We start from the raw sequence: 56,064 nt of genomic DNA, 5'->3' as shown, positions 1-56,064 counted from the left end.
GCGGAACCGCCCACGCCCGATGCCCAGATGCTGCATCAGATCGCCGAGCGCGAGGTTCAGCGCCGGGTCGAGGCGAAGATCCAGGAAAACGGTGTCGTGTTGCGCGCCGACGGCGCCCCCCCCCCTGCTGTGGGCCAGGCGCAAGGCGCACCCGAGACGGTCGCCGCGGCCTCGCCCGAGGCGCCCGTCCACGAACAACCGGTTCCCGAGGCAATCCAGCCCGACGCCGCGACCGCGATGACGGCCACGGATGATTTCGAAGACGCGGCATCCGAGGACGAGGACAAAGCCCAGCCTGCGCCGCAGGATTCGACGGTCGCCGCCGAAGACGAAAGCGTGATCGAGGACGAGCCGCAGACCTCGCCGGCCGCCGCCCCGCTGGCGTTCGACAGCGTCGCCGCGAAACTGCTGCGCATCCGGGCCGCGGTGGAACAAGCGCGCTCGGGCGCCGCACCCGCCGCAGCCGCGACGGCCGCCGCCGCGCCCGCCCTGGCCGAAACCGGCCTGCGCGCGCCGAGCACTCCGGCCCCGGCGCCGGTCGAAGATGTCGAAATTGCCGACGCGATCGACGAGACCGCCGAGATCGCGCAAACGCCGGCAGAGGACTCTGCCGATGCGCTTGCCGAAACCGTGACCGCCGAAACCGCGCCCGCCGAGCTTACCACCGGACAGGACCTTGGCGACGATGCGGCGCCCGACGCCGCACAGGACGCGACGCAGGGCATGGCGCAAGATACGGCCGAGGAGACGGCCCCGGAGACGGCGAAAGCCGGGCCGGACGCAGAGACGGAATTCGACGAGGACGAAGACCTGCAGGCGATCTCGCTTGCCAATGTGCAGGCCGCGCTTCGGGCCCATCCGGTCAAGGCAAATTCCGCCCCGACCCCGCAGAAAGACGAGGCCGCCGACGTGCCCGGCGCGCAGGACGCCGACGACGCCCGCCCCGACGCGGCCGCGTCCGAAACCGCCGAGGCCCCAGCCCTGCCGAAGCAGGAGCCGGAGCAGCAAGCTCACATCCCGTCCGAGGCCCGGATCGAGGCCCAGGCGCAGACCGAGACCCAGCCCGAGCCGGAGGCGCCCCCCCAGACCGGGCCGCACACGGGGCCGCTTGCGCGGGTCCGGGCCCGGGTGATCAAGGTCCGGCGCGCCGCCCCCGGCGCCGCGCCCGAGATCGTGCCCCCCTCGGCCGAGGAAGAAGGCGCGGCGCAAGAGGAAACCGCCCAAGCCTCCGCCGCCGCCCCCCAAACCGGGTCGCTGGCCGAAAAGGAGTTGCCGGCCGAGGACGACCAGCTTCCCGGCGATGAAACCGAGGCGGACGAGGGCAGGCTTGCCGCCACTGAGACTGCCGCCGAGACTGCCGCCGAAACCGCCGCGGACGAGGCCGCGCCCCGGGCGGGCGTGGAAGACGACGCGGTTGATACGCCCTTCGCGCACGCGGCCAACGCGGCCGAGGAATACGATGATGAGGACGATGACGACGGCAGTTCCGCATTCGCAAAGCTCGATGCCGCGGCCTCGACCTCCAGCCTGCCGCCTGAGGCCGAGGCCGAATTGCAGGCCGAACTGGCCGCGGTCGAGCGCGAGGTCGACGCCCATCGCCGCGCCGACCGGGGCGGCCGTTCGATCCTGGGCGATTCAGCCGATGACGATGCCATGAGCCGCCTGATGCGGCAGACCGAAAACCAGTTGGAAGGCGCCGAAAGCCGCCGCCGGCTGTCGACCATCGCGCATCTGAAGGCGGCGGTTGCCGCGAAGGAGGCCGATCGCGAGCTGGGCGAAAGCCCCGAGGCGAACCCGGAAGAGGCGCTGCGTTCCTACCGTGACGATCTTGCCCGCGTGGTCCGCCCGCGCCGCCCGGCCGTGGCCGATGGCGGGCAAAGCGCCGCGCGCCGTCCTGCGGCCTCGTCGGACCGTCCCGCCCCGCTGGTGCTGGTATCCGAGCAACGCATCGACCGCCCGACCTCGGCGCAAACCGCCTCGCCGATCCGGCCGCGCCGTGTCAGCGCCAGCAATCTTGCCGTCGATGCGCAGGACGAAGACTCGATCGAAGCGCTGAGCGACAACGATACCGCGGCGCTCGCGGACAGCCGCTCTTTCGCCGAGTTCGCGGAACGGATCGGCGCGACCAGCCTTCCCGATCTGCTGGAGGCCGCCGCCGCCTATTCGAACTGTGTCGAGGGGCTGGAACATTTCACCCGCCCGCAGATCATGCGCTTCGCCGCCGCCGTAGGCGCCGAAACAAGCCAGGGGGACGGCTTCAGCCGCGAGGCCGGGCTGCGCAGCTTCGGCGCGCTATTGCGCGACGGCAAGATCAAGAAGGTGAAGCGGGGCCAGTTTGCGATTTCTCAATCTTCCCGCTTCATCATGGAAGCCCGCAAGATCGCCCGCTAGGGCGCTTGCGGCGGTTCCATTATCGGTGAGTCACGTTGTAATCAGTGTCCGTGTCACGAGTGCGGGTGGAAGGGGCAACCTTTCCGCCCGTTCCCTTTGCGCCGGCCGGCCCGGGCCGCAACCCTTCGCATCGGGCCTGCAAGGCGCCGGGCCGCGGTCTTGCGGGGGCCGCCGCCCTACCCCGACGACCGTGTCGTCGGCGCACTCCACCGGGCGCGCGGCATCCTAGGGCTTCGGGTCTTCGCGCTTTGCCGGCGTGCGAGGGGGCGTTGCGTCCGGGTCTTCCCGGCCCACGCCCAGGAAGACGAAGCGCAGCGGCAGAGCCCAAAGCACCCCAAGCCCGACATAGACCGCCAGTTCCAGCAATACCGGCGGGCGCTCGGGCAGCAGGCTGGTGACCCACCAGGCCAGGGCGATATAGGCCGGCAGCCCGACGACGAGCACGATCAGCGACCAGCGGCGCCGGGATTTGTAGCCAAGCGCCATCAGTCCTCGAACGGGTCGGTGACAAGGATCGTGTCGTCGCGCTCGGGGCTGGTCGACAGCAGCGCGACAGGGCATTGGATAAGCTCTTCGATCCGGCGGACATATTTGACCGCCGCGCCCGGCAGGTCGGTCCAGCTGCGCGCGCCCGCGGTGCTCTCGCTCCAGCCTTCCAGCGTCTCGTAGACCGGCACCACCCGCGCCTGAAGATCGGCCGCCGTGGGCAGGTAGTCGTAGAAGGTGCCGTCCAGTTCGTATCCGGTGCAGATCTTCAGCTCATCAAAGCCGTCGAGCACGTCGAGCTTGGTCAGCGCGATGCCCGACACGCCCGAGGTCGCGCAGGTCTGGCGCACCAGCACCGCATCGAACCAGCCACAGCGGCGCTTGCGCCCGGTGACGGTGCCGAATTCATGGCCGCGCTCGCCCAGGCGCTGGCCGTCGGCATCGTTCAGTTCGGTCGGGAAGGGCCCCTCGCCCACCCGCGTCGTGTAGGCCTTGACGATCCCCAGGACGAAATCGATCGCCGTGGGCCCAAGGCCGGTGCCCGAGGCCGCCATGCCCGCGGTGGTATTCGACGAGGTGACGAAGGGGTAGGTGCCGAAATCGACATCCAGCAGGCTGCCCTGGGCGCCTTCGAACAGGATGCGCTTGCCGGCGCGGCGCGCCTCGGTCAGCGCCTTCCAGACCGGTGCCGCGAAGGGCAGGATCTTCGGCGCCACCTCCAGCAATTGCGCCTTCAGCGCCTCGGCGTCGACGGGTTCCAGCCCCAGTCCGGCGCGCAGCGCGTTGTGATGCGTCAGCAACCGGCCGATGCGCAGATCCAGCGTCGCCGCATCGCCCAGATCCGCCACCCGGATCACCCGGCGGCCGACCTTGTCCTCGTACGCCGGGCCGATGCCGCGGCCGGTGGTGCCGATCTTGGCCACCGAATTCTGCGACTCGCGCGCCCGGTCCAGTTCGCCGTGGATCGGCAGGATCAGCGGGGTGTTCTCGGCGATCAGCAGGTTGTCGGGGGTGACGGTCACGCCCTGGGCCGTCAGTCGTTCGATCTCGGCCAGAAGGGCCCACGGGTCCATCACGACGCCATTGCCGATGACGCTGAGCTTGCCTTCGCGCACGATGCCGGACGGCAGCAGCGACAGCTTGTAGGTGACGCCGTCGATCACCAGGGTGTGGCCGGCATTGTGACCTCCCTGGAAACGCGCGATCACATCGGCGCGGCTGGATAGCCAATCGACGATCTTGCCCTTGCCTTCATCGCCCCACTGGGCGCCCACAACGACGACGTTGGCCATATGTCCCTCATATCCTGGCTGCGTGCCGTAGCGCGGTATAGCGGGGCCGGAGGCAGGGAGAAACCGGAAATTTCGGGCAAGATGCCGCTGCGGCGGCGGCCCGGCGCCGATTGTCGGCGGGCTTCGGCACGACCGGCGCGAAAGATGTCTGGGGGCCGGACAGGGCTGCAGCGGCGGATGCGCCCGGCCCGGGGGCCGGCGTAGCGCGGGCCGCATGTCGCCCGGCCCTTGCCGCGCGCGCCCGCACCGGCCCCGCCCCCGGCGACCGGCTGCCGACCTTCCACAGCCCTGTCGGCCGATCTTGCAGGATTCACTGCCCATCCGGACACCGAGGGGTTGCGGGCCCGGACGCATCAGCCTAAATAGCCCCGTCAGCTAGCTGCGGATATCCGACCATATGGAAAATGTCGTCCTCATCATCCACCTGATCCTGGCGCTTTGCCTGGTCGGCATCGTGCTGCTCCAACGCTCTGAGGGCGGCGGGCTTGGCATGGGCGGCGGTGGCGGCGGCGACGGGGTGATGAGCGGACGCCAGGCCGCGACGGCGCTGGCCAAGATCACCTGGGTCCTGGCCGCGGCCTTCCTGGTCACCTCGATGACGCTGACGGTGCTGGCAGCACGGCAATCCGCGGAATCCTCGGTCATCGACCAGATCGGCGGCTCGTCTTCGGCCTCGGCCCCGGCGGCGCCGGCACAGGGCCCCGGCAGCGTGCCCACGAATTCCCTGCCCTCGGCCAAGGATCTGCTGCCGCCCAGCAGCGCGATCGGCGGATCGGGCGGCAATGGCGGCACCGCTTCGCCCGACACGCCCGCAACGCCCAAGCGCGCGAATTGATCGCCCGCGTATTCGCGCGGGCTGCGACCTAATCACCACAAATTCTGGGCAAATGCCCGGAACAACCAACATCATCTTGCGCCACTTGTTGCGGCAGGGGCGGGAATCGGCTATAGCTTGACTCCCGTGGTGCTGCAGTTCTTCAAGGCGCGTCCACATATTCGCGCAACGCAATCACGGGAGTTTTCACCGCATGGCACGTTATGTCTTCATCACCGGCGGTGTGGTGTCCAGCCTGGGCAAGGGCCTGGCCTCGGCGGCGCTGGGGGCTTTGTTGCAGGCGCGCGGCTTCTCGGTGCGGCTGCGCAAGCTTGACCCCTATCTCAACGTCGATCCGGGCACGATGTCGCCTTTCGAACATGGCGAGGTCTTCGTCACCGACGACGGGGCCGAAACCGATCTGGATCTGGGCCATTACGAGCGCTTCACCGGCGTGGCGGCCCGCAAGACGGATTCGGTTTCCTCGGGGCGGATCTATTCCAACGTGCTGGAGAAAGAGCGCCGCGGGGACTACCTGGGCAAGACGATCCAGGTAATTCCGCATGTCACCAATGAAATCAAGGACTTCATCGAGATCGGAGATGATGAGGTCGATTTCATGCTATGCGAGATCGGCGGCACCGTCGGCGATATCGAGGGCCTGCCCTTCTTCGAAGCGATCCGCCAGTTCGCCCAGGACCGGCCGCGCGGCCAGTGCATCTTCATGCATCTGACGCTGTTGCCCTACGTGTCGGCCAGCGGCGAGTTGAAGACCAAGCCGACCCAGCACTCGGTGAAGGAGCTGCGCTCGATCGGCATCGCGCCGGATGTGCTGGTGTGCCGCTCCGAACGCCCGATCCCGGAAAAGGAGCGCGAGAAGATCGCGCTGTTTTGCAACGTCCGCAAGGAGGCGGTGATCGCCGCGCCGGATCTTGCGACGATCTACGAGGCGCCGCTGGCCTACCACCGCGAAGGTCTGGATCAGGCGGTGCTGGACGCTTTCGGGATCAGCCCCTCGCCGCGCCCGAATCTGGCCCGCTGGGAAGATGTGATGGACCGCCTCGAACATGCCGAGGGCGAGGTGCGCGTGGCGATCGTGGGCAAGTACACCCAGCTGGAGGACGCCTACAAATCCATCGCCGAGGCGCTGACGCACGGCGGCATGGCCAACCGCACCCGCGTGAAGGCCGAATGGATCGACGCCGAGATTTTCGAGCGCGAGGACCCGGCCCCCTATCTGGAGGGCTTCCACGCGATTCTGGTCCCCGGCGGTTTCGGCGAACGCGGCACCGAGGGCAAGATCAAGGCCGCCAAGTTCGCGCGCGAGCGCAAGATCCCCTATCTGGGCATCTGCCTGGGCATGCAGATGGCGGTGATCGAGGCGGCGCGCGACCTGGCCGGGCTGGAAGATGCGGGATCGGAGGAATTCGACCACGAATCCGGCAAGAAGCGCTTCACCCCGGTCGTCTATCACCTCAAGGAATGGGTGCAGGGCAATTACAAGGTGCAGCGCAAGGTCGATGACGACAAGGGCGGCACGATGCGCCTGGGCGCCTATACCGCACAGCTTCAGCCCGGATCGAAGGTGGCCGACGTCTACGGCGCCACCACGATCGAGGAACGCCACCGCCACCGCTACGAGGTGGACAACAGATACCGCGAAAAGCTGGAAGGCTGCGGGTTGGTCTTTTCGGGCATGTCGCCCGACGGTCGCCTGCCCGAGATCGTCGAGGTGAAGGACCATCCATGGTTCATCGGCGTGCAGTTCCACCCGGAACTGAAATCGAAACCCTTCGCCCCGCATCCGCTGTTTGCGGATTTCATCCGCGCCGCGAAAGAGGTCGAGCGGCTGGTGTAACCCCGCGCCCCTCTGCCCCTCCGCACAGGCCCCGCGCCTCAGCCCACAGCGGCGCGCCTTGCCGGGCGCGCGCCGCGCTGCCACATCTGGCCAAAGGGCCGCGTGGCCCGTCAACATGCGCGAGGGATCCCATGAAGAAGATCGGCTTTCTGTCCTTCGGCCATTGGTCGAATGAGCCCGGCAGCGTGGTGCGCTCGGCCGCCGACGTGCTGACCCAATCGATCGAACTGGCCGAGGCGGCCGAGGATCTGGGCGCGGATGGCGCCTATTTCCGCGTCCACCATTTCGCGCGTCAGCTGGCCTCGCCCTTCCCGCTGCTGGCCGCCGTGGGCGCCCGCACGAAGACCATCGAGATCGGCACCGGCGTCATCGACATGCGCTACGAGAACCCGCTTTACATGATCGAGGACGCCGGCGCGGCGGACCTGATCGCCGGCGGACGGCTGCAGCTGGGCATCAGTCGCGGCAGCCCCGAACAGGTGATCGACGGCTGGGCCCATTTCGGCTATCGCCCGCACGAAGGCGAGACCCCCGCCGACATGGCCCGCCGCCATGCCGAGGTCTTCCTGCAGCGCCTGGGCGGCAAGGGCTTTGCCAAGCCCAACCCGCGGCCGATGTTCCCCAACCCGCCCGGCCTGCTGAGGCTGGAGCCGCATTCGCCCGGCCTGCGCGACCGCATCTGGTGGGGCGCGGGATCGGATGCCACCGCCGAATGGGCGGCGAAGCTGGGGATGAACCTGCAAAGCTCGACCCTGAAGAACGACGAGACGGGAGAGCCTTTCCACATCCAGCAGGCCAGACAGATCCGCGCCTATCGCGCCGCCTGGAAGGCCGCGGGCCACACCCGTGCGCCACGTGTTTCCGTCAGCCGGTCGATCTTCGCGCTGATGAACGATACCGACCGGATGTATTTCGGCCGCGGCAAGGACAGCGACCAGGTCGGCATGATCGACGCCCAGACCCGGGCGATCTTCGGGCGCGGCTACGCGGACGAACCCGACCGGCTGATCGAGGAGCTGAAGCGCGACGAGGCGATCGCCGAGGCCGATACCCTGCTGCTGACGGTGCCGAACATGCTGGGGGTCGATTACAACGCCCATGTGATCGAAAGCATCCTGACCCATGTCGCGCCGGGGCTGGGCTGGCGCTAGCCCGCCCCGGGCACCTTCCCACCCCCGGCGCCTTCCCGCCCATCGCGCACCCGGCCCCGCGCGGCCCCCTTTCCGGGCCGGCGGGCGCCCGCTATCGTCTTGCCAAAGCGCCCCGGAGCCGCCCCCGAGACCCGATGACAGCCCCCCGCCGCCTTGCCCCGCTTCTGGCTCTTGGCCTTGCCCTCGCACTGGGGGCCTGCGCGGCGCCCGGGCCGCACGGCTATCGCCCCGACCATGGCGCGCTGAACCCTCATGAAACCCCGCGTCTGCGCCGGATGATCGACCATTACGCCCGGGCCTATGACGTGCCGCCCAGCCTGGTGCACCGCGTCGTGCAGCGCGAAAGCCGCTACAACCCGCGGGCGCGCAACGGCCCCTATTGGGGGCTGATGCAGATCCTGCCCGCGACCGCCCGCACCATGGGCTACCGCGGCAGTCCCCGCGGGTTGCTCGACCCCGACACGAACCTGCGCTACGGGGTGAAATACCTGCGCGGCGCCTGGCTGCTGGCCGACGGCAGCGAGGCGCGCGCGGTGATGTGGTATTCGCGCGGCTATTATTACGAGGCCAAGCGGCGCGGCATGTTGCACGCGACCGGCCTGGACTGACCCATCCGCACGAAACCGTGATCGCCCGCCGTTCCGCGGGCGCCGCACTTGTCCTTGCCCCGCAAATCGCGCCATCTGGCGGGCGGAGGAACCCCGATGTCTTTTCACGCCTGGACCGTCTTCGCGCTGTTTTGGGTGGTCTTTGTCACCACTCCGGGGCCGAACGCCGTCAACTGCATCTCGAACGGCATGGGGCATGGCTTTGGCCGCGCGCTTTGGGGGGTGCTGGCGATCCTGACCCAGGCTTCGCTGTTCCTGACGCTCTCGGCGCTGGGGGTGACGGCGCTGATCGCCGCCTCGCCCGGGCTTTACCAGGCGTTGCGGCTGCTTGGAGCAGGCGTCCTGATCTGGCTGGGCATCCGTGGCTGGCTGAACGCGAAAAGGCCGCTGCGCGCCGGGGGAACATCTGGAGGGTCGATCTACGGCCGGGCCTTCATGATCGCGACGATCAACGCCAAGTCGCTGGCGGGCTATCTGGCCGCCTTCACCCAGTTCGTGCAGCCCGACGTGCCGCTTTGGCATCAGATGGCCGCGATCTATCCCACCGCGCTGACGATCACCGCCGCCTCCTATTGCTGTTATACCGCGATCGGCGCGCTGATGGGGCGGGCGGCGATGGGGGCGGTTCTGAACGTCTGGTTCCGGCGGGTGATGGCCGTGGCCTTCGTCCTTTACGGAATCGCGCTGGGCACCACGGGGGGCCAGCATGTCCGGCCCTGAAATCCACCGCGGATCGTGCCATTGCGGCCAGGTCACCTTCGAGGTCAGCGGCGCGATCCCGGCGGTCACGGTCTGCCATTGCGGGCAATGCCGCCGCTGGTCGGGCCATGTCTTCGCCGCCGCGCCGGTGCCGCGCGCGGCCTTTCGGCTGATCCGCTCCGACGCCCTGACCTGGTATCAATCCTCGGCCCATGCGCGGCGCGGCTTTTGCCGCGACTGCGGCGCCAGCCTGTTCCGGGATGGTGCGAAAGAAAACTATATCGCCGTGGCCGGCGGCGCCTTCGACGGCCCGACCGGCAGCCGTGTGGGCCGGCATATCTTCACCGAATGCGCGGGCGACTACTACACCCCCGCCGCACCGCCGCCGCTATGCGCGCCGCGCGCCGACCGGCTGGAGGGGCGCTGCCTGTGCGGCGGGGTGGCCTTCACCCTGCCGGGACCGGCGCGTAGGGTGACCGCCTGCCATTGCCGTCAGTGCCGCAAGCTGTCGGGGCATTTCTCGGCCTCTTTCGACGCCGATGAGGCGGCACTGACCTACAGCGCCCGCGCCACCCTGGCCGAATTCGCGGCCCCCGCCGGCGGCACCAGGGGCCATTGCCGCGTTTGCGGATCAAGCCTGTGGTTCCGCGCCCGCGATGGCAGCTTCGCGATCGAGGCCGGCTGCATCGAGGGCGCCACCGGAGGCCGGATGGAAAGCCATATCTTCGTGTCCGAGAAGGGCGACTACTACGGGATCGCGGACGGGTTGCCGCAGCACGCCGCATGGTAGCCCTGCCCGCCATCCCGCCCGAGAGCCTGTGGCTCTTTACCCTGTCCGGGGTCTTGCTGAACCTGACCCCCGGGGCCGACGTGCTGTTCGCCACCGCCAGCGGGATCCGGGGCGGGCCGCGGATCGGGGCGCTGGCGGGGCTGGGCGTGGGCTTCGGCGCGTTGTGGCATGTCAGCCTGGCCGCGGCGGGGATCTCGGCGCTGCTGGCGGCCTCGCCCGCCGCGCTGACCGCGCTGCGCTGGGGCGGTGGCGCCTATCTGCTGTTCCTGGCCTGGAAAAGCTGGCACGCCCAGCCCGAGGCCAATGGCGGGCGCGGGGCGGGCTCGGGCTGGGGGGCGCTCAGGCGCGGTTTCCTGACCAATGTGCTGAACCCCAAGCCGGTGCTCTTCGTGCTGGCCTTCCTGCCGCAATTCACCGACCCCGCGCTGGGGCCGGTCTGGCAGCAGATCGTCGAGCTGGGCGCAATCTTCGCGCTGACCGGCACGCTGATCACCATGGGCTACGGCACGCTGGCGGGGCTGGTCCGCCAGCGCCTGGCCCGGCGGCTGGGGGTGCTGAACAAGGTGGCCGCGGTGGTCTTCGCCGGCCTTGCCCTGCGGCTGGTGGTGGACTAGGCGGCGCCCAATCCCCGCCGCCTCAGCCCTCCCAGCCCTCGACGATCACCAGATCCCCGGTCGAGACCGGGTCGCGGATCGCCTTCGCCGCCTGGTAGCCCGCGCTCTCGTAGCAGGCCTTCGCCGCCTCGATCGTGGGGAATTCGATCACCACGGTGCGAGCGCGGCAATCGCCCTCCATCTGTGTGGCCGTACCGCCGCGCACCAGAAACCGCGCGCCGTATTCCGCGAAGGGCGCGGCATTGGCGTCGCGGTATTTCGCGTAAACTTCGGGGTCGCCCACATCGACATGGGCCACCCAGTATCCCTTCGGCATGCTCTGCTCCTTCTACGTCGCCGCGGGCACGGTGATCCGGCCCGAAGAAATCCTCACAGCAGCGCCCGCAATGCGCACCGAGCACAGCCCTTCGGGGCCGCTCTCGATACTCAGGCGCAGGTTGCTGGGCCGGCCCATCTCGGCGCCCTGCAGCAGATCGAAAACCTGCATGCCCGGCTTCAACGCCCCCGCCGCCTGCAATTGCGCGGCCAGGATCGCGCTGGCCGAACCGGTCGCCGGATCCTCGGGAATGCCGGCCACGGGGTCAAGCATGCGTGCCTGGAAATCGACGCCCTCGCCGGGGGTATACAGGTAAAGGCCGACCGGCGCCCCCACTGCTTGCTGCAGTTCCGAATAGGCCGGCTCGATCACCCGGGCGCGGGCCAGCGCCGCGCGGTCCACCACCGGCACATACAGAAAGGCGGGCCCGCCCTGCCACAGCGCCGGGCGGTGGCCGCCAAAGCCGATCGCGCCCGGCGCCAGATCGAGCGCCCGGGCCAACAGCCCTTCGGGCAGCGCGCCCGGAAAGGCATGGGGGATCACCGGCGCGGTGAATTCGGCCCGCGTGACGCCGCCGGCGCGGGTGACGGTGACGGGGACAAGGCCCGCCTCCTCCTCCAGCGCGATCCGGGTGGTGAAATCGCCGCCCTCGGGATGCGCGGTCTCGGCCAGCAGCACGGCGCAGCCCACGGTGGGGTGGCCGGCAAAGGGGATCTCGGCGGTGGGAAAGAAGATCCGCACCCGCGCGCTGTGGGCCGGGTCGCGCGGGCGCTGGACGAAGATCGTCTCGGACAGGTTGAATTCGCGCGCGATCACCTGCATCTGCGCCGGCGACAGCGCGTCCGCCCCCAGCACCACGGCCAGCGGATTGCCCGCAAAGGGCGTGGCGGTGAAAACGTCGAGCGTGTGGAACTCAAGCATGGGGGCTCCGATACGGGCGCCACGATAGCGCTGGGCGGGTGTGACGCAACCCCTTCGCGCGGCTCAGCCGCGGGCGAAGACCTCGTCGATGATGGCGCTCAGCGCCGTGGCGTCCTCTTCCGTGAAGGCGTCGGGCCGGTCGCTGTCGATGTCGAGCACGCCAATGATCTGCCCGCCCACGTCACGCACCGGGATCACCAGTTCCGACCGTGTCGAGGCGGCGCAGGCGATATGGCCGGCGAAGGCCTCGACATCGGCGATGCGCTGGATCTGGCCCGTGCGCGCGGCGGCACCGCAGACCCCGCGCGAGAACGGGATCACCAGGCAACCATGGCCGCCCTGATAGGGGCCGATCTTCAGCAGTTCGGGCGCCGTGACGCGATAGAAGCCGGTCCAGTCGAAGCGCGGATCGGAATGGTGGATCTCGCAGGCCAACGTGGCCATCAGCGCGATGGTGTCGGTCTCACCTTCGCACAGCGACCGGATCGTGGCGGCGAGACTGGGGTAATCGGGCATCGGTTTCTCCGGACGGACGGATGGGTGGGCGGCCGGCGCGGGACGAGGCCGGACGGAGCCGGACAGGACGGGGCCGGCAACGCCCGATGCTTGAAGCATAGCCCCGGACGAAAAGCAATTCGCCCGCGAACGCCCCCTAGATCCCCCACAGGCCGGGCAGTTCGCGCAGGTCGCCAAAGACCCGCGCCCCCACCTCGGCCAGGCGGGCGCCATCATCATGCGGGGCATAGCCGTAGCAGGGAATGCCGGCCGCACGGGCGGCGCGCGCGCCGGTGGGGCTGTCCTCGACCACCACGCAGGCCTCTGGCGGGGTGCCCAGTGCGGCAGCGGCATGAAGGTACAGATCGGGTGCCGGCTTGGGGCGGTTCATGTCCTGCCCCGAGAACAGCCGCCCATGAAACCGGCGCAGCACCTCGGGGTGCTGGCCCAGGGTGATGCCCATCTTGCGCCCCGATCCGTTCGAGCCCACCGCATAGCCGATCCCCGCCGCGTCGAGCGCGTCCAGAACCTCGACGATGCCGGGGATCAGCGGCGCATCCTTGGCCAGGACATCAAACAGGCGCTCGTAGAAATCCTCTTCCCAGCCCTCGGGCATGGTGGCGCCATGGGCGCGGGCCCGGCGGCCGACATCGTACATCGTGCCGCCGATGAAGGTGTGCATGATCTCGTCGCGCGGCATCGGCAGGCCGTAGCGGGCGAAATCACCTTCGAGCAGGTCGAACAGCGGGCGCTCGCTGTCGACGATCACCCCGTCGCAATCGAACAGCACCGCTGCGGGGGGCCTGTCGGAACCGGTCATGCGGGGGCCTCCAGCAGGGTCACCAAAGTGTCGCCATAGCGGCGCTGATCAAGCAGGGTGAACCCCGCGGGCAGTTCCGGCGCGCGGCTCTCTTCCCAGACCACCAGCGCGCCCGGCGCCAGCCAGTTGCCGGCGGCGGCCGAGGCCAGCGCCTTTTCGCCCAGGGCCTGGGCATAGGGAGGATCGAGGAACACCAGCCCATAGGGCGCGCCGCGGTTCTCGCCCAGCCGGGTCGCGTCGCGGCGATAGAGGTCGCACATGCCCATGGCGCGCATCTTGTCGATGTTCTGGCGGATCAGGGCCCGCGCCTTCACCCCGTCGTCGATGAAGGTCACCCGCGCCGCGCCGCGCGACAGCGCCTCTAGCCCCAGCGCCCCGGTGCCGGCGAACAGATCCAGCACCCGCGCGCCGGTGATCGGATCGCCATAGCCGCCGTTGACCAGCAGGTTGAAGATCGATTCCCTGACCCGATCGGTCGTCGGGCGCAGATGCGCCGCCGCGTCGCCCTGGCCAACCTCGGCCAGGATCAGGCCGCGCCGTGTTCCACCGATGATCCTCATGCCTTCAGAAGCGCCTTCAGATCGGTCGCCGGGTCGGCCACGACCTCGGGTGCGGGCGAGCGTCCGGCCTCGATCAGGCGCTTGGCCACCATATAGGCACGCGGATCGTTCATCGCATCGACCGCCAGCAGCCGGTCGCCCGCGAAATACCAATGCGACATCCCCGCCCCGTCGGCGCGCTGCACGATGCGGTCGGCGCCGGCGCCAAGCCCCGCGATCTGCAGCTTCACGTCGTATTGGTCGGACCAGAACCAGGGCTTGGCCACATAGGCCTTGGCCGCGCCCAGCATGTTTTCGGCCACCAGCTCGCCCATGTCGATGGCGTTGCCCACGCTTTCCAGCCGCATCCTCCCGGCCGGGCCGGGAAACGAGGCGCAATCGCCCGCCGCCCAGACATGCGGATCCGAGGTGCGCCCCTGCACGTCGCAACAGATGCCGGTGTCGATCTCCAGCCCGGCGGCCTCGGCCAGCGCGGTCTCGGGCCGGATGCCGACCCCGACGATGGCGAAATCCACCGCCAGGCTGGTGCCGTCGGACAACTCGGCCCCGGTCACCCGCGCCTCGCCCTTCAGCTGCTTCAGGCCCACGCCCTCGCGGATCTCGACGCCATGGCTGGCGTGCAGATCGCGGAAATAGGCGGCGGTCTCTTCACAGGCGACACGGCCCAGGATGCGCGGCGCGGCCTCGACCAGCGTGACCTTCAGCCCCAGCTTGGCCGCCACCGCCGCGGCTTCCAGCCCGATATAGCCGCCGCCGATCACCAGCAGCCGGGCGCCCTTGCGGAATTCGTGCTGCATCGCGTCGATATCGGCCAGCCGCCGCACCGTATAGACACCGTCGAGCATGCCGCCGATATCGGCCGGAAGGGTGCGCGGCGTGGCCCCGGTGGTCAGGGCCAACCGGTCGTAGGACAGCGCCTCGCCGCCCACCGTCAGGGTCTGCGCCGCCAGGTCGATCGCGGTGACCGGCTTGCCCAGCCGCAGGGCGATCTTCTGTTCGTCGTAGAAGCTGTCCGCGCGCAGGTACAGGCGTTCCAGTTCCATCTCGCCCATAAGGTACTGCTTCGACAGCGGCGGGCGTTGGTAGGGCGCGTCAGTCTCTTCGCCGATCAAGGTCAGGACGCCGTCGTATCCCAAAGCCCGAAGTTTCGCGGCAAGCGAGGCGCCCGCCTGCCCCGCACCGATTATGACGATCCCCGTCATGGATGCCTCCGAAATTTACTGGCCCCTACGCGCGCAGACCCTATATGCCGATGCACAGGTAACGCAACGCGCGAGGAGAACGTCATGACGATTTCGGTAGGCGAAAAACTTCCGGGGGCAACCCTTCTGAAGATGGGCCCCGACGGCCCTGAACCGGTGGAATTGGACAGCCTGACCAAGGGCCGCAAGGTGGTGATCTTCGCGCTGCCCGGCGCCTATACCGGCACCTGCACCACGTCGCATGTGCCCAGCTTCATCCGCACCCGGAAGGATTTCGCGGCAAAGGGCGTGGACGAGGTGATCTGCATCTCGGTCAACGACCCCTTCGTGATGGGCGCCTGGGGCGAAGCCACCGGCGCAAGTGATGCCGGCATCACCATGCTGGGCGACACGGACGCCAGCTTCACCAAGGCGATGGGGCGCGCCTTTTCGGCCCCGCCGGCAGGTCTGCTGGATCGGTCCAAACGCTATGCCCTTTATGCCGAGGACGGCGTGATCAAGGTGCTCCATGAAGAAGAATCGCCCGGCGTGTGCGACACTTCGGGCGGCGAATCGATGCTGAAGGCGATCGGCGCGGAAGCCGACGGCTAAGGGCGCCCCGTTTCCAAAAAACATCGACGTCGGCGGCCGGCCTCGGTGCTGGCCGCCGCCAGCCGCGCCCTAGCCCGCCAGTTCCACCACCACGGCCCCGGCGGCGATCAGCGCCATCAGCAGCGTGCGGCGCGGACCGACCTTTTCGCCCAGCACGACCCAGCCGATCAGCGCGGCGAAGATCGTCGAGGTCTCGCGCAGCACCGCCGCCTGCCCCACCTTGTCCAGCCGCGTGGCCAGCATGACGGACCCGAAACTGGCCCAGGCAATCACCGCCCCCAGCACGCCGCGCCGAAGCAGCGGTGCTATCTGGTCGCGGCCCAGCACCCGCCAGCGGCGGTGGGTGTAGAAAGGCATGAACAGCCCATCGAGCACGAAGAACCACGCCAGGAAGGTGAAGGGATCGGGCGCGCGGCGGATGCCGAAGGCGTCATAGGTGGTGTAAAGCGCGACGAAGCCCCCGGTCAGCACCGCCAGCCCCAGCGCGGGCGCCAGCGTTTCGCGGTCGATCTGGATATGGCGCAGATTGTAGCCTGCCAGGCCGAAGATGCCGGCGACCAGCATCGCCACGCCGACCCATTGCAGCGGGGTGAAATGCTCGCCGAAGATCAGCATCGCGCCGAACACGGTAAACAGCGGCCCGGTGCCGCGCACCACCGGATAGACCACCGTATAGGCGCCGCGCTGGTAAGCCGAGGCCTGCAACAGCTTGTAGCCGATATGGATCACCACGGCGCCGGCGAAGATCGGCCACATCTGGGCCTGCGGCCAGGGCACGACGAACAACGCGAAAGGCAGCGACAGGACCGCATAGGAGCCGTCGATCGCCGCGCGGCTGAGCCAGGGGTCATGACGGCCCTTCTGCAGCGCGCCGAAGATCGCGTGCAGGAACGCTGCGGCAAGCGCCAGCACCAACGCCGCCTGATGGCCCGCCGGCGTGCCCTGTATGGCATTGATCCAGGCGCTCAATCGCGGCCAAGCCGGGGGGCTGTCTGCCCCCCGGACCCCCCGAGAGTATTTTCGCCAAGATGAAGGGGACTTCGGGGTTTCATGGGTCGAGGCCCGTCAGGGCGCGGGCGAAATCCTCGGGGTCGAAGGGGGCCAGGTCGTCGATCTGTTCGCCCACGCCGATCGCGTGGATCGGCAGGCCGAAGCGGTCGGCCAGCGCCACCAGCACGCCACCGCGCGCGGTGCCGTCGAGTTTCGTCATCACCAGCCCCGAGACATCGGCGAGTTTCTGGAAGATCTCGACCTGGCTCAGCGCGTTCTGGCCGGTGGTGGCGTCAAGAACAAGCAGGGTGTTGTGCGGCGCATCGGGATCCTTCTTGCGGATCACCCGGACGATCTTGGCCAGTTCCTCCATCAGATCGGCGCGGTTCTGCAGCCGGCCGGCGGTGTCGATCATCAGCAGATCCGCGCCCTCGGCCTGGGCCCTGGTCAGCGCGTCAAAGGCCAGGCTTGCCGGGTCCGAGCCCTCGGGCGCGGTCATCACCGGCACACCGGCGCGTTCGCCCCAGACCTGAAGCTGTTCGACCGCCGCGGCGCGGAAGGTATCGCCCGCCGCAATCACCACCTGCTTCCCCGCGGCGCGGAACTGCGCGGCCAGCTTGCCGATCGTCGTGGTCTTGCCGGAGCCGTTCACCCCCACCACCAGCACCACCTGCGGGGTCTTGGCATAAAGCGGCAGGGGTTTGGCCACCGGCTCCATGATGCGGGTGATCTCGTCGGCCAGGGCGCGCTTGATCTCTTCGACCGAAAGTCGGCGGCCGTAGCGGCCCTCGGCCAGGTTCGCGGTGACCCGCACCGCGGTCTCGACGCCCATGTCGGACTGGATCAACAGATCCTCTAGGCTTTCGAGCATCTCGTCGTCAAGGACGCGGCGCGGCGCGGTGTCACGGCCGATGACGCGGCTCAGCAGGCCGGGACGGGAAGGCGCCGCAGGTTCCGCTGCGGCGGCGGGCTGATCTGCTGCGGGGGGCGTGGCCTTGGCGGGGGGCGCTGGCGGGGCATTGCCGGGCGCCGGGGGGGCGGCGGCGTCGGCACCCTCTTCGACAAGATCTTCCAATCCGGCCTCGAGCTTCGAGGAGGATTTTAACATCCGGTCTTTCAGCTTCCTGAAGAACGACATTACGGGTCCCATACCTGGCAGGGCCCGCGCGGCCCCGGTTTCGTCTGACCTAATGCCTTGCGACGCGAAGGGAAAGAGCCGAGGCGGCCGTGAAACGAACCGCCAAGGTCCGCCGGCCTGCTTTTGTCGTCGAGCGAGGCCATGGTCAGGGCGCCGGGGCAGGCCCTTTGCCGCGCCTCAGTTCTCTCCGTTGGTCGTCTGGCGGCGACGGACCCCGCCCGGCACGGCGCGATCTCCGACGTTCGGCGGCTGCGCAATGCAAATGCGGAAAGGGGGCCCGAAGACCCCCTTTCCCTTATCCAAGCCGAACGGGTGGCTTACATCATGCCGCCCATGCCGCCCATGTCGGGCATGCCGCCGCCGGCAGCCGCGCCTTCCTTGGCCGGCTTGTCCGCGATCATCGCCTCGGTGGTGATGAGCAGACCGGCAACCGAGGCCGCATCCTCAAGCGCGGTGCGCACGACCTTGGCCGGGTCGATGACGCCGAACTTGAACATGTCGCCATATTCCTCGGTCTGGGCGTTGAAGCCGAACTTCAGATCGTTCGATTCGCGGATCTTGCCCGCGACGACCGAACCGTCCACACCGGCGTTCTCGGCGATCTGGCGCAGCGGCGCTTCCAGCGCGCGGCGCACAATGGCGATACCCGCGTTCTGGTCGCTGTTCACGCCGGCCAGGCCTTCCAGCGCCTTGGCACCCTGGATCAGCGCCACGCCACCACCGACGACCACGCCTTCCTGCACGGCCGCACGGGTCGCGTTCAGCGCGTCGTCGACACGGTCCTTGCGCTCTTTGACTTCGACTTCGGTCATGCCACCGACACGGATGACGGCAACGCCACCGGCCAGCTTCGCGACACGCTCTTGCAGCTTTTCCTTGTCGTAGTCCGAGGTGGTTTCCTCGATCTGCGCGCGGATCTGGCTGACGCGGGCCTCGATCTCGGCCTTGTCGCCGGCGCCGTCGATGATCGTGGTGTCATCCTTCTTGATAAGCACCTTCTTCGCGGTGCCCAGCATATCGAGGGTGACATTCTCGAGCTTCATGCCCAGATCGTCCGAGATCACCTGACCACCGGTCAGGATGGCGAGATCCTGCAGCATGGCCTTGCGGCGGTCGCCGAAGCCCGGCGCCTTGACGGCGGCGATCTTCAGGCCGCCACGCAGCTTGTTGACCACGAGGGTCGCCAGCGCTTCGCCTTCCACGTCCTCGGCGATGATCAGCAGCGGCTTTTGCGACTGGATCACCGATTCCAGCAGCGGAACCATCGGCTGCAGCGACGACAGCTTCTTCTCGTGCAGCAGGATGAGGCAATCGTCGAGATCGGCGATCATCTTGTCAGCGTTGGTGACAAAGTAGGGCGACAGGTAGCCGCGGTCGAACTGCATGCCTTCGACCACTTCGGTCTCGGTCTCGAGGCCCTTGTTCTCTTCGACGGTGATGACACCCTCGTTGCCGACCTTCTGCATCGCATCGGCGATCTGACGGCCGATTTCCTTCTCGCCGTTGGCCGAGATGGTGCCGACCTGGGCGACTTCGTCACTGTCGCTGACCGGGCGGGCCGCGGCCTTGATCGATTCGACGACCTTCGCGGTGGCCAGGTCGATGCCGCGCTTCAGATCCATCGGATTCATGCCGGCGGCAACGGCCTTCAGGCCTTCGCGCACGATCGCCTGGGCCAGAACGGTGGCGGTGGTGGTGCCGTCGCCGGCCTCGTCATTGGTGCGGGAAGCGACTTCCTTCACCATCTGCGCGCCCATGTTCTCGAACTTGTCCTCAAGCTCGATTTCCTTGGCGACGGTGACGCCGTCCTTGGTGATGCGGGGGGCGCCGAACGATTTCTCGATGACGACGTTACGGCCTTTCGGGCCGAGCGTGGTCTTCACCGCATCGGCGAGGATGTTGACGCCGCGCAGCATGCGATTGCGGGCATCGGTATCGAATTTGACGTCCTTGGCAGCCATGTCTGCTTGCTCCTGGTTGTCTTGTTGCAGTTAGGGGAAAGGGCCTCAGGCGATGATGCCGAGGATGTCGCTTTCCTTCATGATCAGCAGCTCTTCGCCGTCGATGGTCACCTCGGTGCCCGACCACTTGCCGAACAGCACGCGATCACCGGCCTTCACGGCCATCTCGATCAGCTCACCCGAATCCTTGCGCGCGCCTTCGCCGCAAGCCACCACTTCGCCCTCGGCGGGCTTTTCCTTGGCGGAATCGGGGATGATCAGACCGCCCTTGGTCTTTTCCTCGCCTTCGACGCGGCGGACCAGCACGCGGTCATGCAGCGGTTTGAATGCCATCTGAGAACACTCCCTAGGTTCCAGTTCATATCGCCGTTAGCACTCACCTCGTCCGAGTGCCAACGCCCTGGATCTAGGCAAAGCACCGGTGGCTGTCAAGCCGATCGCAGCGCTAAAATTCCCACCGCGATGCCGGACCGCGCCAGAGGGCGGGGGCCGGGGTGACAAGCCATGCCGCACCGCCTATAAGACGCGCGATTTGACTTCTCTCGTGAACGGATTGCGCAATGATCAAGGTTTTCGGACATAAATCCCCCGACACCGATGCCACCTGCTCTGCCATCATCTGGGCCTGGTATCTATCCGAGGTGAAAGGCACCCCGGCGACGCCCGCGCTGCTGGGGGAACCCAACACCGAAGCCGCCTTCGTGCTGTCGCGCGCCGGCGTGGACAAGCCGCAGATCATCGCCGATGTCGCGGAGGGAGAGGATTGCGTCGTCGTCGACACCAACAACCCCGCCGAACTGCCCGCCTCGATCAACGGCGCGAACCTGCTGCAGGTGATCGACCACCACCTGCTGGCCGGCGGCCTGAAAACCCGCGCCCCGATCGAGATCACCATCCGCCCGCTGGCCTGTACCGCCACGGTGATGCACGATCTGATGGGCGCGGACGCGGCGAAGATGCCCGCGTCGATCAAGACGCTGGCGCTGTCGTGCATCCTGTCGGACACGCTGGCGTTCCGCTCGCCCACCACCACCGCGCATGACCGCGCCCTGGCAGAGGCGCTGGCGCAGGATCTGGGCGTCTCGATCCCCGACTACGCCGCCGAGATGTTCGCCGCGAAATCCGACGTTTCGGCCTTCTCGGACGCCGAATTGCTGCGCATGGATTCGAAGGAATACGAGGTGGGCGGCAAGCAGCTGCGGGTCTCGGTGCTGGAAACCACGGCGCCCGAGGTTGTGCTGGCGCGCAAGGATGCGCTGATGGCCGCTATGCCCGGCGTGGCCCAGGCCGACGGCGCCGACCAGGTGCTGCTGTTCGTGGTCGATATCCTGCGCGAAGAAGCCACGCTGCTGGTCCCGAACGATCTGGTGAAGACGATCGCCGAGAAAAGCTTCGGCGCCTCCGTCACGGGCGACACGGTGGTGCTGCCCGGCATCATGAGCCGCAAGAAGCAGATCATCCCCGCGCTCGCGGTCTGAACACCGGCGGGGCCCCGATCCCGGTCACCCCGCCCTTCATCTTGGCGAAAATACTCCCGCCGGAGGCTTCCGCCACAGGCGGAAAAGGAGGCTCCCCGTGACCCGCATCGTCCAATCCCTCGCCGAGATGTCCCAACCCTACCGCTCGATCCTGTGCGATCTGTGGGGATGCCTGCACAACGGCGTGGCCGCCTACCCGGCGGCGGTCGAGGCGCTGCGCGGCTTCCGGGCCGGCGGCGGCAAGGTGGTGCTGCTGACCAACGGCCCCCGCCCCTGGCAAATGGTGCGCGAACAGATCGACGCGCTCGGCGTGCCGCGCGATTGCTACGACGCGATCGCCAGTTCCGGCGACGCGGCGCGCGAGGCGATCGCCGGCGGTGCCGTCGGGCCAAGGATCTACCACCTCGGCCCCGACACCTGCCTGCCACTGTTCGACAACCTGCCCGGCGGCGCCTCGGTCGAACCGGTACCGCTGAACCAGGCCAGCGGCATCGTCTGCACGGGTCTCTTCGACGACAGCACCGAAACGCCCGACGACTACCGCGCGATTCTTCTGGAGGCGCGCACCAGAGGGCTGAAGATGCTGTGCGCCAATCCCGACCTCGTGGTCGAGCGCGGCGAGATGCGGATCTACTGTGCCGGCGCCATCGCCAAGGCCTATGAAGAGGCGGGCGGAGAGGTGCTCTGGCTGGGCAAGCCCTATCCGCAGATCTACGACCTCGCCCGCCGGCGTCTGGGAGAGGTCGGCGGCTCCTTGCAGGAGGCCGATATCCTGGCGATCGGCGATGGCATCGCCACCGACATCCAGGGCGCCATGCAAGAGGGCTTCGACACGCTCTTCGTCACCTCCGGCATCGCCGCGCCCGCCTTCGGCGAAGACCGCAACACCCCCGATCCGCAGAAGCTCGACGCCTTCCTGCAAGAGCATCTGCTTTCGGTCACCGCCGCGATCCCCTATCTGCGCTAGAATGCGGCCCGCAGCAAAATTACACCCAGATAAACACACAAGCAATATTGTTGCGCAACTATCTTGCGCGCCGGCGTGGTCACCGCTATGCTGCGGCGCAACATGAGCGATGGAATCACCCCGATGTTCGACACCCCCCCGAACGACAACCTGCCGCGCGGCACGATCTGCATCGAGGATCTCGAGGTCGGGATGGAGCGCTTCCTGCGCAAGCAGGTAACCGACCGCGACATCGCGCTTTTCGCCGAGGTCTCGACCGACCGAAACCCGGTGCATCTGGATGACGACTACGCCCAGGACACGATCTTCGAGGGCCGCATCGCGCACGGGATGCTGACCGCCGGGCTGATCTCGGCGGTGATCGGCGAACAGCTTCCGGGCCATGGCACCGTCTACATGGGGCAGTCGTTGAAATTCCTGGCGCCGGTGCGGCCGGGCGACGTGGTCGAGGCGCGGGTGAAGGTGCTGACCATCGACCACGCCAAGCGCCGCGTCACCCTTGATTGTCGCTGCCTTGTGGGCGATACGGTCGTGTTGAAAGGCGAGGCGCTGGTGCTGGCGCCCAGCCGCAAGTTCGACTGACGGCGGGCCCACCCCGCCGAGCGCGGGGCCGGGGGCTGGATGCGGATTCTGACGACATGGCAAGGGCTTGAGCCCAAAGACCGGGGGGCCTCGGTCGCCATGGGCAATTTCGACGGGCTGCATCTGGGCCACCAATCGGTGATCGCCGAGGCGGCCGCCACCCCTTCCGGCGCGCCGCTGGGCGTCGTCACCTTCGAGCCCCACCCGCGCGAGGTCTTCGCCCCTGACGCGCCCCCCTTTCGCCTGATGAACCGCGCCGCCCGGGCCCACCGGCTGGAAAAGCTGGGGGTACAGCGGCTTTATGAACTGCCCTTCACCCGAGACCTTGCCGCGATGCCCCCCGAAACCTTCGTGGATGAGGTGCTGGTCGCGGGGCTGGGCGTGTCGCATGTCGTCGTCGGCGCCGATTTCCACTTCGGCAAGGGCCGGGCCGGATCGGCCGAGGATCTGCGCACCTTGGGGGCGGCGAAGGGCTTCGGCGTCTCGATCGCGAAGCTGATCGAGACGGAGGGAGAGGAAATTTCCTCGACCGCGATCCGCACGGCGCTCAGCGAGGGCCGGCCGCGCGATGCGGCCCGGATGCTGGGCCATTGGCATCGGATCGAGGGCCAGGTGCAGCACGGCGAGAAGCGCGGACGCGACCTGGGGTTTCCGACCGCCAACATGGAGCTGGGCGGGCTGCACCTTCCGCGTTTCGGGGTCTATGCGGTCAAGGCCGATGTGCTGACCGGCCCCCATGCCGGCAGCTACGGCGGCGCCGCCAGCCTGGGCGTGCGGCCGATGTTCGACGGCGCGGCCCCGAATCTGGAAACCTTCCTGTTCGATTTCGACGGCGATCTGTACGGCGCTGAACTGTCGGTCGCCCTGGTCGACTACCTGCGACCGGAGATGAGCTTCGATGCGATCGAAGAATTGATCGCGCAGATGAAGGCCGATTGCGCCCGCGCCCGAGACATCCTGGGCGCACTGTGACTGGGGCCGCGGCGGGGGCGCTGCCCCCTGCACCCCCGGAGTATTTGCACCAAGATGAAGGCAAGGAGCAGTCTTTATCCTTCATCTTGGCGAAAATACTCTGCTGGAGGACGGCATCGAGGTATCACCGTTCCGTGAGGCGATGGCAACGGGCGCCGCGTCCTGAAAAGGCCATCCCTTGCCGCAGCCTCGCCCCCCTTTCCTTCCCCCGCCGCTTGATCCAATCTCCGCCCCCATGACAGACCCCACCACTCGCGCCGGCCTGCGCCCCAGGTTCTGGGAAAACGTGCCGCTGAAATCCCTCACCCCCCAGGAATGGGAGGCGCTTTGCGACGGCTGCGGCAAATGCTGTCTCAACAAGCTGGAAGATGCCGACACCGGTGAAATCGCCTTTACCCGCGTCGCTTGCCGACTGCTGGACGACGAGAGCTGCCGCTGTGGCAATTACCAGATCCGCAAGACGCTGGTGCCCGAATGCGTGGTGCTAAGCCCCCGGAACATCGGTGAAATCGCCTATTGGATGCCCTCGACTTGCGCCTACCGGCTGCGCCACGAAGGCAAGCCTCTGCCCGATTGGCACCCGCTGGTCTCGGGCGATCCGGAAAGCGTGCACCGCGCGGGGGAATCGGTGCGCGGCTGGAGCGTGCCGGAATTCGAGGTGCCCGAGGAAGATTGGGAAGACTACATCGTCGAAGGAGAGTTGTGATGTTCTTTGCCTCTGACAATGGCGCGCCGGTGGCGCCGCAGGTGATGGCGGCGCTCGTGCGTGCCAACGAGGGCCCCGCACCTTCCTACGGGGCCGACGCGATCATGGACGGGGTGCGCGCCCGGATCCGAGAGATCTTCGAGGCGCCGGAAGCGGCGGTCTATCTGGTCGCCACCGGCACCGCCGCGAACGCGCTTTCGATCGCGACCTTCTGCCCGCCCTGGGGCGCGGTCTATTGCCAGCCCGAGGCCCATATCGCCGTGGATGAATGCGGCGCGCCGGAATTTTTCACCGCCGGCGCAAAGCTGGTGCATGTGGACGGCCCCGACGGCAAGATCGACCCCGCCGCCCTGGCCCACACCGTGGCCAACGCAACGCCGGTGGGGGTGCACCACGTCCAGCCCGCGATGCTGAGCCTGACCAACCTGACCGAGGCTGGCACCGCCTATTCGGTGGCCGAGATCGCCGCACTGGCGAAAGTCGCGCGCGCCGCCGGGCTGCCCGTGCATCTGGACGGCGCGCGTTTCGCCAACGCGCTGGTCGCGACCAATGCCTCGCCGGCCGAGATGACCTGGCGCGCGGGTGTCGACGTGCTGTCCTTCGGCGGCACCAAGAACGGGCTGATGGGGGTCGAGGCGGTGGTGATCTTCGATCCCGCCAAGGCCTGGGAATTCGAGTTGCGGCGCAAGCGCGCGGGCCATCTGTTTTCCAAGCACCGCTACCTGTCGGCGCAGATGCAGGCCTATCTGGAAGACGACCTTTGGCTTGCCCTCGCGCGGCGCGCCAATGACGCGGGCCAGCGCCTGGCGGCCGGGCTGCGCGCCCTGCCCGATGCGACGCTCAGCTTCGATCCGCCCGCCAACCTGATGTTCGCCGCGTTGCCGCGCGGGGTCCATGCCCGTGCCCGCACCGCGGGCGCCGCCTACTATATCTTTTCGGGCGCCGGGAACGGCCCGGAGGACGAATTGCTAGAGGCCCGCTTCGTGACCTCCTGGAGTACCACCGACGAAGAGACCGACCGCTTCCTCTCGCTCATACGCGGCTGAGGAAGCCGCCGATCGCCGCCGCAACCTCGGCGGCATGGGTGACCGGCAGCATGTGCCCCGCCCCCGGCACGGTGACCAAAGTCGTCGTCGTGCCGGTCAGCCCGGCCTCGATCAGCGCCAGCACCCGGCCCAGGATCGACGGAGTCGCCGCGCCGCCCAGCAGCAGAACCGGGCAGCGGATCTGTCCAAGCCGGTCCAGCACCCGGCCCGAATCGTGGCGCAGCACCGGCTCGGCCACCTCGACCAGCCCGATCCTTTCGGCGATATAGGCGCGCTGCGCCTCGGGCAGATCCGCCCACGCCGCGCCGGTGCCCCAATCGCCCGTGAATATCTGCGCCGCGCGCACCGTGTCGCCCGCGGCGAAGGCCTCGAACAGCGGGCGCATCCGGGCCTCGAACTCCGGCAGTTCGGGCAGGCCGGCGTGGATCGCGGCGGCGTAAAGCGTGGGTTCGATCAGCGTCAGACTGCGGATCCGGCCCGGGTTCTCGATCGCCAGGCGCAGGGCGATCACCGCGCCGAAGGAATGGCCGATCAGATCGACCGGGCCAGCCATCCCGTCAAGCACCGCCTGGCCCATCTCGGTCGCCTGGTCGCCGAGGTCGCGCGCCGGATCGTGACCGGGCGCGCGGCCATGGCCCGGAAGATCGAAGGCGGTAATCGTCACGGCCCCGCCCAGATGCTCGGCCAGGCCGCGCCATTCGCCGGAATGCGCCAACGAGCAATGCACCGCCAGCACCTGCCGCGGCCCCTGGCCCAGGCACCGCACCCAATCCGGCTGCGGTGCCTGGTCAAGGCTCATAGCGCCCCCGACAGATGCGCGTCGAGATCGTCGAGCCGGTCCTGCCCCCAGAAACGCTCATCCCCATCGGTGATGTAGAAGGGCGCGCCGAAGACGCCGCGCTTCACCGCTTCTTCCAGGTACTTGGGATAGGTCTCGGCGCCCAGCAGCAGGCCCTTGTCGGCCAGCGACGGATCGAAACCGGCGCCTTTCAGCACGTCGCGGATCACGGCGTCGTCGGAAATATCACGTTCCTCAGCCCAAACGGCGCGGGTGAACCCATGCGCCAGCGCGCCCAGATTGCCCGCGCCGCCATTCCCGACCTCGGCCTGCGCCGCAATGAAGGCATAGGAAGAAGGCGCGGCATTGACCGGAAAGAAGGCCGGGCGCGGATTGATCGGCAGGCCCGCCTTCACCGCCTGGCGGCGCAGCTCCTGCGCGCGGTAGGCCATGCGGCTTTCATGCCGGTCCTTGGGCGCGGTGCCGCCGGTGCGGGTGAACAGCGCCAGCACATCCACCGGCTTGTAGGTGATGGTCGCGCCGTGCCGGGCGGCGATTTCCTCCAGCCGCTGGCCGGCCAGATAGGTGAACGGCGAAACTGTCGCAAAAAAGTAGTCGATATGGGCCATTGCCTGGCGTCTCCTTGTCCCCACGCGGTTTGCAAGTACCTAGCTGGGTGGTAAGCGGTGTCAACGCCACGAATCCTTTATATGGCCCGCGAACGGCCGCTTCCGAGGACACTGCCCATGCCCGCCATCACCGAGCCGAAACTGATCTCCGGCAACGCCAACCGCAGCCTCGCCAATGCCATCGCGCGGCGCATGTCGATGCATCGGGGGATGTCAGTGGGGCTGGTCAATGCGCGGGTCGAACGCTTCAACGATCAGGAAATTTTCGTCGAGGTCTACGAGAACGTCCGCGGCGAGGATATGTTCATCATTCAGCCGACCTCGAACCCGGCAAACGACAACCTGATGGAGCTGTTGATCATCGCCGATGCGCTGCGCCGGTCGTCGGCATCGCGGATCACCGCCGTGATCCCCTATTTCGGCTATGCCCGCCAGGACCGCCGCACCAAGGCCCGCACCCCGATCAGCGCCAAGCTGGTCGCGAACCTGATCGTCGAGGCGGGGATCGAACGGGTGCTGACGATGGATCTGCACGCCACCCAGATCCAGGGCTTCTTCGATATCCCCGTGGACAACCTCTATGCCGCGCCGGTCTTCGCGCTGGACATCGAACACCATTTCAAAAGCCAGCTCGGCAATGTGATGGTGGTCTCGCCCGATGTCGGCGGCGTCGGCCGGGCGCGGGAACTGGCCAAGCGGATCAACGCGCCGCTGTCGATCGTCGACAAGCGGCGCGAGAAGGCTGGCGAAGTGGCCGAGATGACGGTGATCGGCAATGTCGAGGGCATGAGCTGCATCATCGTCGATGACATCTGCGACACCGCCGGCACCCTGTGCAAGGCGGCCGACCTGCTGATGGAACACGGCGCCAAGGAGGTGCACGCCTACATCACCCACGGCGTGCTGTCCGGCCCGGCGGTCGAGCGGATCTCGAAATCGGTGATGAAGAGCCTGGTGATCACGGATTCGATCGAGCCGTCGGCGGCGGTGAAGGCGGCCCCCAACATCCGCATCGTCCCTACCGCGCCTATGTTCGCCCAGGCCATCCTGAACATCTGGAACGGCACCTCGGTTTCATCCCTGTTCGAGACCGAAACCCTCGTGCCCATCTACGAGGGAATGTACACCCCGGGCTGATACGGGCCGGCCCGCACCGGAAAGGGGTGGCGCGGCGGTGGCCGCGCTCGATCCTCGATCAGTCAACCTGCCATGCGTCGGGATCCTCCAATTCGCCGATCGCGGTCCAGTCGGCGCGGATGCGCGCGACGCGGGAATCGCCCCAGGTGCTGAAAACCAGCACGAACCCTTCGGCGGTGATCTCTTCGGCACTTAGATCGGCGCGCATATTGGTTGCCCGATCCATGTCCCACATCGAAATGCTGGCCTGCACCACCGGCGGCGTGCGGAAGCTCTCGGAAAAGCGCGCCTGGATGCGTACCGCGCGCGGGCCACTTCCGGTCCACATCTGGCCGCCATCCTCGAAATCCGAAAACAACAGGGCAGACCCCTGGTCAATACCGATCAGTGTGCCGCGAAATTTCTTCATGCCCGCCCTGTCTTGCCGGCGCTCCAGCCTTTCACCCGCCCCGCCGACGCCCTGGCCTCATATGCAAACCGAAGGCAACCAAGCGCGGGCCTGCTCTTCATCGCCCGCCCGGTGGCATCGCGCAACCCCCGGAACCGGCATGAACGGTCGGGGCAGCGTACCCTTCCCTTTCATTGTTCCCTAAATACGGAGCACGGCCACGGTAGCACCCGGGGCGAGCGCATGTGCCCCGATGGCAGTCCCCATGGCGATTTCAGGCACCATAGGCGACCAAGGCGGCGCCCAGGATCGCCATACCCCCAGCTGCCAAATCGGCAAAAGCAAAGGGCCCCGGCATCGCCGGAGCCCTCCTTCTGCTTCCCAACGAAGGCGCTCAGATCGCCATCGTGCCGCGCAGGCTTTCCACATCGCTTATCAGCTTGTGCGCAGCGTCCTTGTCTTCCGGCAAGGCGGCGTCGGCCAGGCTCTTGGCCTCTTCCAGCATCTCGTCGATGATCGTGCCGGTGGCTTCCTCGATCGGCACCGCTCGCTCGGCCAGCACCGAAATCTCGTCACCGGTGATCTGGGCGAAGCCCCCGGTCACCAGGAAGGATGTCTTGCCGTCCGCGCCATGGGCCCGCAGAACCCCCGGCCGCAGCGTGGTGATCACCGGCTCGTGGCCGGGCATCACCTCCAGATCGCCTTCGGCGCCCGGCACTTCGACCGCCGAGGCCTGCGTCGAGGCAAGCATCCGTTCGGGCGAGACAAGGTTGAACTGCATCGTGGCCATGGGGGCCTCCTTAGGCTGCGGCCGCCGCCAGACGTTCGGCCTTGGCCTTCACTTCGTCGATATCGCCGACCATGTAGAAGGCGGCTTCCGGCAGGTGATCGTATTCGCCCGCGACGACGGCCTTGAACGAGGCAATCGTCTTCTCCAGCGGCACCTGGACCCCGTCCGAGCCGGTGAACACCTTGGCCACGTCGAACGGCTGCGACAGGAAGCGCTGGATCTTGCGGGCGCGGGCCACGGTCAGCTTGTCCTCTTCCGACAATTCGTCCATCCCGAGGATCGCGATGATGTCCTGCAGCGACTTGTAGCGCTGAAGGATCCCCTGCACGTCGCGCGCCACCTGGTAATGCTCCTGCCCCACGATCTGCGGGTCGAGGATCCGGCTGGAGCTGTCGAGCGGATCCACCGCCGGGTAGATGCCCAGTTCCGAGATCGCGCGCGACAGCACGGTCGTGGCATCGAGGTGGGCGAAGGTGGTGGCCGGCGCCGGGTCGGTCAGGTCGTCGGCAGGCACATAGACCGCCTGGATCGAGGTGATCGAGCCGGCCTTGGTCGAGGTGATGCGTTCCTGCATCGCGCCCATGTCGGTGGCCAGCGTCGGCTGATAGCCCACGGCCGAAGGAATACGGCCCAGAAGCGCCGACACCTCGGACCCCGCCTGGGTGAAGCGGAAGATGTTGTCGACGAAGAACAGAACGTCGGTGCCCGAACTGTCGCGGAACTGCTCGGCCAGGGTCAGGCCGGTCAGCGCGACGCGGGCGCGGGCGCCCGGGGGCTCGTTCATCTGGCCGTAGACCAGCGCCACCTGGCTTTCGGCCAGGTTGTCGGGCTTGATGACGTTGGATTCGATCATCTCATGATACAGGTCGTTGCCCTCGCGGGTGCGTTCCCCCACGCCGGCGAACACCGAATAGCCCGAGTGCACCTTGGCGATGTTGTTGATCAATTCCATGATCAGAACCGTCTTGCCCACGCCGGCGCCGCCGAACAGGCCGATCTTGCCGCCCTTGGAATAGGGCGCCAGCAGGTCGATCACCTTGATGCCGGTGACCAGGATCTCGGAACTGGTCGACTGATCCGCGAAGCTGGGCGCGGGCTGGTGGATCGACCGGGTTTCCTTGGCCTCGACCGGGCCCTTTTCATCCACCGGCTCGCCGATGACGTTGAGGATGCGGCCCAGCGTGGCGTCGCCAACCGGCACCGAGATCGGCGCGCCGGTATCGGTCACCGCGGCACCGCGGACCAGACCTTCGGTCGCGTCCATGGCGATCGTGCGCACGGTGTTCTCGCCCAGATGCTGCGCGACTTCCAGAACCAGCCGCTTGCCGTTGTTGTCGGTTTCCAGCGCATTGAGGATGGCCGGCAGCTCGCCCTCGAACTGAACGTCCACGACGGCGCCGATGACCTGCGTCACTTTGCCCTTGCTTGCCATGTTTCCTATCTCCGGTTCCGTCAGAGCGCCTCGGCGCCCGAAATGATTTCGATCAGTTCCTTGGTGATCGCGGCCTGACGCGAGCGGTTATACTCGATGGTCAGGCGGTCGATCATCTCGCCGGCGTTGCGGGTGGCGCTGTCCATCGCGGACATTCGCGCCCCCTGCTCGGACGCGCCGTTTTCCAACAGCGCCGTGAATATCTGGGTCGCCACGCCGCGCGGCAGCAGGTCGGCCAGGATCTCTTCTTCCGAGGGCTCGTATTCATAGACGGTCGAAAGGCCGGCCTCGGCGCCCTCTTCCGCGTCGAATTTCGCCGGTATCACCTGCTGCGCGGTCGGCACCTGGCTGATGACCGACACGAAGCGGTTGTAGAAGATCGTCGCCACGTCGAACTCGCCCGCGTCGAACCGCTTCAGCAGATCCTTGGCGATGCTCTGGGCGCTGTCATAGCCGATCCGCTTGACGCCGCTCAGGTCGACATGGCCGACCAGCAGGTTGCCATAGTCGCGCTTCAGCTGCTCGCGGCCCTTCTTGCCGACGGTCAGAACCTTGACGGTCTTGCCCTCGGCCTTCAGCGCCTCGATCTTGGTGCGGGCCAGCCGCACGATGGTCGAGTTGAAGCCACCGCACAAGCCACGCTCGGCGGTCATCACCACCAGCATGTGCACGCGGTCCTCGCCGGTGCCGGCCAGAAGCCGCGGCGCACCGTCCGAGCCGCGCACCGAGGCCGCAAGCCCGGCCATGACCGCGTTCATCCGCTCGGCATAGGGCCGGGCGGCCTCGGCGGCCTCCTGGGCGCGGCGCAGCTTGGCCGCGGCGACCATCTGCATCGCCTTGGTGATCTTCCGCGTCGACTTGACGCTTCCGATCCGGTTCTTCAGATCCTTGAGGCTGGGCATGTGTTCTCTCCCCCGCCCCGCGCTTACGCGAAGTCTTTCGCGTACTCGTCCAGCGCGGCCTTGATCTTCTCTTCCAACTCGCCCTTCACCTTGCGGTCATTCTGGGTGATGTCGTCGAGAAGCGCCTTGTGGGTGGTGCGCAGATGCTTCAGCAGACCTTCCTCGAACCGGCCCACGTCGGCCAGCTTGATGTTGTCCAGATAGCCCTTGGTGCCGGCGTAGATGACGCAGACGATCTCGGCGTTGGTCAGCGGCGCGTATTGCGGCTGCTTCATCAGCTCGGTCAGGCGCGCGCCGCGGTTCAGCAGCTTCTGGGTCGCGGCGTCAAGGTCCGATCCGAACTGCGCGAAGGCCGCCATCTCGCGGTATTGCGCCAGTTCCAGCTTCACCGGGCCGGCGACCGACTTCATCGCGTCGGTCTGCGCCGAGGAACCCACGCGCGACACCGACAGACCGGTGTTCACGGCCGGACGGATGCCCTGGTAGAACAGTTCGGTCTCCAGGAAGATCTGGCCGTCGGTGATCGAGATCACGTTGGTCGGGATGAAGGCCGACACGTCACCGCCCTGGGTCTCGATGATCGGCAGCGCCGTCAACGAGCCCGAGCCGTTTTCCTCGTTCAGCTTCGAGGAACGCTCGAGCAGGCGGGAATGCAGGTAGAACACGTCGCCCGGATAGGCCTCGCGCCCCGGCGGACGGCGCAGCAGCAGCGACATCTGGCGATAGGCCACCGCCTGCTTCGACAGGTCATCGTAGACGATCAGCGCATGGCGGCCGTTGTCGCGGAAATATTCGGCGATCGCGGTGGCCGAATAGGGCGCCAGGAACTGCATCGGCGCCGGGTCCGAGGCGGTGGCGGCGACGACGATCGTGTAGTCGATCGCGCCGGTTTCCTCGAGCTTCTTGACCAGCTGCGCCACGGTCGAGCGCTTCTGGCCGATCGCGACATAGATGCAATACAGCTTCTTCGACTCGTCGTCGCCGGCGGCGTCGTTGTAGGATTTCTGGTTCAGGATCGCGTCCAGCGCCACCGCGGTCTTGCCGGTCTGGCGGTCACCGATGATCAGTTCGCGCTGGCCGCGGCCGATCGGGATCATCGCGTCGACCGATTTCAGGCCGGTGGCCATCGGTTCATGCACCGACTTCCGCGGAATGATGCCGGGCGCCTTCACGTCGGCCACGCGCCGCTCGGACGCGGCGATCGGCCCCTTGCCGTCGATCGGGTTGCCAAGGCCATCGACCACGCGGCCCAGCAGGCCGTCGCCCGCGGGTACGTCCACGATCGACTTGGTGCGCTTGACCGTGTCGCCTTCCTTGATGTCCTGGTCCGAGCCGAAGATCACCACGCCGACGTTGTCGACCTCGAGGTTCAGCGCCATGCCGCGGATACCGCCGGGGAATTCGACCATCTCGCCCGCCTGGACGTTGTCGAGGCCGTGAACCCGCGCGATACCGTCACCGACCGACAGCACCCGCCCGACTTCCGCGACCTCGGCTTCCTTGCCGAAGTTCTTGATCTGCTCCTTGAGGATCGCAGAAATCTCAGCTGCTTGGATACCCATTATCCGACCTCTTTCATTGCGTTCTGTAGGGAGGTGAGCTTCGCGCGGACCGAGGTGTCGATCATCTTCGAGCCCACCTTAACGACGAGACCGCCGATGAGGCTTTCATCGACGGTGGTTTCCAGTTTGATATCCTTGCCGATCTTCGCCTTGAGCGTCTCCACCAGCTTGTCGGACTGGGCCTTGGTCAGCTTGGTGGCGGCGCGCACCTCGGCCACGACCTCGCCCTTCTCATCGGCGATGCGGGCGCGCAATTGCGCGATCAGATGCGGCAGCACGAACAGGCGGCGATTCCCGGCCATCAGGCCCAGCGCATGGACGGTCAGCTCGGCCAGGCCCATCTTCTGCGCGACCGCCGAGATCGCCGCGGCCTGCTGCGGCCGGGTGTAGACCGGCGACGAGATCAGGTCGCGCAGATCGGCGCTGGCCTTCAGCGCCGCATCCAGCGCGTCCACGTCGCCTTCCAGTTTCGTCAGAGACTTTTCTTCGCGGGCCAGTTCGAAAATGGCCGTCGCATACCGCGCGGCGATACCGGACGAGATCGAGGCTGGTTCGGACACGTTTAACCTTCCGCTGTCTTGGCCCCGCCCCGCAGTAACCCATCCCGGTGCCTGTCCGGGCGCGTGTCGCGCGATGCAGTAGCCTCCCCAAGATACACGCCGTGCATGTATCCTCAAATCCGGCGTGGGTTTAGCAGAGGTAACACAGCCTCGCAACCACATTGCTCACGAGCCGGTGAGCACCTGACACATGTTTTACAAGGGAAAAGCCACCCCTCACGCGACTGCGACGGCAAGTCGCTGCCGGCGGGCATGGAATCGGCTTCCGCGTGGCCGGCACGAGCCCCCGTGGGGGGGCGAGTCGCTCTCGGCACGCGCCCGGCCCGGCGCGGGCGATCAGACCGGCTTCACGCCCGGGGCAGGCATCCCCTCCAGCGCCTTGAGCGGCCGGCGAACCACCGCGCCGAGCCCCGGTTTCGTTGGGGCAAAGGCCTGCTTCGACACCTCAAGCATCAACACCCCGCCGGCACGCCACGGGATGCGCCGCCCGACCCGTTCCCAGATCGGGGCGGTGCGCAGCCAGAAGCGTTTCTGCGACGGCGGCGCGTAAAGCGCCGAAAGATGCCGCTCAGTCGAAAAGCCGTGGCGGCGCAGCTGGGCCTCCAGCTGACTGGCCGAATAGGGCCGGCCGTAGCCAAAGGGTGTGGCATCGCGCCGCGCCCAAAGACCGGCGCGGTTCGGCACGATCACCAGCGCCCGCCCCCCCGGCGCCAGCACCCGCGCGGCCTCTTCCAGCACCGCCGCCGGATTGTCCGAGGTCTCGAGCCCGTGCATCATGATCAGCCGGTCGATCATGCCGGTGGCCAGCGGCCAGGTTTCCTCTTCGCACAGGGCGCATACATTGGGCTGTCCGGCGGGCCAGGGCATCACCCCCTGGGGCGCGGGCATCAGCGCCACCACGCGCCGCGCCTCGGCCAGATAGGGCCGCAACAGCGGCACGGCAAAGCCGAATCCGGCCACGTTCTCGCCCGTCGCGGCGGGCCAAAGACCGGTCACCTGGTCGCGGATCGCCTTCTGCGCCGCCCGACCCAGCCCGGTACGGTAGTAGAAATTGCGCAGGTCGAGCACGTCGAGATGCACTGCCGGTTCCTTTTTCTCACGGCGCGGCCGCGCCACCCGCGCCAGCCCGCACCACGCCGCACGCCCCCGGCTTGCCCCCCGGGGGGATCCGCTCCACATTCAGGGACAGAATACCCAAGCGAAATGGAAACGCCATGGCCCTCGACATCGTCACCATCCCCTGCCTGAAAGACAACTATGCCTATCTGGTGAAGGGCGCGGGCGGGGTGTGCCTGATCGACGCGCCCGAGGCCGGCCCGGTCCGCGCGGCGCTGAAGGCGCGGGGCTGGCGCCTCGACACGCTGCTGATCACCCATCACCACCACGACCATGTCGGCGGCGTCGCGGAATTGCGCGCCGAATACGGCTGCGCCGTGATGGGCCCGAAGGCCGAGGCCGACAAGCTGCCGCCGCTCGACCGCGCGCTGGAAGAGGGCGATCTTGTGGGCGAGGACGAGATGCAGGCCCGGGTGATCGCGGTACCGGGGCATACGCTGGGCCATGTCGCCTTCCACTTTGCCGCGGGACCCGCGGTCTTCACCGCCGACAGCCTGATGGCGGTGGGCTGCGGCCGGGTGTTCGAGGGCACGCCGGAAATGATGTGGGAAAGCCTGTCGAAACTGGCCGCCCTGCCGCCCGAGACGATGGTCTATTCCGGCCATGACTATACGCTTGCGAACGCCAAGTTCGCGCGCACCATCGAACCCGAGAACGCCGAACTGGTCGCGCGCATCGACCGTACCGTTTCCATGCGGGTGCAAAAGCAGCCCACCGCCCAGGCACCACTGTCGGAAGAACTTGCGACCAACCCTTTTCTTCGGGCGGATCGGCCCCATATCAAACGGGCGCTCGGGATGGCCGACGCCCCCGACGCCGAGGTTTTCGCCGAAATCCGGGCCCGCAAGGACCGCTTCTGACCGGCGTGCCGTTACCTGCGGCCCGGCGGTCACATTTTTGGCGTTTGCGGAATATTACCATATTTCGGCGAGAAAAGCCTTGAAGCTGCGGAAATAAAGCCGAACTCTAAATGTATGAGGCAACGGTGAGAGCGGGCCTCGACCCGTCCTCGCCCCGATATGGAGAGGAGCACGCAAAGTGCCGTCATTCTCGACCACGCTCGAACAAGCCATCCACGGGGCGCTTGCCCTGGCCAACGCCCGTCGTCATGAACTCGCCACGCTGGAACATCTGCTTCTGGCGCTGATCGACGAACCCGACGCCGCCAAGGTGATGCAGGCCTGTTCGGTCGATCTCGACGTGCTGCGCAAGACGCTCAACGATTTCATCGACGACGATCTGGCGACGCTGGTGACCGATATCGAAGGGTCCGAGGCCGTGCCGACCGCCGCTTTCCAGCGGGTGATCCAGCGCGCCGCGATCCATGTGCAATCCTCGGGCCGGTCGGAAGTGACCGGCGCCAATGTGCTGGTCGCCATCTTCGCCGAACGCGAATCCAACGCGGCCTATTTCCTGCAAGAACAGGACATGACCCGTTACGACGCGGTCAACTTCATCGCCCATGGCGTGGCCAAGGACCCCGATTTCGGCGAGGCCCGCCCCGTCACCGGCGCCGAGCCGCCGGCCGAAGAGGCGCAGAAGGCCGAAGCCGGCGAGGCCAAGGAATCGGCGCTGGGCAAGTACTGCATCGATCTGAACGCCAAATCGCGCAAGGGCGAGGTCGATCCGCTGATCGGCCGCGAGCACGAGGTCGAGCGCTGCATCCAGGTGCTGTGCCGGCGGCGCAAGAACAACCCGCTTCTGGTGGGTGACCCGGGCGTCGGCAAAACGGCGATCGCGGAAGGCCTGGCCTGGAAGATCGTCAAGGAAGAGGTCCCCGAGGTCTTGGCCGGCGCCACCATATTCTCGCTCGACATGGGCGCGCTCTTGGCCGGCACCCGCTATCGCGGTGATTTCGAGGAACGGCTGAAGGCCGTCATGAAGGAACTGGAGGACCACCCCGACGGGATCCTGTTCATCGACGAGATCCACACGGTGATCGGTGCCGGCGCCACTTCGGGCGGCGCGATGGATGCCTCGAACCTGCTCAAGCCCGCGTTGCAGGGCGGCAAGTTGCGCTGCATGGGCTCGACGACCTACAAGGAGTTCCGCCAGCACTTCGAGAAGGACCGCGCGCTGTCGCGCCGGTTCCAGAAGATCGACGTCAATGAGCCTTCGGTCGAGGACGCGGTGAAGATCCTGCTGGGGCTGAAGCCCTATTTCGAGAAACACCACGACATCCGCTACACCCAGGATGCGATCCGGGCCGCGGTGGATCTGTCGTCGCGTTATATCCATGACCGCAAGCTGCCCGACAAGGCGATCGACGTGATCGACGAGGCCGGCGCGGCCCAGCATCTGGTGGCCGAATCGAAACGCCGCAAGACGATCAGCCCGAAGGAGATCGAGGCCGTGGTGGCCAAGATCGCCCGGATCCCGCCGAAGAACGTCACCAAGGACGACGCCGAGGTGCTGAAGGATCTCGAGACCAGCCTCAAGCGTGTGGTCTTCGGCCAGGACAAGGCGATCGAGGCGCTGGCCTCGGCGATCAAGCTTGCGCGGGCGGGTTTGCGCGAACCGGAAAAGCCGATCGGCAACTACCTGTTCGCCGGCCCCACCGGCGTCGGCAAGACCGAGGTCGCGAACCAGCTGGCCAGCACCCTCGGGGTGGAACTGCTGCGCTTCGACATGTCGGAATACATGGAAAAGCACGCGGTTTCGCGCCTGATCGGCGCGCCCCCGGGTTATGTCGGCTTCGACCAGGGGGGCATGTTGACCGACGGGGTGGATCAGCATCCGCATTGCGTGCTGCTGCTGGACGAGATCGAGAAGGCGCACCCGGATGTCTACAACATCCTCTTGCAGGTGATGGACCACGGCAAGCTGACCGACCACAACGGCCGGACGGTGGATTTCCGCAACGTGATCCTTATCATGACCTCGAACGCGGGCGCCGCCGACATGGCCAAGGCGGCGATCGGCTTCGGCCGCGACCGGCGCGAGGGCGAGGACACGGCAGCGATCGAGCGCACCTTCACGCCCGAGTTCCGCAACCGCCTGGACGCGGTCATCTCCTTCGCGCCGCTGCCGCGTGAGGTGATCTTGCGGGTGGTCGAGAAATTCGTGCTGCAGCTTGAGGCGCAATTGTTCGACCGTGGCGTGAACATCGAACTGACGCCGGAGGCCGCCGACTGGCTGGCCGAAAAGGGCTATGACGACAAGATGGGCGCGCGGCCTCTGGCCAGGGTGATCCAGGAGCACATCAAGAAGCCGCTGGCGGAAGAGCTGCTGTTCGGCAAATTGGTGAAGGGCGGTCTGGTGAAGGTTGGCGTCAAGGATGACGCGATCGCCCTGGAGTTCGAGGAACCCCAAAAGCCGCGGATCACCGGCTCCAAGCCGCCGCTGTTGACCGCCGAATAGACGCGGACAACAGCGACACAAGACAGGCAAACGCCCGGGATTGCCCGGGCGTTTCGCATTTCCGGGGCGGTCGCGCCGGCTCCGGTCCGTGGCACCCCGTGGGTTCATACGCCGTGGCCCCCGGTGGGATATTCGAACCAGAAGGAAGCTGCAGAAGGGCCCCTGCCCGGCCCGGACAGCCGAGGATCGGCGCAGGGCGGCGCCGGCCGCTCCGGTGGCGGACGGCGGGCGGCAGCACACAGCCGCATGGCCCGCGCCGCTACATCTGCGTCAGCTTCAGCTCGATGCGGCGGTTCTGCGCCCGCGCGTCGGGCGTGTCACCCTTGGCGACGGGCTGGTACTGGCCGAAGCCCGCCGCGGCCAGATGCTGGGGCGGAAAACCCAGATCGTCGATCATGTAATGCACCACCGACAATGCCCGCGCCTGGCTGAGTTCCCAGTTGTCCCTGTACTGGCCGGTCCCCGACAAGGGCGTCGAATCGGTGAAGCCGTCGACCTCGAGGATCCAGTGGATGTTGGTCGGAATCTCGGCGGCGATGGTCTGCAACGTCCTGGTCACGCCCGCGATCTGCTGCTTGCCCTCGGGCGACAGCGTGGCCGAGGCGGGCTCGAACAGCACCTCGGAGGAAAAGACGAAGCGGTCGCCCACGATCCGCACGCCGGGCTGGCCCTTCAGCACCTGCCGGAGCTTGCCGAAGAACTGCGAACGGTATTGCTCAAGGTTCTGTGCCTTCGCCTCGGCCGCCTTGCGCGCGGCCTCTTCCAGCGCCAGGCGCTGCTTCTCTTCCACCGCGACCCGCGCCAGCGCGGCGTTCAACTGGCTGCCCAGGGTCTGGATCTGCACCTTGTTCTTGGCGTCCTTCACGGCCGAGGCGTCCAGCACCCCCTGCAGGTTCGACAATTGCGTGCGCAAGGCCGCGATCTGTTCGTTCAACAGCGCCACCTTGCGCAGCGCCCCGGCGGATTTCGCCTTCTCGTCCGACAGCGCCTTGTTCGCCGCGGCCAGCAGAACCGCCTTCTGCTGGGCCTCGGTCAACTGCGTCTTGCCCTGCTGCTGGGCCGCCAGCTTCGCCGCCAGAGCCGCCGACAGCTTCGCCGTCAGATCCTTGTTCGAGGCCTGCGCCGTGGCAAGCTTCTGATCCAGCGCCTGGGTCTTGTGCTGCGCCTGGTCCTGCGCCGCCAGCGCCGCCGCCAGCTTGGCGTTCAGATCCTTGCTTGCGGCCTGGGCCCCGGCCAGAAGGGTCAGCGTATCCTCGGCCTTCTTGCGCTGCGCCTCCAGCTCCAGCGTCATCGCCGTCAGCTCGTCTTGCGAATTCTTCAGCTTGTCGCGCAAGAGCTTGGCCGCCGCCGCATCGGCAAGGCGCTGCTTCTCGGCGGCGCTAAGCTGGTCCTTGGCGTCCTTCAGCTTCGCCTGCAACGCCTGGGCTGCCGCGTCCTGGGCCAGCTTCTGCTTCTGTGCCTCGGTCAGGTCGGATTGCAGCTTCGCCACCTGCCCGGCCTGGGCCTGGGACTTGTCCTTCTGGTCCGACAATTCCGCCGCCAGCGCGGCCAGGTTCGTGTCCTTGGTCGCGGTCTGCTTCTTCAGGCTGGCCACCAGCGCCTGCATCGCCTCGGCCCGCGCGGCCGCCAGGCGCGCGGCCTCGGCCTGCGCGTCTATCTCCTTGCGGGCCTTGGCCACGGCCAGATTCAGCGCGTCGCGCTGCGCCTGCACGTCGTTGAGCTTGGCCGCCAGCTGGTCGTTGGCCTTCTGCGCCGATGCCTTGTCGGCCAAGAGCCCCGCCACCCGGGCCTCGAAATCGGTGATCTTGGCCTTTGCCGCGGTCAGGTCGCTTGATTTCGCCGCCAGCTGGCTGCTTAGCGTGGCGATCATCGTCGTCTGCTCATCCGCCTTGCGCTGCGCAGCCGTCAGGGTGTTGGACAATTCTGAATTCTTGCGCTTTTCCAGCCCAAGCGCATCGGCCAGATTCTGGATCTGGGTATTGAGTTGGCCCAACTGGGTGTCTTGCGTGGTAATCGTCTCGCGCAGCACGAACTGCACGATCATGAAGATCGTCAGCACGAAGATCAGCACCATCAGAAGCGAGGTCATCGCGTCGACGAAACCCGGCCAGATCGGGGGGTCTTCGCGGCTGGTTCCCCGCCGAGACAGCCCCATCGCCTAGCCCCGCCCTTCCGCGACGGGGGCGCGTGACAACGCCCGGATCGCCTTGGTCAGCGCCGCCAGATCGCCGCGCAGATCGGTCATGCTTTCCTGTCGCCCGGCCGAAATCTCTTCCAGGATGCGCAGCAGCTGCACGTCGATCGAGCGCAGCCGCATCCGGCTTTCCGCGTCGGCATGAGGATCGGCAAGGGACCCGGATCGCGCGCCGCCGGTCTCGGCCTCGCGGCGCATCAGTTTCAGCATCTCTTCCTGTGCGGCGGCGAGGCGTTCGAACAGGGCGCGCTCGGCACGGCCGGCTTCTGTCGCATCGTTGCGCTCGGCTTCTATGCGGCGCACCAGAACCTCGACCGCGCCGGTGACCGAGGCCAGCCGCGCCGTGGTCTCGGCCCGGCTTTCCTCGGACCGCGCCACAAGGGTTTGCAGGGCCTCCATCTGCTCGGCCATCTGGTCCAGCACCGCCGCCAGCACCGAATGATCGCCCTCCCCCCCGTCCGAGGCCAGGCCCAGCCGGGTGATGGTGGAAAGCCATTCCTCCAGCTGGCGATAGAAGCGGTTCTGCGCCTGGCTGGCGAACAGCTCCAGCAGGCCGACGACAAGCGAGCCGGCCAGCCCCAGCAGCGACGACGAAAACGCCGTCCCCATGCCGCCCAACTGCTTTTGCAGCCCGCCCATCAGATTGCCGAACACCTCGACCGCGCTTTGCCCTTCCTTGGGGGCCAGCGACTGGATCGTCTGCACCACGGCGGGCACGGTTGTCGCCAGGCCCCAGAAGGTGCCCAGAAGGCCCAGGAAGACCAGCAGGTTGATCAGATAGCGGGTGATATCGCGCGCTTCGTCGATACGGGTCGCGACCGAATCGAGGATCGAGGTCGCGGAGGTCGACGAGATCTGCGACCGGGCGCCCCGGGTACGCAGCAGTTGCGCCAGCGGCGCCAGCATCCGGGGCACACGCACGAACTGGTGGCCCGGTATGTGATTGATGAAATCGCCGATCCAGCGCACCGAGGCGAACAGCCGGAACACCTGCAGGAAGCACGATGCCACCCCCACCAGGAAGACGAAGAAGATCAGCCCGTTCAGATAGGGGTTGGCCAGGAACACCCCCGACACCCGTGGCCAGGCGACATAGCCCCCCACCGAAACCAGCCCGACCACGACCAGCATCGTCGTCAACTGGCGCACCGGTTGCTTGAAGAACTGTTCTGCCTCGCCTGCCGGTCTGTCCATCTGGCGGTTTCCGACCCCTTGTCTAGCGGCCATACCCTAGCTGCCCGGTCAGGCCGTGCCAACCGGCAAACAAAGCCGTCGGCGCGCCGTGGCCCAGGTGTCACGCGCCAAGCGCCACACGCGGGGCGCGCGCGCCCGCCCGACGCGGTCGGCGCGGGCACCCGACCGGACATGTGACCATGCGGGTTTCCCCCACGCCTCCCCCGTGCGCCACCCTCGTGCGCTGCTCCACGCCCCCTTGTAACTGCGCCGGGGGCCGAGGTAGGCTCGCGCCATCTCAAGTTGCGAGCACATCATGCTGATCGGCATCCTGCAAACCGGTGAAGCGCCCGAAGCCCTGCGTGGCCAAAGCGGCGACTATCCCACCATGTTTGAACGGCTTCTGGCCGGCCATGGCTTTACCTTCCGCACCTGGCGGGTGATCGACATGGACTTCCCCGAAGGCCCCGGGGCCGCCGATGGCTGGCTGATCACCGGCTCGCGCCACGGCGCATACGAGGATCATCCCTGGATCGCCCCGCTGGAGGATTTCATCCGCGCGGTCCAGGCGGCGCGCGTGCCGATGGTGGGCATCTGCTTCGGCCATCAGATCATCGCCCAGGCATTGGGCGGGAAGGTCGAGAAATTCCCCGGCGGCTGGGCCGTCGGACCGCAGGATTACGATTTCCAGGGCCGCAAGCTCACCCTGAACGCCTGGCATCAGGATCAGGTCACCCGGGCGCCCCAGGGCGCGCGTCAGGTGGGCTCTTCGCCGTTTTGCGCCAATGCCGCCCTGGCCTATGGCGATACGATCTGGACGGTGCAGCCACATCCCGAATTCCGCGACGACTTCGTCAAGGGTTTGATCGAGACGCGCGGCCCCGGCGTCGTGCCCGCGCCGCAGCTGGCCGAGGCAGCCGCCCGCCTGGGCACGCCGATCGACGATCTGTCCATGGCGCGGGACATCGCGGCCTTCTTCACCCAGGCCCGCGCCGCGGCCTGACCTTCACGGATCGGATCCCCCAATGGCGATCACTCAGGACTGGATCGAGAAGCTGCCCGAAGCGGCACGCGACTATATCGCCGAGCGTCGGCTGGACGAGGTCGAATGCATCGTCTCGGACATCGCGGGCGTGGCGCGCGGCAAGGCGATGCCGGCATCGAAATTCACCCGCCAGGACAGCTTCTTCCTGCCGAACTCGATCTTTCTGCAAACCATCACCGGCGAATGGGCCGAGAACCCGGTTGGCGATTTCACCGAACCCGACATGGTTCTGGTGCCCGACTTGACCACCGCCACCGCCGCCCCCTGGACGGCGGACTGGACGCTGCAGATCATCCACGACGCGCAGGACCAGCAGGGCAATCCGGTGCCCTATGCGCCGCGCAACGTCCTGCGCCGGGTCCTGGCGCTGTACGAGGCCCGGGGCTGGCGCCCGGTGATTTCGCCGGAGATGGAATTCTTCCTGGTCGCGCGCAATACCGACCCCAACCAGCCGATCATCCCGCCGATGGGCCGCACCGGCCGCCGGGCTGCGGCGAAACAGGCCTATTCGATGTCGGCGGTGGACGAATACGGCAAGGTGATCGACGACATCTACGATTTCGCCGAGGCCCAGGGATTCGAGATCGACGGCATCCTGCAGGAAGGCGGCGCCGGGCAGATCGAGATCAACCTCAACCACGGCGATCCGGTGCGCCTGGCCGACGAGGTGTTCTACTTCAAGCGCCTCATCCGCGAGGCCGCCCTGCGCCACGACTGCTTCGCCACCTTCATGGCCAAGCCGATCGAGGGCGAGCCGGGCAGCGCCATGCATATCCACCATTCGGTCATCGACATCGCGACCGGCCGGAACATCTTCTCGGATGCCGAGGGCGGCGAGACGCCCGCCTTCCTGCATTTCATCGCCGGGATGCAGCGCCACCTGCCCGCGGTGATCGCGCTGCTGGCGCCCTATGTGAACAGCTATCGCCGCTACGTCCCGGATTTCGCGGCGCCGATCAACCTGGAATGGGGCCGCGACAACCGCACCACCGGCATCCGGGTGCCGATTTCCGGCCCCGAGGCACGGCGGGTCGAAAACCGGCTGGCGGGGATGGATTGCAACCCCTATCTCGGCATCGCGGCGTCGCTGGCCTGCGGCTATCTGGGGCTGAAGGAGGCGCTCGATCCGCGGCCGCAATGCCTGGGGGATGCCTATCTGGGGATCGACGAACTGCCGACGAACCTGGGCGACGCGCTGGATACGATGGCCGCCAGCGCCCCCGTCCGCGACGTGATGGGCCCCGAATTCTGCGCCGTCTACGAATCCGTGAAGCGCAACGAATACAAAGAGTTCCTTCAGGTCATCAGCCCCTGGGAACGCGAACACCTGCTGCTGAACGTATGAACCTGCTGCATGCCAATGACAAAACCGGCGCCTATCCAGGCAGCTGGTACGCCGCGACCGCCACCCCGGCCAGGCCCTACCCGCCGCTCAGGGGGGCCGTGAAGGCCGATGTCTGCATCGTCGGCGCCGGTTTCACCGGGCTTTCGGCGGCGCTGCATCTGGCCAAGGCGGGGCTGGATGTCGTGGTGCTGGAGGCCCACCGCGTGGGCTTCGGCGCTTCGGGGCGCAACGGCGGACAGGTCGGATCGGGCCAACGGCTGGGCCAGGACCGGCTAGAGGCGCAGGTCGGCCGCGACGATGCGCATCGCCTGTGGCAGATGGCCGAGGACGCGAAGCAGCTGATCCGCGACCTGATCGCGGAACACGACATGCCGGTCACCTTCCATAAGGGTGTCGCCGTCGCCTGTCGCCACAAGAGCGAGGTGGCCGAAGCCCACGCCTACGCCGAAAAGCTGGCCCGCGATTACGGCTACGACCGGATCGAGCCGCTGGACCGCGCCGGCATCGCCGATCTGACCGGCTCCGACGCCTATGCCGGCGGCGAGGTCGACCGGGGCGCGGGCCATATCCATCCGCTGAACTTCGCCCTCGGGCTGGCCAGGGCCGCAACCGAGGCCGGCGCCCGGTTCCATGAGCTTAGCGAAGTCACCGGCTTGCACGCCGGCCCGCCGCATCTGGTGCGACTGGACCGCGCCGAGGTTCGGGCCGATCATGTCATCCTGGCCTGCAACGGCTATCTCGGCGGGTTGGAGCCCCGGGTCGCCCGCCGGGTCATGCCGATCAACAATTTCATCGTCGCGACGGAACCGCTGGGCAAACGCTGGGCCGAGATCCTGCCCTCCAACGCGGCCGTCTACGACAGCCGCTTCGTGGTGAATTACTGGCGCCGGTCCGATGACGGCCGGCTGCTGTTCGGCGGCGGCGAAAGCTATGGCTACCGCTTTCCGCGCGACATCGCCGCCACGGTGCGCGGCCCGATGATCGATGTCTATCCGCAGCTGCGCGACCTGCGCATCGACTATGCCTGGGGCGGCACGCTGGGCATCACCAGAACCCGCCTGCCCTGCTTCTACCGGCGCGACCGCACCATCCTGTCGGCCTCGGGCTATTCCGGCCATGGCGTGGCATTGGCCACCATCGCCGGCAAGATCCTGGCCGAAACCGTGGCAGGACAGGCCGGGGATTTCGACCTGATGGCGCGGCTGCCGATGCCCGCATTCCCGGGCGGTCAGATGCTGCGCTATCCGCTGCTGGTCCTGGCGATGAGCTGGTTCGCGCTGCGCGACCGCATCGGCATGTGATCGCCGGCGCGCAAGAATTTACTCGCCACTTCACTGTTACCAACTTACCATATTCCTGAAATCTACTTTCAGAAAAGGTGAAACATGACCCCACCGCCCAACGTCTATGATGCCGAACCGATCCCCGAGGCCGCCCGGGCCGAGATCGAGCGTCTGCTGAGCACGGGCGATCTGTTTCGCTACACCTCTGAAAACGCGCCGGTTTCCCTGCTAGAGGCCGAATTCGCGGAGATGATGGGCACGCGCTATGCGCTGGCGGTGTCGTCGTGCTCGGCGGCGTTGTTCCTGTCGCTCAGGGCGCTGGACCTGCCGGCGGGGGCGCGCGTCCTGATCCCGGCCTTCACCTTCGCCGCGGTGCCTTCGGCCGTGGTCCATGCCGGTTGCGTGCCGGTGCTGGCCGAGGTCGGCGCGAATTTCCGCCTCGATCTGGCCGATTTCGAGGCCAGGCTGGACGACACGATCGCCGCCGTCCTGATCAGCCACATGCGCGGCCATACCTCGGACATGGATGCGATCCTGGACCTGGCCCGGGCGCGCGGCGTGCCGGTGATCGAGGATGCGGCGCATTCGCTGGGGACGCTCTGGCATGGCAAGAAGATCGGCACCCTGGGACGCGTGGGCTGCTTCAGCTTTCAATCCTACAAGCTGGTGAATTCCGGCGAGGGCGGCATCCTGGTGACCGACGACCCCGAGATCGCGGCGCGGGCGATCATCATGTCGGGCGCCTATGAACACAACTGGAGGAAGCATCCGGGGATGCAGAATTCCTTCCATCACTGGCAAAACAAGCTGCCGCTCTACAACATGCGGATGAACAACCTCTCGGCGGTGCTGGTGCGCGCGCAACTGCCCGAGGTGGCGCGGCGGGTGCGCGACGGGCGGGCCAATCACGATTACGTCGCGGATCTTCTGAACGCCTCGCCCTGGCTGTCGGTGCCGCCGGCGCTGGCGCCCGAAACCCGCGCGCCGGATTCGATCCAGTTCAACCTGGTCGGCTTTGGCCATGACGACGAGGCCCGCGCCTTCCAGTCGGCGGCCAAGGCGCGCGGGGTCTCTGTGCAGGTCTTCGGGCTGAGCGAGGACAACGCCCGCGCCTTCTGGAACTGGGAATTCCTGGGCCAGATGCCGGATCTGCCGCAGACCCGTGCGATGCTGATGCGCGCCTGCGACGTGCGCCTGCCCGCACGGCTGACGCGGCCCGATCTCGATTTCATCGCCAACGCGCTGATCGGCGCGGCGCAGGCGGTGAAGACCGAAGCGCGCGCCTACGGCACCTGACGCGGCGACAGCCGTCACAGCACCTGCAATTCGCCCTCCAGCCAGGGCAGGCGGCGCAATGCGGGGGTCACGACCATTTCCTGCAGCAGACCGCGCAGCCGGTCGGCCACCTCGCCGGGCATGTCGCGCAGCACACCGCGGCGGGCGCTCAGCGAAATCCGCCGCGACATCGGCGCGAAGGGCAGCGGCAACACATCCGCGCGGTCGCGGAAGCGTGCCGCATGCAGGTAGCCCAGCGGTGTCAGAATGGTCCAGCCCAGCCCTTCGGACACCATCGCCATGATCGCATGATAGCTGTCCAGTTCGAACCGATGGGCGGGGCGCATCTCTTCATGCGCCAGATGCGCGGCGATCTGGCGGCCCATGGCATGGCGGGCGGAATAGGCGATCAGCGGCAGTGCCTTCAACTGCGCCAGCACATCTCCACCCGGGTCCACCGCGTCGCGCGGTGCGGCAACGACAAAGGGTTCGGACAGCAGGGGGTGTACCTCCATCCAGGCGGCGGCTGGGCCGGTCTCGGCGCAGACCACCATGTCGAGCGCGCGGATGTCGAGCTGGTCGAGCAAGCGGTGGCTGGGCCCGGTCTCCAGCAGGAACTGGCAGCCCTTCAGCTCTTGCGCCATCGCAGCAAGAAGCCGTGGGGTGACGTCGGAATCGAAATCCTCGATCATCCCAAGCCGAAAACGGGTCAATCCCGACAGATCGCCCAGCGCCAGTTCGGACCGCGCCTCGGCCGCCTCGTTGGCGATCACCCGGGCGCGGCGGCAGAACATCTCTCCTGCCGGGGTCAGGCGCAACGGCCGCGCCGAGCGGTCGAAAAGCTCGGCGCCCAGCGCCGCCTCGAGCGCGGCAAGCTGCTGACTGATCCCCGAGACCGACACCCCCAGCCGCTTGGCCGCGGCCGATACCGTGCCCTCGTCGGCGGTGACCAGGAAAACCTCGATCCCCCAAAGCGTCAGCCGCCCCTGCGTCTCGGCCATCTGGGGCTCCTTGCGTCGTTTCGGGGCGCAGGCTAGCCCGGATGCCCCCCCCCGCACAATCGGCTGGGCGGCACGACCCGGCCTCCCGCACAGGCCGCCGTGGCGGGCAGGGCAAGCTGCGCGCCCGGCGCGCTGACGTGCTGGCGCCCCGGGCAGATTGCGCCCGCCGCGACGCCCGGATAGCGTGGCGCCAGTGTCAGTTTGGAAAGGACAGGATCATGCGGGACGATTCGCCCAATTCCTGGGAATCGCGCGCCGACAGCTTTTCGCTTTACGGCTTCACCGATCTGCCTTCGGTCCACGAACGCGGTGCCGTCGTGGTGACCCATGGCAAGGGCCCCTATGTCTACGACGTCCACGGGCGCGAATATCTCGATGCCAATTCCGGCCTGTGGAACATGGTCGCGGGTTTCGACCATCCGGGCCTGGCAGAAGCCGCCAAGGCCCAATACGATCGCTTCCCCGGCTACCACGCCTTCTTCGGCCGGATGTCGGACCAGACCGTGCTGCTAAGCCAGAAGCTGGTCGAGGTCTCGCCCTTCGAGAAGGGCCGCGTGTTCTACACCAACTCGGGCTCCGAGGCGAACGACACGATGGTCAAGATCCTGTGGTTCCTCGGCGCCGCCGAGGGCAACCCGCAGCGGCGCAAGATCATCACCCGGGTGAATTCCTACCACGGCGTCACGGCGGTCTCGGCCTCGATGACCGGCAAGCCCTACAATTCGGTCTTCGGCCTGCCGCTGCCGGGCTTCATCCACGTCGGCTGCCCGCATTACTGGCGCTTCGGCCAGGACGGCGAGACCGAGGAACAGTTCACCGAACGCATGGCGAAGGAACTGGAGGCCACCATCATCAAGGAAGGCCCCGACACGATCGCCGGGTTCTTCGCGGAACCGGTGATGGGCGCGGGCGGGGCGATCCCGCCATCGAAGGGCTATTTCCAGGCCGTGCAAAAGGTGCTGAAGCGCTACAACATCCCGCTGATCGCGGATGAGGTGATCACCGGCTTCGGCCGCACCGGCAACACCTGGGGCTGCGAGACCTATGACTTCACCCCCGACGCGATCATCTCGTCGAAGAACCTGACCGCGGGCTATTTCCCGATGGGCGCGGTGATCCTGGGCCCGGACCTGGCCGACCGCGTGCAGGCCGCCGCCGAAGCGATCGAGGAATTCCCGCATGGCTTCACCGCCTCGGGCCATCCGGTGGGCTGCGCGGTGGCGCTGAAGGCGATCGACGTGATCATGAGCGAGGGCCTGGCCGAGAACGTCCGCACCCTGACGCCGCTGTTCGAGGAAGGCATGGCCCGGCTGGCCGAGAACGCCAATATCGGCGAATGGCGCGGCAAGGGGCTGATGGGCGCGCTGGAAGCGGTGCAGGACAAAGCGACGAAGACGCCATTCGACGGGTCGCTCTCGGTCTCGGAACGCATCGCCAACACCTGCACCGACATGGGGCTGATCTGCCGCCCGCTGGGTCAGGCGGTGGTGCTATGCCCGCCGTTCATCATGACGCCGGCGCAGATGGACGAGATGTTCGACAAGCTGGAAAAGGCGCTGAAGAAGGTCTTCGCAGAGGTCGCCTGAGGCCGCTTTACGGGTGCGCGCCACATCGCGGGCGCGCACCCGGCGCAAGGCGAAGCCCGGGGCCCGCGGGACTACATCTTCGACAGTTTCGACTGCAGCTCTGCCAATTGCTGCTTGATCTTCTTCAGCTCGGCGTCCTTGTCGTCGTCCCCGTCCGCGGCATCGTCCGGCGCGGGACCCGTCGTGCCCCCGGTCCAGCCGCCCATCATGGATTTCAGGAACGCCTCCTGCTGGCGCTGCATCGCCTCGAAGCCGGGCACGCCCGCCATCGGGTTGGGCATGGCGCCGAAATTTTCCATCATCTTCGACTGACCCTCGCGCAGCATCTCGAACGAGGCCGCCAGGAATTGCGGCACCACGCTTTGCGCATTCGTGGTGTAGCTGCGCACCAGATCGTTCAGCACGGTGATCGGCAGCACGCTTTCACCCTTGCTTTCGTGCTCGGCGATGATCTGCAGAAGGTACTGCCGGGTCAGGTCGTCGCCGGATTTCAGATCGACGATCTGCACCTCGCGCCCGGCGCGGATGAATTTGGCGATGTCGTCCAGGGTGACGTAATCGCTGGTCTCGGTATTGTAGAGACGCCGGCTTGCATAGCGCTTGATCAGAAGCGGCTTGTCGCCCTCGGCCATCGCATCCCCCTCCCGGAATTTTTGCACTGACAGCAAAGATTAGGGCAGTGCAGCATAAAAGGAAAGGGCGGACCAACAAGGGCCCGCCCATCCGCGTCGCCCGCCGGCGGGAGGAGGTTCCGGCGTGGGCGCGATCCGCGTGCGCGAATGTCGGCGGTCACTTCGCCGCGGCACTGGCTTTCTTGGCCGCGGCGGTCACGTCCGAAGTCGCCTTCTTGACCGCGGCGGTCGCGTCTTCCTGCATGTCCTTGCCGGCGGCAAGCATCAGCTCGACCGTCTCCATCTGCACCTTCTTCGCCACTTCGGCAAAGGCGGCCAGGTTCTCGGCGGCCATCTCGGCCGAGGCCGAGGCGAACTCGGTCATCGACTTGGTATAGTCGGTCGGCTCGGTCTTGGCCTTCGCCACCTCACCGAACTTGGCCAGGGTGTCCTTGGTCCACTTGTTCGAGATCTCGGCCGATTTCTCGGCGGCGTCGAGCGTGACCTTGGCGATCTTCTCGCCAAAGGTGGCGGTCGACTTGAAGGCGTCCTGGAACGCCGAGGTGTCGATCGGGAAGGCCTGCATCATGTCCTGCATGACCTTGGTGTAGTCTTGGGTCTTGGCAACCATCGGGGAAACTCCTGTGTCTCGATCCTGTCGCGGGCGGCCCGTTCGGGCCAGGTACTGCGGTGTACTGCGGTCCGCGTTTCGTCCTGCACAAGTATATACATGCTGCACTGCAGCATTTCAAGTCATTTCGCTGCGATGCAGCAAAAAGCAAGCCGCCACGCGGGCTTGTCAGGTGCCGGGCTGCGCGGTGACATATGTGCCCGGTGCCGGGGCGAGAATGCCGCCCCCCGAATCGCCCGGGACGCGAGCCTTCACCAGCGCGCCCGAGCGCGGCTTCAGCCAGTCCTGCCAGGCGGGCCACCAGCTGCCCTGGTGAAAGTTGGCAGCCTGCAGCCAATCGCCGGGATCGCCCGCCGGCGGGCCACCGGTGTAGTGGCCGTACTTGTTCTTCGAGGGCGGGTTCACGATCCCGGCGATATGGCCCGACTGCGCCAGGATGAAGCTCTTGTCGGGCGACCCGAACTGCTTGATGCCGTTGAAGATGGATTTCCACGCCGCGATATGGTCGGTCTCGCAGGCCACCGCGCAGACCGGCAGCTTGACATCCGAGATGCGCACCCGTTCGCCGCAGATATCGAAGCCATCGCGCGCGAAGGCGTCTTGCTGACACAGGCCGCGCAGATATTCCATCGCCATCTTGGCAGGCAGGTTGGTGCTGTCGCCGTTCCAATAAAGCAGATCGAAGGCGGGTGGCGCTTCGCCCATCATGTAGCTTCTGATCGCCGGCTGATAGATCAGATCGTTCGAGCGCAGGAAGGAAAAGGTGCGCGACATGTAGAACGACCGCAAAATGCCGTTTTCTTTGACCTCGCGCTCGATCCCGTCGACGAAATCATCCGTCAGGAACACCCCCACCTCGCCCTGATCCGAGAAATCGGTGAGCGTGGTGAAGAAGGTGGCCGATTTCACCGGATTCTTGCGCCGCTTGTCCAGAAGCGCCATGACCAGCGCCAGCGTGGTGCCCGCGATGCAATAACCCACCGCGTTCAGCTTCTTCTCGCCGGTGGCCTCCTTCACCGCGTCGAAGGCGGCAAGATAGCCCTCCTGCACATATTCATCCATGCCGACATCCGCATAGCAGGTGCCGGGATTGACCCAGCTGACCACGAACAGCGTATAGCCCTGATCGACGATCCACTTGATCAGGCTGTTCTTGGGCTTCAGATCGAGGATGTAGAACTTGTTGATCCAGGGCGGAAAGATGATCAGCGGGGTCTTGTGCACCTTCTCGGTCGTGGGCGCGTATTGGATCAGCTCCAGCATCCGATTGCGAAACACCACGCGGCCCGGCGTCGTGGCCAGGTTCTCGCCCACCCTGAAGGCCTCTCGATCAGCCAGCGTCACCAGCAGATCGCCCTGGTTGGCCTCGAGATCGCGGACCAGGTTCTCAAGCCCCTGCACCAGGGACTCGCCATCGGTCTCGACCGCGCGTTCCAGCGCGTCGGGGTTGGTGCCCAGGAAATTCGTCGGCGCCATCATGTCGAGGATCTGACGCGCGAAGTATTCCACCCGCTTGCGATCCCGTGGCACCAGATCGTCAAGCGCCTGCACCGCGTTCTCGACCGCCTCGGAATTCATCAGGTATTGCTGCTTGATGAAGTTGAACCAGGGGTGGGTCTCCCACAGGGGGTTGGAAAACCGCCGGTCCGGGCCGGTCGGATCCGGCGGCGCGGCAAGCTTGCCCTTGACCAGCTGTTCCTGCGCCTCGGCGTAATGCTTCAGGGTCTTGCCCCAGTAGCTGACCTGCTGTTCGATGATCTTCGAGGGGTTCTGGATCATCTCGGCCATATAGGCGGCGGCGGCCTTCATGAAGAGGTCCTGACCGGGACCCTGCAGCGCAGAGGGGATCTGCCTTTGCTGCGCGAGCACGGCGGCCAGACGACGCGACAGTTCATCCACCTTGGAAAGATTGGCATTCAGACGATCCAGGCGGGATGCTGCATCTGCATCATCAGTTGTCATCTTAACTAATCCCCCCTATCGTGTCGCAATGCAGCATATCGCGCGGGCCAAAAGGGCGAAAGCGACGATTGCGCGCGCCAAGGGGCGAGCAGCCTTGGGAAAGGATCCGCAATGAAGAACCTGATGACCTACGATCTGATGGAGACCGCGCGAAATACCAACGAATGGCTGGGCGCCTCGGCCCGTGCGCTGGCCGCCTATCCGATATTCGGCATGGTCCCCAGCCCGATGGTCAACCTGACCGCCGCCTGGGGCGCGGTGACCGAGCGCGCCTTCTCGCGCATGGTGGCAAAGCCCGCCTGGGGCATCCGCACCTTCACCGGCGAAGATGGGCGCGATCACCTGGTCTCGATCGAGACGCTGGTCGACAAGCCGTTCGGCGATCTGATCCATTTCAAGGTGTCCGGCCGCAAGCCGTGCAAACGTCGCATCCTGCTGGTCGCGCCGATGTCGGGCCATTACGCCACGCTGCTGCGCTCGACCGTGAAAAGCCTGATCGTCGACAACGAGGTCTATATCACCGACTGGAAGAACGCCCGCGACATCCCCGTGTCGCTTGGCAAGTTCGACATCGAGGATTATACGCTCTATCTTGTTGATTTTATGCGTTATCTTGGCCCAGACCTGAACGTGATCGCAGTTTGCCAGCCGGCGCCGCTGACACTGGCCGCCACCGCCTATCTGGCCGAGGAAGAGCCCGAGGCCCAGCCCCATACCCTGACCCTGATCGGCGGCCCGATCGACCCCGACGCGGCGGCCACCGAGGTGACCGATTTCGGCCGGCGGGTGACGATGGGGCAGCTGGAACATCTGGCGATCCAGCGCGTGGGGATGAAATACGCCGGCGTCGGCCGGCCGGTCTATCCCGGGCTCATGCAATTGACCTCGTTCATCTCGATGAACGCCGACCGCCACGGCAAGGCCTTCTTCGACCAGATCGTGCGCGAGGCCAAGGGCGAGGCTTCGGAATCCGATGCCCATAACCGCTTTTACGACGAGTATCTGGCCGTGATGGACATGACGGCGGAATTCTATCTTTCCACCGTGGAGCGGATCTTCAAGAACCGCGAGATCGCGCTGAACGAATTCACGGTTGCGGGCAAGCCGGTGGATATCGGCAAGATCACCCGGGTCGCGGTGAAGACTGTCGAGGGCGCGAACGACGACATATCGGCGCCCGGGCAATGCATCGCGGCGCTCGGCCTGTGCACCGGGGTGCCAGAGGCGAAGAAGGCCAGCCATGTCGAGCCCGGCGCGGGCCATTACGGCATTTTCGCCGGCAAGTCCTGGCGCAACAACATCCGCCCGCTGGTGTTGGACTTCATCGACACCCATCAGGGGCTGGGCGGGCCGAAGATGCGCGCGGTCTCGTCCTGAGCGCCGCCCGGGGGCCCTTCCACAGGGCCCCTAGCTGACGCCCTGGTCCAGCCATTCTTCGATGATGTCGGTCACTACGCGGGGCTGTTCCATCGTCGGCAGATGACCGCAAAGCACGATCTCGACGCAGCGCGCCTGCGGCATCAGTTCGGCCATGAAACGGTGGCGGCGCGGCAGGGTGGCGGGATCGTCGGCACCGCAGATCACCAGTGCCGGCAGATTGGCGCGGCGCAGCACGGCCTGCTGATCGGGGCGGCGCTGCATCGCGCGGCTCTGACGCACGAAAGCCCCCTCGCCCAGGGTCAGGGCCATGTCGCGCACCATGTCGTGGATCTCTTGTCGCGCGTCCCCATCGGCGAGCCAGGTCACGGGAAGTTCCTCGTCCACCACGGCGGCCAGTCGCCCTGTCTGCGCGCCGACAATCCGCGGCTCGCGCGCGACGGCCTGGGCTGCGGGTTCGGGCTGCGCCGAAAAGGCGATCAGCACCAGCCGGCTGACCCGATCGGGCGCGCGTCTCAGAATTTCCAAGGCAACATTCGCCCCCAGTCCCTGCCCGGCCAGGGCGAAGCTGGCCGGAAGCCCGGCCAGGATATCCTGGGCCATCTCCTCGATCGAAATGCCGCGACTGGGGGGCGCGCACATCACGGCGCGTCGGGACGAAAGCGCGATCATCTGGTGCCAGACGGCACGCGCATCGCACATCATCCCCGGGATCAGGACAAGGGGTTCCGGCATCGACAGGTCTTTCCGCGCATGTTTCCGCGCCTGCCATCACAGTGTCGCAGAAGATCGCGGGTTACAAGCGTCTGCACGCCGGCTTTGGAGAAGCCGCCTGAAGGGCGGTTCCGAGCGTTGCGCGACCAGCGCCTTCCGTGCCATGATTCAGGCAGCCGGGCGGTCGATGGTCACCTGATTGCGGCCCTCGGCCTTGGCGGCCAGAAGCGCGTGATCGGCACGGTCCAGAAGACTGCGCCCGTCGGTGCCGCCCGGCTGGGTCGGATCACCGATCGCCAGCCCGATCGACAGGGTCACGGTGATTTCGGCGCCGTTCGGCAAGACCGCCGGTGCCGCCTCGATCAGCCGACACAGGCGCTCGGCCAATTGCTGGGCGGTGGGCAGGTCGGCATCGGGAAGCACAACCAGAAATTCCTCGCCGCCGATGCGGGCCAGCAGATCCCCCGCCCGCAGATTTCGGGCCAGACGTTCGGCCACCCGTACCAGGACCTCGTCCCCAGCGGAATGCCCCCAGGTGTCGTTAATCCGCTTGAACCGGTCCAGATCCAGCACCATGACCGCAAAGCGCCGGCCGCTGCTGTCGGCGCGTTCGGCGATCCGCGCAAGATGCGGCAGCGCATAGCGTCGATTGTAAAGCCCGGTCAAAGGATCGGTGACCGCCAGCCGCAATCCCTGGCTGACACAAGCGCGCAGCCGTTCCAGTCGCCGCTTGCGGGCGATCAAATGACCCAGACGCAGCGCGATCTCGCGCGGGTCGAACGGGCCGGTGACGACATCGCCCGCGCCAAGATCCAATGCGATCGCCGCCGCGGCAGGCCCGCCCCGGGGCAGCAGCACCAGGATCGCCGCATGCCGTGTCGCCGCCCGCGAACGCAGTTCCGACATCACGTCGAGCGCCCCCGCCACGCTGCCAAGCCCGGGCCCCACGCTGGCCCCGATCGCCAGGACAAAGACATCGGCGACGGGCCGCCCCGGAACTTCCGAAAGCACGTCGGCGCGGGGCAACAGATCGACCGCCGTGTCAAGTTGCGCGGCCAGCGCGGTGCGCCAGACCACGCCGTCGTCCTGCGCATCGGCGACCAGGGCGACACGTGCTGGCTTTTCGGGGCCGGCGGCGGATTCGGCAAATCCCAATTCGCGGCAGGTATCATCACGCAGCTGCAATTCGGCCTCGATTTCACCCGCGCGCACCAGACTTCGAAGCCGCGCCAGCAGCAACGCCTCGTTCAACGGTCTCGTCAGATAATCGTCCGCCCCCGCCTCCAGCGCGGCCAGGCGGTCCTCTGGGTGGCCCTTGGCGCCCAGCATCACCACCGGCAGCGTGGCAGTCTCGGGATCCGACCGCAGCCTTGCGCAAAATTCAGTGCCGTCCATATCCGGCAAGCTGTGGTCGATCAGCACCACATCCGGCCGCTCGCTGCGCGCCAGCTTCAACCCCGCACCGCCGTCCACGGCCTGCAGGATCGAATAGAAGGCCTGGCCTAGCCGGGCCTTCATCACGATGCGGCTGGTCGCGACACCGTCAACGATCAGGATGCTGCCTGACACCTGCAAGTCCACCCTTGTGTTTACCGCTCTCAGCCGCCAGATTCAGACCGAGAGGTTAAGATTTCCTTTCCAATCACTAAGATTGAACGGAGCACGCCATGATCACGCGCGAAAGCGCCGAGACCCTGGGGCTGCGCGCGCTGGGATGGCTGGCGTCTCAGGACGACCTGCTGCAAACTTTCCTCGGGGCGACCGG

At 67.0% G+C, this 56,064-nt stretch carries 54 protein-coding genes (2 of these 54 only partly in view); 25 read left to right on the top strand and 29 right to left on the bottom strand.

Annotated features, from left to right (window positions below; all coding sequences use genetic code 11):
* Window positions 1-2,391, top strand: the 3' portion of a protein-coding gene (locus BLV97_RS04025; RefSeq protein WP_035842238.1) for a hypothetical protein. Its footprint begins 141 nt before the window's first position; the window shows 2,391 of its 2,532 coding nt (coding positions 142-2,532); the start codon falls outside the window, past its left edge; its stop codon occupies window positions 2,389-2,391.
* A 225-nt stretch (window positions 2,392-2,616) separates the two neighbouring features.
* On the opposite strand, the gene BLV97_RS04020 is transcribed toward BLV97_RS04025, so the two are convergent.
* Together BLV97_RS04020 and BLV97_RS04015 are read right to left on the bottom strand one after the other, a co-directional pair.
* Window positions 2,617-2,877: a DUF2842 domain-containing protein gene (locus BLV97_RS04020; RefSeq protein WP_035842235.1), complete on the bottom strand. Its 261-nt coding sequence runs from the start codon at window positions 2,875-2,877 to the stop codon at window positions 2,617-2,619.
* Window positions 2,877-4,169 carry an adenylosuccinate synthase gene (locus tag BLV97_RS04015; RefSeq protein ID WP_092163958.1) on the bottom strand — a complete coding sequence of 431 codons (1,293 nt, stop codon included), beginning with the start codon at window positions 4,167-4,169 and terminating at the stop codon, window positions 2,877-2,879. The genes BLV97_RS04020 and BLV97_RS04015 overlap by 1 nt, the downstream gene beginning before the upstream one ends.
* Before the next feature lie 397 nt (window positions 4,170-4,566).
* On the opposite strand from BLV97_RS04015, the gene secG reads away from it, so the two are divergent.
* The 7 genes from secG (at window position 4,567) to BLV97_RS03980 (ending at window position 10,703) form a co-directional block, all read left to right on the top strand.
* Window positions 4,567-5,004 carry a preprotein translocase subunit SecG gene (gene secG / locus BLV97_RS04010; RefSeq protein WP_081825053.1) on the top strand — a complete coding sequence of 146 codons (438 nt, stop codon included), beginning with the start codon at window positions 4,567-4,569 and terminating at the stop codon, window positions 5,002-5,004.
* Window positions 5,005-5,197: 193 nt separating this feature from the next.
* Window positions 5,198-6,841: a CTP synthase gene (locus tag BLV97_RS04005; protein WP_035842213.1), complete on the top strand. Its 1,644-nt coding sequence runs from the start codon at window positions 5,198-5,200 to the stop codon at window positions 6,839-6,841.
* A gap of 131 nt (window positions 6,842-6,972) precedes the next feature.
* The gene (locus BLV97_RS04000) at window positions 6,973-7,992 is read left to right on the top strand and encodes an LLM class flavin-dependent oxidoreductase (RefSeq protein ID WP_035842211.1); all 1,020 of its coding nucleotides are present in this window, start codon (window positions 6,973-6,975) and stop codon (window positions 7,990-7,992) included.
* A 134-nt stretch (window positions 7,993-8,126) separates the two neighbouring features.
* The gene (locus tag BLV97_RS03995; protein WP_051646048.1) at window positions 8,127-8,600 is read left to right on the top strand and encodes a lytic transglycosylase domain-containing protein; all 474 of its coding nucleotides are present in this window, start codon (window positions 8,127-8,129) and stop codon (window positions 8,598-8,600) included.
* A gap of 96 nt (window positions 8,601-8,696) precedes the next feature.
* Window positions 8,697-9,320, top strand: a complete 624-nt coding sequence (locus BLV97_RS03990; protein ID WP_035842210.1) for a LysE family translocator — start codon at window positions 8,697-8,699, stop codon at window positions 9,318-9,320.
* Window positions 9,307-10,089 carry a GFA family protein gene (locus tag BLV97_RS03985; protein WP_051646047.1) on the top strand — a complete coding sequence of 261 codons (783 nt, stop codon included), beginning with the start codon at window positions 9,307-9,309 and terminating at the stop codon, window positions 10,087-10,089. The genes BLV97_RS03990 and BLV97_RS03985 overlap by 14 nt, the downstream gene beginning before the upstream one ends.
* Window positions 10,083-10,703, top strand: a complete 621-nt coding sequence (locus tag BLV97_RS03980) for a LysE family translocator (RefSeq protein WP_035842208.1) — start codon at window positions 10,083-10,085, stop codon at window positions 10,701-10,703. The genes BLV97_RS03985 and BLV97_RS03980 overlap by 7 nt, the downstream gene beginning before the upstream one ends.
* A 22-nt stretch (window positions 10,704-10,725) precedes the next feature.
* On the opposite strand, the gene BLV97_RS03975 is transcribed toward BLV97_RS03980, so the two are convergent.
* From BLV97_RS03975 to BLV97_RS03950, 6 genes are all read right to left on the bottom strand, one after another.
* The gene (locus BLV97_RS03975) at window positions 10,726-11,019 is read right to left on the bottom strand and encodes a DUF1330 domain-containing protein (protein WP_035842207.1); all 294 of its coding nucleotides are present in this window, start codon (window positions 11,017-11,019) and stop codon (window positions 10,726-10,728) included.
* A 12-nt stretch (window positions 11,020-11,031) separates the two neighbouring features.
* A complete protein-coding gene (locus BLV97_RS03970; protein WP_035842205.1) occupies window positions 11,032-11,940 on the bottom strand; it encodes a PhzF family phenazine biosynthesis protein in 909 nt (302 codons plus the stop codon).
* A gap of 63 nt (window positions 11,941-12,003) precedes the next feature.
* Window positions 12,004-12,456, bottom strand: coding sequence for a GAF domain-containing protein (locus BLV97_RS03965; RefSeq protein WP_035842204.1), 453 nt, complete (start codon window positions 12,454-12,456; stop codon window positions 12,004-12,006).
* Window positions 12,457-12,592: 136 nt separating this feature from the next.
* On the bottom strand, window positions 12,593-13,255 hold the full coding sequence (locus BLV97_RS03960; protein WP_035842202.1) for an HAD family hydrolase: 663 nt from the start codon (window positions 13,253-13,255) through the stop codon (window positions 12,593-12,595).
* Window positions 13,252-13,815 (bottom strand): 16S rRNA (guanine(966)-N(2))-methyltransferase RsmD, encoded by a 564-nt coding sequence (gene rsmD / locus BLV97_RS03955; protein ID WP_035842201.1) that lies wholly within the window; start codon window positions 13,813-13,815, stop codon window positions 13,252-13,254. The genes BLV97_RS03960 and rsmD overlap by 4 nt, the downstream gene beginning before the upstream one ends.
* Window positions 13,812-15,017 carry an NAD(P)/FAD-dependent oxidoreductase gene (locus BLV97_RS03950; protein WP_035842199.1) on the bottom strand — a complete coding sequence of 402 codons (1,206 nt, stop codon included), beginning with the start codon at window positions 15,015-15,017 and terminating at the stop codon, window positions 13,812-13,814. Before BLV97_RS03950 ends, rsmD begins: the two co-directional genes overlap by 4 nt.
* A gap of 84 nt (window positions 15,018-15,101) precedes the next feature.
* Here BLV97_RS03950 and BLV97_RS03945 point away from each other — a divergent pair, with 84 nt between their 5' ends.
* Window positions 15,102-15,608 (top strand): peroxiredoxin, encoded by a 507-nt coding sequence (locus BLV97_RS03945; protein ID WP_035842197.1) that lies wholly within the window; start codon window positions 15,102-15,104, stop codon window positions 15,606-15,608.
* A gap of 69 nt (window positions 15,609-15,677) precedes the next feature.
* Here BLV97_RS03945 and BLV97_RS03940 read toward each other — a convergent pair whose 3' ends face one another.
* The 4 genes from BLV97_RS03940 to groES form a co-directional block, all read right to left on the bottom strand.
* Window positions 15,678-16,577, bottom strand: coding sequence for an EamA family transporter (locus tag BLV97_RS03940; RefSeq protein ID WP_035842195.1), 900 nt, complete (start codon window positions 16,575-16,577; stop codon window positions 15,678-15,680).
* Window positions 16,578-16,656: 79 nt separating this feature from the next.
* Window positions 16,657-17,736, bottom strand: coding sequence for a signal recognition particle-docking protein FtsY (gene ftsY, locus BLV97_RS03935; protein ID WP_035842193.1), 1,080 nt, complete (start codon window positions 17,734-17,736; stop codon window positions 16,657-16,659).
* A 317-nt stretch (window positions 17,737-18,053) separates the two neighbouring features.
* Window positions 18,054-19,697, bottom strand: a complete 1,644-nt coding sequence (groL, locus tag BLV97_RS03930) for a chaperonin GroEL (protein ID WP_035842180.1) — start codon at window positions 19,695-19,697, stop codon at window positions 18,054-18,056.
* Window positions 19,698-19,742: 45 nt separating this feature from the next.
* Window positions 19,743-20,030 (bottom strand): co-chaperone GroES, encoded by a 288-nt coding sequence (groES, locus tag BLV97_RS03925; RefSeq protein WP_035842177.1) that lies wholly within the window; start codon window positions 20,028-20,030, stop codon window positions 19,743-19,745.
* A 227-nt stretch (window positions 20,031-20,257) separates the two neighbouring features.
* Here groES and BLV97_RS03920 point away from each other — a divergent pair, with 227 nt between their 5' ends.
* From BLV97_RS03920 to BLV97_RS03895, 6 genes are all read left to right on the top strand, one after another.
* Window positions 20,258-21,175 carry a manganese-dependent inorganic pyrophosphatase gene (locus BLV97_RS03920; protein WP_035842174.1) on the top strand — a complete coding sequence of 306 codons (918 nt, stop codon included), beginning with the start codon at window positions 20,258-20,260 and terminating at the stop codon, window positions 21,173-21,175.
* Between the two features lie 97 nt (window positions 21,176-21,272).
* Complete coding sequence (locus BLV97_RS03915; protein ID WP_035842172.1) at window positions 21,273-22,142, top strand: TIGR01459 family HAD-type hydrolase; 870 nt, start codon at window positions 21,273-21,275, stop codon at window positions 22,140-22,142.
* A gap of 102 nt (window positions 22,143-22,244) precedes the next feature.
* Window positions 22,245-22,724, top strand: a complete 480-nt coding sequence (locus BLV97_RS03910) for a MaoC family dehydratase (protein WP_280138171.1) — start codon at window positions 22,245-22,247, stop codon at window positions 22,722-22,724.
* A gap of 39 nt (window positions 22,725-22,763) precedes the next feature.
* Complete coding sequence (locus BLV97_RS03905) at window positions 22,764-23,696, top strand: bifunctional riboflavin kinase/FAD synthetase (protein ID WP_035842169.1); 933 nt, start codon at window positions 22,764-22,766, stop codon at window positions 23,694-23,696.
* 235 nt (window positions 23,697-23,931) lie between these two features.
* Entirely contained in the window at window positions 23,932-24,402 is a 471-nt protein-coding gene (locus BLV97_RS03900; RefSeq protein WP_035842167.1) for a YcgN family cysteine cluster protein, read from the top strand.
* Window positions 24,402-25,448: a threonine aldolase family protein gene (locus BLV97_RS03895; protein WP_035842164.1), complete on the top strand. Its 1,047-nt coding sequence runs from the start codon at window positions 24,402-24,404 to the stop codon at window positions 25,446-25,448. The genes BLV97_RS03900 and BLV97_RS03895 overlap by 1 nt, the downstream gene beginning before the upstream one ends.
* On the opposite strand, the gene BLV97_RS03890 is transcribed toward BLV97_RS03895, so the two are convergent.
* Both BLV97_RS03890 and BLV97_RS03885 read right to left on the bottom strand, forming a co-directional pair.
* On the bottom strand, window positions 25,435-26,247 hold the full coding sequence (locus BLV97_RS03890) for an alpha/beta fold hydrolase (protein ID WP_051646046.1): 813 nt from the start codon (window positions 26,245-26,247) through the stop codon (window positions 25,435-25,437). The genes BLV97_RS03895 and BLV97_RS03890 overlap by 14 nt on opposite strands.
* A complete protein-coding gene (locus tag BLV97_RS03885; RefSeq protein ID WP_035842162.1) occupies window positions 26,244-26,855 on the bottom strand; it encodes a 2-hydroxychromene-2-carboxylate isomerase in 612 nt (203 codons plus the stop codon). Before BLV97_RS03885 ends, BLV97_RS03890 begins: the two co-directional genes overlap by 4 nt.
* Before the next feature lie 117 nt (window positions 26,856-26,972).
* On the opposite strand from BLV97_RS03885, the gene BLV97_RS03880 reads away from it, so the two are divergent.
* The gene (locus tag BLV97_RS03880) at window positions 26,973-27,992 is read left to right on the top strand and encodes a ribose-phosphate pyrophosphokinase (protein WP_035842159.1); all 1,020 of its coding nucleotides are present in this window, start codon (window positions 26,973-26,975) and stop codon (window positions 27,990-27,992) included.
* A gap of 58 nt (window positions 27,993-28,050) precedes the next feature.
* Here the strand turns inward: BLV97_RS03880 and BLV97_RS03875 are convergent, their stop codons facing one another.
* From BLV97_RS03875 to BLV97_RS03845, 7 genes are all read right to left on the bottom strand, one after another.
* Entirely contained in the window at window positions 28,051-28,401 is a 351-nt protein-coding gene (locus BLV97_RS03875; RefSeq protein WP_035842156.1) for an H-type lectin domain-containing protein, read from the bottom strand.
* A gap of 373 nt (window positions 28,402-28,774) precedes the next feature.
* Complete coding sequence (locus BLV97_RS03870) at window positions 28,775-29,170, bottom strand: F0F1 ATP synthase subunit epsilon (protein ID WP_035842154.1); 396 nt, start codon at window positions 29,168-29,170, stop codon at window positions 28,775-28,777.
* Window positions 29,171-29,180: 10 nt separating this feature from the next.
* Window positions 29,181-30,602 carry a F0F1 ATP synthase subunit beta gene (gene atpD, locus BLV97_RS03865; RefSeq protein ID WP_035842151.1) on the bottom strand — a complete coding sequence of 474 codons (1,422 nt, stop codon included), beginning with the start codon at window positions 30,600-30,602 and terminating at the stop codon, window positions 29,181-29,183.
* Between the two features lie 20 nt (window positions 30,603-30,622).
* Window positions 30,623-31,504, bottom strand: coding sequence for a F0F1 ATP synthase subunit gamma (locus BLV97_RS03860; protein WP_035842149.1), 882 nt, complete (start codon window positions 31,502-31,504; stop codon window positions 30,623-30,625).
* A gap of 23 nt (window positions 31,505-31,527) precedes the next feature.
* Window positions 31,528-33,066, bottom strand: a complete 1,539-nt coding sequence (gene atpA, locus BLV97_RS03855; RefSeq protein ID WP_035842146.1) for a F0F1 ATP synthase subunit alpha — start codon at window positions 33,064-33,066, stop codon at window positions 31,528-31,530.
* Window positions 33,066-33,626: a F0F1 ATP synthase subunit delta gene (locus BLV97_RS03850; protein WP_035842143.1), complete on the bottom strand. Its 561-nt coding sequence runs from the start codon at window positions 33,624-33,626 to the stop codon at window positions 33,066-33,068. The genes atpA and BLV97_RS03850 overlap by 1 nt, the downstream gene beginning before the upstream one ends.
* 336 nt (window positions 33,627-33,962) lie before the next feature.
* Complete coding sequence (locus tag BLV97_RS03845; protein ID WP_035842141.1) at window positions 33,963-34,706, bottom strand: class I SAM-dependent methyltransferase; 744 nt, start codon at window positions 34,704-34,706, stop codon at window positions 33,963-33,965.
* 134 nt (window positions 34,707-34,840) lie between these two features.
* Here BLV97_RS03845 and gloB point away from each other — a divergent pair, with 134 nt between their 5' ends.
* Window positions 34,841-35,602: a hydroxyacylglutathione hydrolase gene (gene gloB / locus BLV97_RS03840; protein ID WP_035842139.1), complete on the top strand. Its 762-nt coding sequence runs from the start codon at window positions 34,841-34,843 to the stop codon at window positions 35,600-35,602.
* Window positions 35,603-35,780: 178 nt separating this feature from the next.
* Window positions 35,781-38,102, top strand: a complete 2,322-nt coding sequence (gene clpA / locus BLV97_RS03835; protein WP_035842135.1) for an ATP-dependent Clp protease ATP-binding subunit ClpA — start codon at window positions 35,781-35,783, stop codon at window positions 38,100-38,102.
* A 259-nt stretch (window positions 38,103-38,361) separates the two neighbouring features.
* Here the strand turns inward: clpA and BLV97_RS03830 are convergent, their stop codons facing one another.
* Together BLV97_RS03830 and BLV97_RS03825 are read right to left on the bottom strand one after the other, a co-directional pair.
* Window positions 38,362-40,257 (bottom strand): peptidoglycan -binding protein, encoded by a 1,896-nt coding sequence (locus BLV97_RS03830; protein ID WP_035842126.1) that lies wholly within the window; start codon window positions 40,255-40,257, stop codon window positions 38,362-38,364.
* Window positions 40,258-40,260: 3 nt separating this feature from the next.
* Window positions 40,261-41,490, bottom strand: a complete 1,230-nt coding sequence (locus tag BLV97_RS03825) for a hypothetical protein (protein WP_035842123.1) — start codon at window positions 41,488-41,490, stop codon at window positions 40,261-40,263.
* A gap of 295 nt (window positions 41,491-41,785) precedes the next feature.
* Here BLV97_RS03825 and BLV97_RS03820 point away from each other — a divergent pair, with 295 nt between their 5' ends.
* From BLV97_RS03820 to BLV97_RS03805, 4 genes are all read left to right on the top strand, one after another.
* Complete coding sequence (locus BLV97_RS03820) at window positions 41,786-42,472, top strand: type 1 glutamine amidotransferase (RefSeq protein WP_035842120.1); 687 nt, start codon at window positions 41,786-41,788, stop codon at window positions 42,470-42,472.
* A 22-nt stretch (window positions 42,473-42,494) separates the two neighbouring features.
* Window positions 42,495-43,859, top strand: a complete 1,365-nt coding sequence (locus tag BLV97_RS03815; RefSeq protein WP_035842117.1) for a glutamine synthetase family protein — start codon at window positions 42,495-42,497, stop codon at window positions 43,857-43,859.
* Window positions 43,856-45,160 (top strand): NAD(P)/FAD-dependent oxidoreductase, encoded by a 1,305-nt coding sequence (locus BLV97_RS03810; RefSeq protein ID WP_035842114.1) that lies wholly within the window; start codon window positions 43,856-43,858, stop codon window positions 45,158-45,160. Before BLV97_RS03815 ends, BLV97_RS03810 begins: the two co-directional genes overlap by 4 nt.
* An 84-nt stretch (window positions 45,161-45,244) precedes the next feature.
* Complete coding sequence (locus BLV97_RS03805) at window positions 45,245-46,438, top strand: DegT/DnrJ/EryC1/StrS family aminotransferase (RefSeq protein ID WP_035842111.1); 1,194 nt, start codon at window positions 45,245-45,247, stop codon at window positions 46,436-46,438.
* 14 nt (window positions 46,439-46,452) lie between these two features.
* Here the strand turns inward: BLV97_RS03805 and BLV97_RS03800 are convergent, their stop codons facing one another.
* Window positions 46,453-47,418, bottom strand: a complete 966-nt coding sequence (locus tag BLV97_RS03800) for a LysR family transcriptional regulator (RefSeq protein ID WP_035842109.1) — start codon at window positions 47,416-47,418, stop codon at window positions 46,453-46,455.
* A 218-nt stretch (window positions 47,419-47,636) separates the two neighbouring features.
* Between BLV97_RS03800 and BLV97_RS03795 the strand changes: the two genes are divergently transcribed.
* Window positions 47,637-49,004, top strand: a complete 1,368-nt coding sequence (locus BLV97_RS03795; protein WP_035842106.1) for an aminotransferase — start codon at window positions 47,637-47,639, stop codon at window positions 49,002-49,004.
* Between the two features lie 71 nt (window positions 49,005-49,075).
* Here the strand turns inward: BLV97_RS03795 and phaR are convergent, their stop codons facing one another.
* The 3 genes from phaR to phaC all read right to left on the bottom strand — a co-directional run bounded on the left by phaR (window position 49,076) and on the right by phaC (window position 52,208).
* A complete protein-coding gene (phaR, locus tag BLV97_RS03790; RefSeq protein WP_035842103.1) occupies window positions 49,076-49,636 on the bottom strand; it encodes a polyhydroxyalkanoate synthesis repressor PhaR in 561 nt (186 codons plus the stop codon).
* 157 nt (window positions 49,637-49,793) lie between these two features.
* Window positions 49,794-50,246 carry a phasin family protein gene (locus BLV97_RS03785; protein WP_035842100.1) on the bottom strand — a complete coding sequence of 151 codons (453 nt, stop codon included), beginning with the start codon at window positions 50,244-50,246 and terminating at the stop codon, window positions 49,794-49,796.
* A 168-nt stretch (window positions 50,247-50,414) separates the two neighbouring features.
* On the bottom strand, window positions 50,415-52,208 hold the full coding sequence (gene phaC / locus BLV97_RS03780; protein ID WP_035842097.1) for a class I poly(R)-hydroxyalkanoic acid synthase: 1,794 nt from the start codon (window positions 52,206-52,208) through the stop codon (window positions 50,415-50,417).
* Window positions 52,209-52,319: 111 nt separating this feature from the next.
* On the opposite strand from phaC, the gene phaZ reads away from it, so the two are divergent.
* Complete coding sequence (gene phaZ / locus BLV97_RS03775; RefSeq protein ID WP_035842095.1) at window positions 52,320-53,585, top strand: polyhydroxyalkanoate depolymerase; 1,266 nt, start codon at window positions 52,320-52,322, stop codon at window positions 53,583-53,585.
* A gap of 30 nt (window positions 53,586-53,615) precedes the next feature.
* Here the strand turns inward: phaZ and BLV97_RS03770 are convergent, their stop codons facing one another.
* Entirely contained in the window at window positions 53,616-54,320 is a 705-nt protein-coding gene (locus tag BLV97_RS03770) for an alpha/beta fold hydrolase (RefSeq protein ID WP_035842092.1), read from the bottom strand.
* Between the two features lie 147 nt (window positions 54,321-54,467).
* Window positions 54,468-55,868, bottom strand: coding sequence for a diguanylate cyclase domain-containing protein (locus tag BLV97_RS03765; RefSeq protein WP_035842185.1), 1,401 nt, complete (start codon window positions 55,866-55,868; stop codon window positions 54,468-54,470).
* A gap of 98 nt (window positions 55,869-55,966) precedes the next feature.
* Here BLV97_RS03765 and BLV97_RS03760 point away from each other — a divergent pair, with 98 nt between their 5' ends.
* Window positions 55,967-56,064: the 5' portion of a DUF3572 domain-containing protein gene (locus tag BLV97_RS03760; RefSeq protein WP_035842089.1), read on the top strand. The gene runs 184 nt beyond the window's last position; the window shows 98 of its 282 coding nt (coding positions 1-98); it begins with the start codon at window positions 55,967-55,969; its stop codon lies beyond the right edge, outside the window.

Source organism: Allgaiera indica (assembly GCF_900106675.1).
Lineage (GTDB): Bacteria > Pseudomonadota > Alphaproteobacteria > Rhodobacterales > Rhodobacteraceae > Acidimangrovimonas > Acidimangrovimonas indica.
Note: the sequence above shows the minus strand (reverse complement) of the source record. Positions and strands in the feature narration are given on the sequence as shown.

Bases quoted from the DNA above. Each gene is read 5' to 3' on its own strand.
- BLV97_RS04020 (WP_035842235.1), bottom strand. From the start codon at position 2,877: ATGGCGCTTGGCTACAAATCCCGGCGCCGCTGGTCGCTGATCGTGCTC.
- BLV97_RS04015 (WP_092163958.1), bottom strand. From the start codon at position 4,169: ATGGCCAACGTCGTCGTTGTGGGCGCCCAGTGGGGCGATGAAGGCAAG.
- secG (WP_081825053.1), top strand. From the start codon at position 4,567: ATGGAAAATGTCGTCCTCATCATCCACCTGATCCTGGCGCTTTGCCTG.
- BLV97_RS04005 (WP_035842213.1), top strand. From the start codon at position 5,198: ATGGCACGTTATGTCTTCATCACCGGCGGTGTGGTGTCCAGCCTGGGC.
- BLV97_RS04000 (WP_035842211.1), top strand. From the start codon at position 6,973: ATGAAGAAGATCGGCTTTCTGTCCTTCGGCCATTGGTCGAATGAGCCC.
- BLV97_RS03995 (WP_051646048.1), top strand. From the start codon at position 8,127: ATGACAGCCCCCCGCCGCCTTGCCCCGCTTCTGGCTCTTGGCCTTGCC.
- BLV97_RS03990 (WP_035842210.1), top strand. From the start codon at position 8,697: ATGTCTTTTCACGCCTGGACCGTCTTCGCGCTGTTTTGGGTGGTCTTT.
- BLV97_RS03985 (WP_051646047.1), top strand. From the start codon at position 9,307: ATGTCCGGCCCTGAAATCCACCGCGGATCGTGCCATTGCGGCCAGGTC.
- BLV97_RS03980 (WP_035842208.1), top strand. From the start codon at position 10,083: ATGGTAGCCCTGCCCGCCATCCCGCCCGAGAGCCTGTGGCTCTTTACC.
- BLV97_RS03975 (WP_035842207.1), bottom strand. From the start codon at position 11,019: ATGCCGAAGGGATACTGGGTGGCCCATGTCGATGTGGGCGACCCCGAA.
- BLV97_RS03970 (WP_035842205.1), bottom strand. From the start codon at position 11,940: ATGCTTGAGTTCCACACGCTCGACGTTTTCACCGCCACGCCCTTTGCG.
- BLV97_RS03965 (WP_035842204.1), bottom strand. From the start codon at position 12,456: ATGCCCGATTACCCCAGTCTCGCCGCCACGATCCGGTCGCTGTGCGAA.
- BLV97_RS03960 (WP_035842202.1), bottom strand. From the start codon at position 13,255: ATGACCGGTTCCGACAGGCCCCCCGCAGCGGTGCTGTTCGATTGCGAC.
- rsmD (WP_035842201.1), bottom strand. From the start codon at position 13,815: ATGAGGATCATCGGTGGAACACGGCGCGGCCTGATCCTGGCCGAGGTT.
- BLV97_RS03950 (WP_035842199.1), bottom strand. From the start codon at position 15,017: ATGACGGGGATCGTCATAATCGGTGCGGGGCAGGCGGGCGCCTCGCTT.
- BLV97_RS03945 (WP_035842197.1), top strand. From the start codon at position 15,102: ATGACGATTTCGGTAGGCGAAAAACTTCCGGGGGCAACCCTTCTGAAG.
- ftsY (WP_035842193.1), bottom strand. From the start codon at position 17,736: ATGTCGTTCTTCAGGAAGCTGAAAGACCGGATGTTAAAATCCTCCTCG.
- groL (WP_035842180.1), bottom strand. From the start codon at position 19,697: ATGGCTGCCAAGGACGTCAAATTCGATACCGATGCCCGCAATCGCATG.
- groES (WP_035842177.1), bottom strand. From the start codon at position 20,030: ATGGCATTCAAACCGCTGCATGACCGCGTGCTGGTCCGCCGCGTCGAA.
- BLV97_RS03920 (WP_035842174.1), top strand. From the start codon at position 20,258: ATGATCAAGGTTTTCGGACATAAATCCCCCGACACCGATGCCACCTGC.
- BLV97_RS03910 (WP_280138171.1), top strand. From the start codon at position 22,245: ATGAGCGATGGAATCACCCCGATGTTCGACACCCCCCCGAACGACAAC.
- BLV97_RS03905 (WP_035842169.1), top strand. From the start codon at position 22,764: ATGCGGATTCTGACGACATGGCAAGGGCTTGAGCCCAAAGACCGGGGG.
- BLV97_RS03900 (WP_035842167.1), top strand. From the start codon at position 23,932: ATGACAGACCCCACCACTCGCGCCGGCCTGCGCCCCAGGTTCTGGGAA.
- BLV97_RS03895 (WP_035842164.1), top strand. From the start codon at position 24,402: ATGTTCTTTGCCTCTGACAATGGCGCGCCGGTGGCGCCGCAGGTGATG.
- BLV97_RS03890 (WP_051646046.1), bottom strand. From the start codon at position 26,247: ATGAGCCTTGACCAGGCACCGCAGCCGGATTGGGTGCGGTGCCTGGGC.
- BLV97_RS03885 (WP_035842162.1), bottom strand. From the start codon at position 26,855: ATGGCCCATATCGACTACTTTTTTGCGACAGTTTCGCCGTTCACCTAT.
- BLV97_RS03880 (WP_035842159.1), top strand. From the start codon at position 26,973: ATGCCCGCCATCACCGAGCCGAAACTGATCTCCGGCAACGCCAACCGC.
- BLV97_RS03875 (WP_035842156.1), bottom strand. From the start codon at position 28,401: ATGAAGAAATTTCGCGGCACACTGATCGGTATTGACCAGGGGTCTGCC.
- BLV97_RS03870 (WP_035842154.1), bottom strand. From the start codon at position 29,170: ATGGCCACGATGCAGTTCAACCTTGTCTCGCCCGAACGGATGCTTGCC.
- atpD (WP_035842151.1), bottom strand. From the start codon at position 30,602: ATGGCAAGCAAGGGCAAAGTGACGCAGGTCATCGGCGCCGTCGTGGAC.
- BLV97_RS03860 (WP_035842149.1), bottom strand. From the start codon at position 31,504: ATGCCCAGCCTCAAGGATCTGAAGAACCGGATCGGAAGCGTCAAGTCG.
- atpA (WP_035842146.1), bottom strand. From the start codon at position 33,066: ATGGGTATCCAAGCAGCTGAGATTTCTGCGATCCTCAAGGAGCAGATC.
- gloB (WP_035842139.1), top strand. From the start codon at position 34,841: ATGGCCCTCGACATCGTCACCATCCCCTGCCTGAAAGACAACTATGCC.
- BLV97_RS03830 (WP_035842126.1), bottom strand. From the start codon at position 40,257: ATGGGGCTGTCTCGGCGGGGAACCAGCCGCGAAGACCCCCCGATCTGG.
- BLV97_RS03825 (WP_035842123.1), bottom strand. From the start codon at position 41,490: ATGGACAGACCGGCAGGCGAGGCAGAACAGTTCTTCAAGCAACCGGTG.
- BLV97_RS03820 (WP_035842120.1), top strand. From the start codon at position 41,786: ATGCTGATCGGCATCCTGCAAACCGGTGAAGCGCCCGAAGCCCTGCGT.
- BLV97_RS03815 (WP_035842117.1), top strand. From the start codon at position 42,495: ATGGCGATCACTCAGGACTGGATCGAGAAGCTGCCCGAAGCGGCACGC.
- BLV97_RS03810 (WP_035842114.1), top strand. From the start codon at position 43,856: ATGAACCTGCTGCATGCCAATGACAAAACCGGCGCCTATCCAGGCAGC.
- BLV97_RS03805 (WP_035842111.1), top strand. From the start codon at position 45,245: ATGACCCCACCGCCCAACGTCTATGATGCCGAACCGATCCCCGAGGCC.
- BLV97_RS03800 (WP_035842109.1), bottom strand. From the start codon at position 47,418: ATGGCCGAGACGCAGGGGCGGCTGACGCTTTGGGGGATCGAGGTTTTC.
- BLV97_RS03795 (WP_035842106.1), top strand. From the start codon at position 47,637: ATGCGGGACGATTCGCCCAATTCCTGGGAATCGCGCGCCGACAGCTTT.
- phaR (WP_035842103.1), bottom strand. From the start codon at position 49,636: ATGGCCGAGGGCGACAAGCCGCTTCTGATCAAGCGCTATGCAAGCCGG.
- BLV97_RS03785 (WP_035842100.1), bottom strand. From the start codon at position 50,246: ATGGTTGCCAAGACCCAAGACTACACCAAGGTCATGCAGGACATGATG.
- phaC (WP_035842097.1), bottom strand. From the start codon at position 52,208: ATGACAACTGATGATGCAGATGCAGCATCCCGCCTGGATCGTCTGAAT.
- phaZ (WP_035842095.1), top strand. From the start codon at position 52,320: ATGAAGAACCTGATGACCTACGATCTGATGGAGACCGCGCGAAATACC.
- BLV97_RS03770 (WP_035842092.1), bottom strand. From the start codon at position 54,320: ATGCCGGAACCCCTTGTCCTGATCCCGGGGATGATGTGCGATGCGCGT.